At 66.1% G+C, this 56,201-nt stretch carries 51 protein-coding genes and 1 pseudogene (2 of these 52 cut by a window edge); 24 read left to right on the top strand and 28 right to left on the bottom strand.

The window, feature by feature from the left end:
• Window positions 1-539, bottom strand: partial view of an aryl-sulfate sulfotransferase gene (locus tag RVU70_RS20660; protein ID WP_405044895.1) — the 5' end (the start) only. The gene continues 838 nt to the left of window position 1, outside the view; the window shows 539 of its 1,377 coding nt (coding positions 1-539); the start codon lies at window positions 537-539; the stop codon falls past the left edge of the window.
• A gap of 188 nt (window positions 540-727) precedes the next feature.
• Here RVU70_RS20660 and RVU70_RS20655 point away from each other — a divergent pair, with 188 nt between their 5' ends.
• Window positions 728-2,941 (top strand): carboxypeptidase-like regulatory domain-containing protein, encoded by a 2,214-nt coding sequence (locus RVU70_RS20655; RefSeq protein WP_363351989.1) that lies wholly within the window; start codon window positions 728-730, stop codon window positions 2,939-2,941.
• Between the two features lie 17 nt (window positions 2,942-2,958).
• Complete coding sequence (locus RVU70_RS20650; protein WP_363351987.1) at window positions 2,959-3,378, top strand: hypothetical protein; 420 nt, start codon at window positions 2,959-2,961, stop codon at window positions 3,376-3,378.
• A gap of 25 nt (window positions 3,379-3,403) precedes the next feature.
• On the opposite strand, the gene RVU70_RS20645 is transcribed toward RVU70_RS20650, so the two are convergent.
• The gene (locus RVU70_RS20645; RefSeq protein WP_363351984.1) at window positions 3,404-4,300 is read right to left on the bottom strand and encodes a tetratricopeptide repeat protein; all 897 of its coding nucleotides are present in this window, start codon (window positions 4,298-4,300) and stop codon (window positions 3,404-3,406) included.
• 35 nt (window positions 4,301-4,335) lie between these two features.
• Entirely contained in the window at window positions 4,336-5,865 is a 1,530-nt protein-coding gene (locus tag RVU70_RS20640; RefSeq protein ID WP_363351982.1) for a PepSY domain-containing protein, read from the bottom strand.
• A 171-nt stretch (window positions 5,866-6,036) separates the two neighbouring features.
• Here RVU70_RS20640 and smbP point away from each other — a divergent pair, with 171 nt between their 5' ends.
• A complete protein-coding gene (gene smbP / locus RVU70_RS20635) occupies window positions 6,037-6,372 on the top strand; it encodes a small metal-binding protein SmbP (protein ID WP_363351980.1) in 336 nt (111 codons plus the stop codon).
• A 122-nt stretch (window positions 6,373-6,494) separates the two neighbouring features.
• A complete protein-coding gene (locus RVU70_RS20630; protein ID WP_363351978.1) occupies window positions 6,495-6,998 on the top strand; it encodes a DNA-deoxyinosine glycosylase in 504 nt (167 codons plus the stop codon).
• A 9-nt stretch (window positions 6,999-7,007) separates the two neighbouring features.
• On the opposite strand, the gene RVU70_RS20625 is transcribed toward RVU70_RS20630, so the two are convergent.
• Window positions 7,008-7,295, bottom strand: coding sequence for a hypothetical protein (locus RVU70_RS20625; RefSeq protein ID WP_363351976.1), 288 nt, complete (start codon window positions 7,293-7,295; stop codon window positions 7,008-7,010).
• Between the two features lie 326 nt (window positions 7,296-7,621).
• Window positions 7,622-8,425 (bottom strand): RICIN domain-containing protein, encoded by an 804-nt coding sequence (locus RVU70_RS20620; protein WP_363351974.1) that lies wholly within the window; start codon window positions 8,423-8,425, stop codon window positions 7,622-7,624.
• Between the two features lie 272 nt (window positions 8,426-8,697).
• On the opposite strand from RVU70_RS20620, the gene RVU70_RS20615 reads away from it, so the two are divergent.
• The 5 genes from RVU70_RS20615 (at window position 8,698) to RVU70_RS20595 (ending at window position 16,684) form a co-directional block, all read left to right on the top strand.
• Window positions 8,698-9,060 (top strand): DUF2384 domain-containing protein, encoded by a 363-nt coding sequence (locus RVU70_RS20615; RefSeq protein WP_363351972.1) that lies wholly within the window; start codon window positions 8,698-8,700, stop codon window positions 9,058-9,060.
• A complete protein-coding gene (locus RVU70_RS20610; protein ID WP_363351970.1) occupies window positions 9,057-9,590 on the top strand; it encodes an RES domain-containing protein in 534 nt (177 codons plus the stop codon). The genes RVU70_RS20615 and RVU70_RS20610 overlap by 4 nt, the downstream gene beginning before the upstream one ends.
• Before the next feature lie 141 nt (window positions 9,591-9,731).
• Window positions 9,732-12,020, top strand: a complete 2,289-nt coding sequence (locus tag RVU70_RS20605) for a tetratricopeptide repeat protein (protein ID WP_363351968.1) — start codon at window positions 9,732-9,734, stop codon at window positions 12,018-12,020.
• A gap of 114 nt (window positions 12,021-12,134) precedes the next feature.
• Window positions 12,135-13,859, top strand: a complete 1,725-nt coding sequence (locus tag RVU70_RS20600) for an outer membrane beta-barrel protein (protein ID WP_363351966.1) — start codon at window positions 12,135-12,137, stop codon at window positions 13,857-13,859.
• 233 nt (window positions 13,860-14,092) lie between these two features.
• Window positions 14,093-16,684 carry an arylsulfatase gene (locus tag RVU70_RS20595; RefSeq protein ID WP_363351964.1) on the top strand — a complete coding sequence of 864 codons (2,592 nt, stop codon included), beginning with the start codon at window positions 14,093-14,095 and terminating at the stop codon, window positions 16,682-16,684.
• 76 nt (window positions 16,685-16,760) lie between these two features.
• On the opposite strand, the gene RVU70_RS20590 is transcribed toward RVU70_RS20595, so the two are convergent.
• The gene (locus tag RVU70_RS20590; RefSeq protein ID WP_363351962.1) at window positions 16,761-18,332 is read right to left on the bottom strand and encodes a Na/Pi symporter; all 1,572 of its coding nucleotides are present in this window, start codon (window positions 18,330-18,332) and stop codon (window positions 16,761-16,763) included.
• Between the two features lie 202 nt (window positions 18,333-18,534).
• On the opposite strand from RVU70_RS20590, the gene RVU70_RS20585 reads away from it, so the two are divergent.
• From RVU70_RS20585 to RVU70_RS20570, 4 genes are all read left to right on the top strand, one after another.
• Entirely contained in the window at window positions 18,535-18,804 is a 270-nt protein-coding gene (locus tag RVU70_RS20585) for a hypothetical protein (RefSeq protein ID WP_363351960.1), read from the top strand.
• 133 nt (window positions 18,805-18,937) lie between these two features.
• Window positions 18,938-20,737, top strand: coding sequence for a family 1 glycosylhydrolase (locus RVU70_RS20580; RefSeq protein ID WP_363351958.1), 1,800 nt, complete (start codon window positions 18,938-18,940; stop codon window positions 20,735-20,737).
• A complete protein-coding gene (locus tag RVU70_RS20575; protein ID WP_363351956.1) occupies window positions 20,730-21,248 on the top strand; it encodes a hypothetical protein in 519 nt (172 codons plus the stop codon). Before RVU70_RS20580 ends, RVU70_RS20575 begins: the two co-directional genes overlap by 8 nt.
• A 78-nt stretch (window positions 21,249-21,326) precedes the next feature.
• Window positions 21,327-21,545 (top strand): alkylphosphonate utilization protein, encoded by a 219-nt coding sequence (locus RVU70_RS20570; RefSeq protein WP_363351954.1) that lies wholly within the window; start codon window positions 21,327-21,329, stop codon window positions 21,543-21,545.
• Window positions 21,546-21,567: 22 nt separating this feature from the next.
• Here RVU70_RS20570 and RVU70_RS20565 read toward each other — a convergent pair whose 3' ends face one another.
• The 6 genes from RVU70_RS20565 to RVU70_RS20540 form a co-directional block, all read right to left on the bottom strand.
• The gene (locus RVU70_RS20565; protein ID WP_363351952.1) at window positions 21,568-22,386 is read right to left on the bottom strand and encodes an ROK family protein; all 819 of its coding nucleotides are present in this window, start codon (window positions 22,384-22,386) and stop codon (window positions 21,568-21,570) included.
• A 191-nt stretch (window positions 22,387-22,577) separates the two neighbouring features.
• Complete coding sequence (locus RVU70_RS20560; protein WP_363351950.1) at window positions 22,578-23,264, bottom strand: SMC-Scp complex subunit ScpB; 687 nt, start codon at window positions 23,262-23,264, stop codon at window positions 22,578-22,580.
• The gene (locus tag RVU70_RS20555; RefSeq protein WP_363351948.1) at window positions 23,261-24,343 is read right to left on the bottom strand and encodes a DUF1403 family protein; all 1,083 of its coding nucleotides are present in this window, start codon (window positions 24,341-24,343) and stop codon (window positions 23,261-23,263) included. Before RVU70_RS20555 ends, RVU70_RS20560 begins: the two co-directional genes overlap by 4 nt.
• A 120-nt stretch (window positions 24,344-24,463) precedes the next feature.
• A complete protein-coding gene (locus RVU70_RS20550) occupies window positions 24,464-27,442 on the bottom strand; it encodes a plasma-membrane proton-efflux P-type ATPase (RefSeq protein ID WP_363351946.1) in 2,979 nt (992 codons plus the stop codon).
• An 88-nt stretch (window positions 27,443-27,530) separates the two neighbouring features.
• On the bottom strand, window positions 27,531-28,967 hold the full coding sequence (locus RVU70_RS20545) for an MFS transporter (RefSeq protein ID WP_363351944.1): 1,437 nt from the start codon (window positions 28,965-28,967) through the stop codon (window positions 27,531-27,533).
• Window positions 28,964-29,872: a polyphosphate kinase 2 family protein gene (locus RVU70_RS20540; protein ID WP_363351942.1), complete on the bottom strand. Its 909-nt coding sequence runs from the start codon at window positions 29,870-29,872 to the stop codon at window positions 28,964-28,966. Before RVU70_RS20540 ends, RVU70_RS20545 begins: the two co-directional genes overlap by 4 nt.
• A gap of 452 nt (window positions 29,873-30,324) precedes the next feature.
• Between RVU70_RS20540 and frc the strand changes: the two genes are divergently transcribed.
• Together frc and oxc are read left to right on the top strand one after the other, a co-directional pair.
• Window positions 30,325-31,575, top strand: a complete 1,251-nt coding sequence (frc, locus tag RVU70_RS20535) for a formyl-CoA transferase (RefSeq protein WP_363352249.1) — start codon at window positions 30,325-30,327, stop codon at window positions 31,573-31,575.
• Window positions 31,576-31,613: 38 nt separating this feature from the next.
• Window positions 31,614-33,320 carry an oxalyl-CoA decarboxylase gene (oxc, locus tag RVU70_RS20530; RefSeq protein WP_363352247.1) on the top strand — a complete coding sequence of 569 codons (1,707 nt, stop codon included), beginning with the start codon at window positions 31,614-31,616 and terminating at the stop codon, window positions 33,318-33,320.
• Between the two features lie 34 nt (window positions 33,321-33,354).
• On the opposite strand, the gene RVU70_RS20525 is transcribed toward oxc, so the two are convergent.
• The 8 genes and pseudogenes from RVU70_RS20525 to RVU70_RS20490 form a co-directional block, all read right to left on the bottom strand.
• The gene (locus RVU70_RS20525) at window positions 33,355-34,878 is read right to left on the bottom strand and encodes an acyl--CoA ligase (RefSeq protein WP_363352245.1); all 1,524 of its coding nucleotides are present in this window, start codon (window positions 34,876-34,878) and stop codon (window positions 33,355-33,357) included.
• Window positions 34,879-34,904: 26 nt separating this feature from the next.
• On the bottom strand, window positions 34,905-36,002 hold the full coding sequence (locus RVU70_RS20520) for a hypothetical protein (protein WP_363352243.1): 1,098 nt from the start codon (window positions 36,000-36,002) through the stop codon (window positions 34,905-34,907).
• A gap of 2 nt (window positions 36,003-36,004) precedes the next feature.
• Window positions 36,005-36,274 carry a MoaD/ThiS family protein gene (locus RVU70_RS20515; protein WP_363352241.1) on the bottom strand — a complete coding sequence of 90 codons (270 nt, stop codon included), beginning with the start codon at window positions 36,272-36,274 and terminating at the stop codon, window positions 36,005-36,007.
• 182 nt (window positions 36,275-36,456) lie between these two features.
• Window positions 36,457-36,660, bottom strand: a pseudogene (locus tag RVU70_RS20510) (peroxiredoxin); the annotation flags it as partial.
• A 485-nt stretch (window positions 36,661-37,145) separates the two neighbouring features.
• Entirely contained in the window at window positions 37,146-37,409 is a 264-nt protein-coding gene (locus RVU70_RS20505) for a hypothetical protein (protein WP_363352239.1), read from the bottom strand.
• 175 nt (window positions 37,410-37,584) lie between these two features.
• The gene (locus tag RVU70_RS20500) at window positions 37,585-37,941 is read right to left on the bottom strand and encodes a phasin family protein (protein ID WP_363352237.1); all 357 of its coding nucleotides are present in this window, start codon (window positions 37,939-37,941) and stop codon (window positions 37,585-37,587) included.
• Window positions 37,942-38,246: 305 nt separating this feature from the next.
• The gene (locus RVU70_RS20495) at window positions 38,247-38,639 is read right to left on the bottom strand and encodes a hypothetical protein (protein ID WP_363352235.1); all 393 of its coding nucleotides are present in this window, start codon (window positions 38,637-38,639) and stop codon (window positions 38,247-38,249) included.
• A 140-nt stretch (window positions 38,640-38,779) separates the two neighbouring features.
• Entirely contained in the window at window positions 38,780-39,664 is an 885-nt protein-coding gene (locus RVU70_RS20490) for a LysR family transcriptional regulator (RefSeq protein ID WP_363352233.1), read from the bottom strand.
• Window positions 39,665-39,770: 106 nt separating this feature from the next.
• On the opposite strand from RVU70_RS20490, the gene RVU70_RS20485 reads away from it, so the two are divergent.
• Both RVU70_RS20485 and RVU70_RS20480 read left to right on the top strand, forming a co-directional pair.
• Window positions 39,771-41,363: an NADH-quinone oxidoreductase subunit L gene (locus tag RVU70_RS20485; RefSeq protein ID WP_363352231.1), complete on the top strand. Its 1,593-nt coding sequence runs from the start codon at window positions 39,771-39,773 to the stop codon at window positions 41,361-41,363.
• Window positions 41,364-41,381: 18 nt separating this feature from the next.
• Window positions 41,382-43,934, top strand: coding sequence for a DUF2309 domain-containing protein (locus RVU70_RS20480; protein ID WP_363352229.1), 2,553 nt, complete (start codon window positions 41,382-41,384; stop codon window positions 43,932-43,934).
• An 82-nt stretch (window positions 43,935-44,016) separates the two neighbouring features.
• On the opposite strand, the gene RVU70_RS20475 is transcribed toward RVU70_RS20480, so the two are convergent.
• Genes RVU70_RS20475 through RVU70_RS20455 form a run of 5 tightly spaced genes read right to left on the bottom strand, consistent with a single transcriptional unit; the run spans window position 44,017 to window position 48,366 of the window.
• Complete coding sequence (locus tag RVU70_RS20475) at window positions 44,017-44,547, bottom strand: lipocalin family protein (RefSeq protein ID WP_363352227.1); 531 nt, start codon at window positions 44,545-44,547, stop codon at window positions 44,017-44,019.
• Window positions 44,548-44,581: 34 nt separating this feature from the next.
• Window positions 44,582-44,938, bottom strand: a complete 357-nt coding sequence (locus tag RVU70_RS20470; protein ID WP_363352225.1) for a DUF2147 domain-containing protein — start codon at window positions 44,936-44,938, stop codon at window positions 44,582-44,584.
• 59 nt (window positions 44,939-44,997) lie between these two features.
• Window positions 44,998-46,242 (bottom strand): cyclopropane-fatty-acyl-phospholipid synthase family protein, encoded by a 1,245-nt coding sequence (locus RVU70_RS20465; protein ID WP_363352223.1) that lies wholly within the window; start codon window positions 46,240-46,242, stop codon window positions 44,998-45,000.
• Window positions 46,230-47,030: a DUF1365 family protein gene (locus tag RVU70_RS20460; RefSeq protein ID WP_363352221.1), complete on the bottom strand. Its 801-nt coding sequence runs from the start codon at window positions 47,028-47,030 to the stop codon at window positions 46,230-46,232. The genes RVU70_RS20465 and RVU70_RS20460 overlap by 13 nt, the downstream gene beginning before the upstream one ends.
• A 13-nt stretch (window positions 47,031-47,043) precedes the next feature.
• A complete protein-coding gene (locus RVU70_RS20455) occupies window positions 47,044-48,366 on the bottom strand; it encodes an FAD-dependent oxidoreductase (RefSeq protein WP_363352219.1) in 1,323 nt (440 codons plus the stop codon).
• Between the two features lie 105 nt (window positions 48,367-48,471).
• On the opposite strand from RVU70_RS20455, the gene RVU70_RS20450 reads away from it, so the two are divergent.
• From RVU70_RS20450 to RVU70_RS20430, 5 genes are read left to right on the top strand one after another with little or no spacing between them, the layout of a single operon-like run.
• Window positions 48,472-49,206, top strand: coding sequence for a sigma-70 family RNA polymerase sigma factor (locus tag RVU70_RS20450; RefSeq protein WP_363352217.1), 735 nt, complete (start codon window positions 48,472-48,474; stop codon window positions 49,204-49,206).
• Window positions 49,203-49,865 (top strand): ChrR family anti-sigma-E factor, encoded by a 663-nt coding sequence (locus RVU70_RS20445; protein ID WP_363352215.1) that lies wholly within the window; start codon window positions 49,203-49,205, stop codon window positions 49,863-49,865. The genes RVU70_RS20450 and RVU70_RS20445 overlap by 4 nt, the downstream gene beginning before the upstream one ends.
• On the top strand, window positions 49,862-50,665 hold the full coding sequence (locus tag RVU70_RS20440) for a DUF1295 domain-containing protein (RefSeq protein WP_363352213.1): 804 nt from the start codon (window positions 49,862-49,864) through the stop codon (window positions 50,663-50,665). The genes RVU70_RS20445 and RVU70_RS20440 overlap by 4 nt, the downstream gene beginning before the upstream one ends.
• 24 nt (window positions 50,666-50,689) lie before the next feature.
• Window positions 50,690-51,721 carry a cyclopropane-fatty-acyl-phospholipid synthase family protein gene (locus tag RVU70_RS20435; RefSeq protein WP_363352211.1) on the top strand — a complete coding sequence of 344 codons (1,032 nt, stop codon included), beginning with the start codon at window positions 50,690-50,692 and terminating at the stop codon, window positions 51,719-51,721.
• Window positions 51,714-52,283, top strand: a complete 570-nt coding sequence (locus tag RVU70_RS20430; RefSeq protein WP_363352210.1) for a hypothetical protein — start codon at window positions 51,714-51,716, stop codon at window positions 52,281-52,283. The genes RVU70_RS20435 and RVU70_RS20430 overlap by 8 nt, the downstream gene beginning before the upstream one ends.
• Here the strand turns inward: RVU70_RS20430 and RVU70_RS20425 are convergent.
• A complete protein-coding gene (locus tag RVU70_RS20425; protein WP_363352207.1) occupies window positions 52,225-52,674 on the bottom strand; it encodes a DUF2177 family protein in 450 nt (149 codons plus the stop codon). The genes RVU70_RS20430 and RVU70_RS20425 overlap by 59 nt on opposite strands.
• Before the next feature lie 192 nt (window positions 52,675-52,866).
• Between RVU70_RS20425 and RVU70_RS20420 the strand changes: the two genes are divergently transcribed.
• Window positions 52,867-53,763, top strand: a complete 897-nt coding sequence (locus RVU70_RS20420) for a DUF6929 family protein (RefSeq protein WP_363352205.1) — start codon at window positions 52,867-52,869, stop codon at window positions 53,761-53,763.
• Between the two features lie 219 nt (window positions 53,764-53,982).
• Window positions 53,983-55,053, top strand: coding sequence for a hypothetical protein (locus RVU70_RS20415; protein WP_363352203.1), 1,071 nt, complete (start codon window positions 53,983-53,985; stop codon window positions 55,051-55,053).
• Between the two features lie 25 nt (window positions 55,054-55,078).
• Here RVU70_RS20415 and RVU70_RS20410 read toward each other — a convergent pair whose 3' ends face one another.
• The gene (locus tag RVU70_RS20410; protein ID WP_363352201.1) at window positions 55,079-55,375 is read right to left on the bottom strand and encodes a GYD domain-containing protein; all 297 of its coding nucleotides are present in this window, start codon (window positions 55,373-55,375) and stop codon (window positions 55,079-55,081) included.
• Window positions 55,376-55,517: 142 nt separating this feature from the next.
• Window positions 55,518-56,201 carry the 3' portion of a PHB depolymerase family esterase gene (locus tag RVU70_RS20405; protein WP_363352199.1) on the bottom strand. The gene runs 480 nt beyond the window's last position, so 684 of the gene's 1,164 nt are visible here — the last part of the coding sequence; its start codon lies off the right edge, out of view; the stop codon is at window positions 55,518-55,520.

The following is a 56,201-nucleotide window of genomic DNA, read 5'->3' as shown; positions in this document are numbered from 1 at the left end:
ACCTCATAGGCGACGTCGTCGAGCGACTGCGGCGCGGCGAAGCCCGGCAGAGGATAGAGAACGTTTGCGAGCACGAGCGTATTGCCGTTTTGCAGCCGCGCAATGTCGTGATGCTGCTGCGCGCGTCCGCCCGGCGCGCTCGGCCCGAATCGCCAGACCGGCTTGCCGTCCCAATCGACTTCGCCGACCGTCTTTCGAATGCGCGTGAGAACGCGGCCCGGAACGAGATCGGTCCCCTTCCCTTCTTCGCTCTCGAGCGTCACGAAGACATGGCCGCGCTGGCCGCCGATGAGCGCCGGATCGATGAAGGTCACGGGCTGGCCCGCATATTTCCATTCGTGCACGACCTTGCCGGAAAGATCGATGAGCCTCGAGACGTCGTCGCCGCCGGTAAAGAGCACAAAGGAATTATACGCCCGCGCCGGATCGTAAATGGTCGCCCCCGTCGGATAGACGCTGGGTTCGGCGACGGCCGGCGCGGTCGCCGTCAACGCCAAAACAACCGCGCCCTTCGCCATCTTCCGCGTCGCCTTCGACATGTCGTCGCCTCCGTTCGTCCTGGTCGATCTGCTCACTATATTCCTACTACCAATGTATGCAATACCCCGCGGCGAAAATCGTGATTATCGGCATTCTGCTGCGTTTTGTCCCTAATTTTGCCGGCAAGGCTTTTATTTCACAGACTTTATGGATATGTTTTGCCCGTCCTTGCAGCCGAGGAGTCGAGATGATGACGCGACGGCTTTCCGTCCTTTGCCTTGTGCTTTCCGCCGTTTTGCCCGTGGCCGCGCTGGCGCAGTCGGCGCCGTCGCTCGACGCCGACGACATTGGCGGGCGCGTCGTCAGCCGGCACGGCGCCGAGGCGGGCGTGTGGGTCATCGCGGAGACGACGGATCTCGGCGTCCGCTTCGCGAAGATGGTCGTCACCGACGACGCGGGCCGCTATGTCATTCCGGATTTGCCGAAAGCGACATACCGCGTCTGGACGCGCGGCTACGGCCTCGTCGATTTTGCGAAGAGACCCGCCGAGCCCGGCCAGCGCCTCGATCTCGAGGCGACGATTGCGCCCAATCTCGCCGCCGCCGCGCAATATTATCCGCCGATCTATTGGCTTGCGCTGTTGAGCGTGCCGGGCCGCGAAAATTTCCCCGGCACGGGCGCGGGCGGCAACGGCGTGCCGGAGCATTTCAAGACGCAGGAGCAGTGGCTCGATCTCGTCAAGACCAATGGCTGCGGACCCTGTCACCAGATCGGCAATGTCGCGACGCGCAGGCTGCCGGCGTCGCTTCAGCATTTCGACTCGTCGATCGACGCCTGGCGGCGCCGTCTCCAGTCCGGACAGGGCGGAACGGCGATGATCAACGCAATCGCGCGCCTCGATTCCGCCGACGGCGGCCAGCTCGCGCGTTTCGCCGAATGGACCGACCGCATCGCCGCCGGCGCGCTCCCGCATGAAACGCCGCCGCGCCCGGCGGGCGTCGAGCGCAATCTCGTCGTGACGGTGCGCGACTACGCCGACGCGCGCCATTATCTCCACGACCTCGCCTTGACCGACAGGCGCAAGCCGACGGTCAACCCTTACGGGCTGATCTATGGCGCAACCGAGCTCGGCAGCGACGACGTGCCGGTTCTCGATCCGGTGAAAAACACCAAGACGCTGCTGCCCGCGAAGGTTCGCGACGCCGATACGCCGAGTTCGCTCCTCGCCAATCCGGTGATCGCGCCCTCGCCGTATTTCGGCTCGGAGGCCCTGTGGGACAGCAAGTTCAACGCCCATACGCCGACAATGGACGCCGAGGGGCGACTCTATTTCGCCGCCCAGACGCGCGCGCCGAAGAACACGCCCGATTATTGCGCCGGCGCCTCGCCGCTGCGTTCGGCGCAGCTCTATCCATTGCCCGCGAAGCCCGAAGGCTTCGTCGGCAATGCGCGTCAGGTCTCGGTCTATGATCCGAAGACGAAGCAATGGTCCTTCATCGACACCTGCTTCGGCTCGCATCATCTGAATTTCGCGCAGGACGCCGACAATACGCTCTTCTTGAACAATGTCGGCCAGGGCGAACTCGCGATCCTCGGCTGGGTCAACACGAGAAAGTTCTGGGCGACCGGCGACGCGGCGGGGTCCCAAGGATGGACCGCGCTCGTCGTCGACACCAATGGCGACGGCAAGCGTTCGGAAAATTATAACCAGCCCGGCAAGCCGCTCGATCCGGCGAAGGACACGCGCGCGCCCTATGGCCTTTACAGCGTCGCCGCGAGCCCGCTCGACGGCTCGGTCTGGGGCTCGAACCTCACCTTCCCCGGCTATGCCGTGCGCATTGCGCTCGGGGCCAATCCGCCCGAGACGGCGCTGACGGAAATCTACAAAGTGCCGCCGCCCGGCTATGGAATGCGCGGCGCCGACGTCGACCGCGACGGCGTGTTCTGGGCGGCGCTCGGCAGCGGGCATCTGGCGAGCTTCGACCGCCGCAAATGCAAGGGGCCGCTCAATGGCGCGGGCGCCGAAAAGGGCGAGAAATGCCCCGAGGGCTGGAGCTTCCATCCCTTGCCGGGACCGGGCTTCGCCGGCGCGCCGGGCGCGGCGGAGACGCCCTATTACGCCTGGGTCGATCAGCACGACATTCTGGGGCTTGGACCCAACACGCCGTTTGCGACGGGCAATCAATCGGATTCGCTGCACGCGCTCGTCAATGGGCGGATCGTCGAATTGCGCGTGCCCTATCCCATGGGCTTTTACGCCAAGGGCGTCGACGGCCGCATCGACGATCCGTCGATCGGCTGGAAGGGACGCGGCCTGTGGGCGACCTCCGGCAACCGCACGCCCTTCCACATCGAGGCGATCGACGCGCCGGCGCCGGGCGCGCCGGGCCGCACGCCGGAAAACTATTCGGCGCCGCTCGTCGTGCAGTTCCAGCTGCGCCCCACGCCGCTGGACCATTAGCGAAAGAAATGCATCGCATGTCGAAGACGAAATGGCTTTCGATCGCCCTCTTCGCCCTCGCGCCGCAGGCCGCCGGCGCGCAGGCCGATCTCCCGCCCTGCCCGACGAGCCGCAAGGTCGTCTGGACCGACTGCCGCGGCGCCTACACTTACGACGACTGGTCGAAATATGTCGGCGCCTTCAAGGACGACAAGCGACACGGCGAGGGGACGATGACCTATCCGGACGGCCAGACATATCGAGGCGGCTTCAAATATGATCGCCGCGACGGCCCCGGCGTCTACACGAGCCCGAACGGGTCGAAGTGGACGGGCGCGTTCAAGAACGACAGACCGAATGGTCCAGGCGTCCTGACCGACAAGAGCGGCAAGGTTCTCAAGGCCGGCCTCTGGGTCGACGGCAAATATGTCGAGGAGAAGCCGTCCCCGGCCCGCTAGCGCGGGGACGGCGAAGCCCCGGCGTTCAGGGACGCTCGACGCCCGACGCCGCTCCAGCCGCGGTCTTTTGCGCCAGCAGCTTCGTCACGTCGTCCAGTCCCTTCCGGGCCGCCGCGAGATCTGGCTTCGACGCGAGCGCCGCTTCGTAATCGGCTTTCGCCTTCGCATAGTCCTTTTTGCCGCGCCAGGCGTTGGCGCGGTTGATCAGCGCAGCGGCGTTCTGGGGATCGGCTTTCACGGCGGCGTCGAGATCGGCGAGCGCCTTGTCGTAATCCGCTTTGGCGTAATAGCTCGCGCCGCGTCCGACGAGCGCCGCCGCCGCACGCGGATCGCGCTTCAGCGCCTCCGAATAATCCGCGACGGCGCGGTCGTGATCGCCCCTGGATTGATGGTGATGCGCGCGCGCCAGGAGCGGCGCCGCGGTCTTCTTGTCGAGCGCCGCCGCGGCCTCGATGTCGGCGAGCGCCTTGTCCGGCTCGCCCTTCGCGCGCCACGCCGAGGCGCGCGCCAGCAAAGCGGCGGCGCTTTTCCTGTCCTTGAGGACGGCCTGATTGTAATCGGCGAGCGCCGCGTCGAGATCGCCCTTCGCCTGATAGGCGGCGCCGCGCGCGGTCAGCGTCACGGCCGACGACGGATCGACTTCGAGCGCTTTGGCGTAATCCTCGATCGCATGGGCGTGATCGCCCTTCGCCTGATAGGCGCCGGCGCGGTTCACATAGGCGGCGAGACGATTCTGCTTCGGCTCCTTCTCGGCGTGGGCAAGCGCCACCGTGCAGCCCTTGATGCGCGCGTCGGGGTCCGCCGCGCGGCAGGCCTGCCAGGCGGGGCTGAGCGGCGCCGCAACGGCCGGCGGCGTGGAGAGGCCGACCGCAACAAGGCCAACCGCGGCGGGTCGGATCGTTTTGATGAAACTTGCGCCCATGGTGTTACCAAGCTCCGTTCAATGTGTTCGCCGTCTCACGACAGGGGCGCCACGGGCGCCGCGCCCGGCTTCGCCGGTTCGCTCGCCGGCGCCGGCAGGCTGCGTTTGACGCGTCGCCACGCGAGCGTCACGGCGCTCGCGGCGAGCGCCAGCCCGATGAGCGCCAAAAGCGAGATCCACACGCGCCGCGCCGCGGGATGCGCGTCGAACCAGCCGAAGTCCCAGTGGTGGACGGCGGAATAAAGCCAGCGATAGGCGCGGCGGCTGTCGTCGATCTTCAGCAGCAGACGGCCGTCGGCGCGATCGACGTAAAGTGACGTATGTCCGCGATCGGCGAGATCGACGCGCAGCGCCGGCAGCGGGCGGTCGAGCGCGCCCTGTCCGTGCGCCGGGGAATAATAGCTGTCGTAACCCTGCAGCCACGCGCGCCCTGCGATGGGCGTCGCGCCGCTCAGACGGGCGGCCGCCGCGACGATGTCGTCCTCCGCGACGCCCTGTTTGGCCGGCGCGAGCGGACGCCGCGCGCCGTCGCGATAATAGGCGACGAGAACGGCGCTTTCTCCGAGCCGGCTCACGCGCAGCTCGACGGCGTCGCGCGCGGCGTCGAGAATGGACGCCCAGTTTTCGACCGGCGCCGCCGGGCCGGCGCCGTAGTAGCGGACCAGTTCGTCGCGGCTCGCGCCCGCGGGCGAAAAGATCTCGCCGGGATTGGTCGAGAGGAAGCCGCTGCCGGCCCAAAGCGCCGCGAAGGCGCCGCCGACGAGCCCGGCCCAGAAGTGATATTTGAGCCAGGCCTCGCGGTAGGGCTGCATGCGGCCCCGCGCATAGGTCGGCCGTCCGAACAGGCCCGGCTTCCATTTCAGCCAGCCCACGACGACCCCCGTCGCCGCGCCGACAAAGGCGAGGAAACCGGCATAGGCCAGCGCGGCGCGGCGATAGTCGCCGGCGTTGAGAAGGTCGAGCGGACGAAACAGATGCAGCCACCCGCCGACGTAATGGAGTCCGCGTTCGAGGCGCGTCGCCGCCTGCAGGATCTCGCCGCTTTTCGCCGACACGACGAGAACGGTCCCCGCGCCGTCGCCGACTGCAAATCTGTGAAAGGGCCGCAAGGTTTCGGCGTTGCGCAGGCCCGTCACGGCGTCGACGGTGTCGATATAAGCGATCGACGCGACCTTGCGCTCGGCGGCCAGCCAATCGCCGGCGATGCGCGCGGCGAGCGCCGTCCCGACGCTGACGGGACGCCCCGATGCGGCGGAGACCGCGAGACGTTCGCCGAGCCTGTTCTCGACGATCCACGCCGGTTCGTCGCCGAGCCGGCGCAGCCGCGCCTCGGCGATCGCGCCGACGTTGAAAGGCCCTCCGCTTTCGGCCGATCGCGCGATCGCCTCATTTGCCGACAGCCAGCCCGCCTGCGGATCGAGGCTTGGCAGATGCGCAAGTTGCGTCGCCCGCGACAACGCAACCGAGCCGCTGTTGGCGATGATGAGCCCGGTCGAAAACCACAACAGCATGAAGACGGCGAGCGCGACGCCGATCCAGCGATGAACGAACAACAGCAGCCGCATCGAAACTTTCCATCAGGCAAGGGGCGGCAATCGCCCGCTTTTTTCCTACCGTTGATATAGGCATTGCGTCAACAATTTTTCTGGCGCTGCGCATTTCGCCTCGACAATAAGCCATATTTCCGCAAATATCAGTCTATTGTTCCTATCAAGAATGATGAAAAAGGAGTCCTCATGCGCCTCAAGTCGCCATCCCTTCTCGTCGCCCTGACGCTCGGCGCGCTGACCACGCCGCAGCTTGCTTTCGCGCAAGACCACCTCGGCGAAGCGATCTCTCACACGAAGGAAGCCATTGCACATGGCAAGGCCGGACACGCCGATGTGCTGGTGACGCACGCTCAGGCCGGCCTCACCCATGCGAAAGCGGCGGAGGCCGCCAAAGCCAATCCGCACACCAAGGAGGGCGTTGCGCATCTCGATGCGGCGATTGATCACGGCAAGCAAAATCACGCCGACGTCGCGACGAAGCACGCCGAGGAGGCGCTCGAACATCTCGAGAAAGCCAAATAAGCGCGCCAGGCAGCCGACCCGACGGAACCTCCCCGCTCCGTCGGGCGCTTCCCGCGCCTGGCTTTCCGCGCTTGGCGACAGGGCGTATCGTCGTCCGGGGGCGAAAGAGGCGGAAGCCGGTGATGGACAGGTCTGTCGGTCTGCCGTTGGTCGCCAGACGCGATGCGCGGCTTTTGGTGCTGGGAACGTTGCCGGGCGTGGCGGCGCTGACGCAGCGGCAATATTACGCGCATCGGCAAAACAGCTTCTGGAAGATCATGGGCGCGCTCATCGGCTTTTCTCCCGATCTTCCCTACGAACGCCGGCTCGCCCTCGTGACAGACCGGGGCGTCGCCATCTGGAACGTGCTTGCGGAAGCGGAGCGCCGCGGAAGCGTCGACGCGAATATCAGATCGCCCGCGCCAAACGACTTTGCGCCCTTCTTCGCGGCGCACGGGGACGTGCGGCTCATCTGTTTCAACGGGCGGGAAGCCCAGACGCTGTTCAAGCGGTTGGTGAGACCCGCTCTCCCCGAACAGGCGGCCGCCTTGCCCAGCGCCGTGCTTCCCTCGACCAGTCCGACGCATGCGCGGATGCGGTTCGACGAGAAGCTCGCCCGCTGGCGCGAGGCGTTCACGAGCGCCTAGGCGATCATGTCACTGCGGAGACGCCGTGCCTTTCGCAATCAGCGACAGGATTCGGTCGGTTTCCTTGTCGAGCGCGTTGCCCACCGCCGCTTCGAAACGGCTTCGCGCGCTGCCGCCGGGGAGCGCGAATTCATCCGCCGTCAGGCTGACGACGACGCCGAGGAATTCCGACTCGCGCTGGCAGGTCTCGTCGACGAGATCGCGGGGGAGGGTGGCGCTCAGCAGCGCCATCCGGCGCGCGGCTCTTTGACCCAGTCGGTGCGCCGCCATTGCATGATGCTTTTTGTAGCTCGCCAAAACGTCGCCTCCTGGCTGCTCCGCGGTCACAAGAGCGGCGCGCGCCTCATGACGGTCCTTACGTAAAATTACGTAGAGGGACGGAAGCGCCAAAGCAAGCGGAGCGCTAAGCGATCGCTAAACGAGGGCTGGGCGCATTTTTGAGATTGCAGCAAAAACAATTGCAAAGGCGGCGTGTGACAGCGCGGGGCGTCAACGTCCCGCGCCGGCGCGTGACGCGGGTCGAGCCCGCTCGACGCGCGCACGGCGTCTCCAGTGAACGCCACGGCGGTGGCGCGTGAAGGCGAAAACGCGATCGCGTCCCGACGATGCGCCGTCGCTTCCGCTCAAGGAGCGAACCACGTTTGCTGCGTTGAATTATTACAGTCCCACACCTGCACTTTCCCGCCATTGGTGAATTGGTCCGGCGCATGCACGTCCAGACATTTTCCGGCGCCGCTCTTGATCGCCTGACCTTCGATGCGCCACGTCTGCTGCATCGAATTATTGCAGTCCCACACCTGCACTTTGGCGCCGTTCATGAACTGGTCCGGAGCGTGCACGTCCAGGCATTTCCCGGCGCCGCTCTTTATCGCCTGGCCATCGAACCGCCATGTCTGCTGGAGCGCGTAATTGCAATCCCACACCTGCACCTTGGCGCCGTTCACATGCTGATCGGGCGCGTGGACGTCGAGGCATTTCCTTGCGCCGCTCACAATGATCGGCGCGACGCCGAGCGGCGACGAGGTGGTTCCCACTCTGCTGCAGCAATAAACTTTCGAGCCGGTCCAACATGACGAGCCGCTGCTGGAGCCCGGCGGCGGCGTCGACTGGGTCTCGTTGCTGCGGCATTCGCCATCGCAGAAAGGCGCCGTGCCGTCCCAGCGGCATGTCAGGCCCGTCCTGCAACACAAGGCCTTCGTCCCGGTGACGCAAGCGCTGCCGAAATGGTTCACGGCCGGATTGACGATGACGGGCGTCCAATGCCCCGGCCAGGTGGAGAGCCGCGCCATTTCCTGTTCGCCGCCCGAACATTCGCCGCCACAGAACGGCGCCGTGCCGTCCCACCGACACGATTGCGCTGAAGCCGCGACGCCGCCGAGGATGAGGAGGAAGGCCGCAATAACCAGCGGACCAAAGATTCTGGTCATGACATTTCTCCAATAGATGAAATCGCGCAATAAATTTTCGGCCGTGGAGAGAGGGCGCGAATATGGATGGTAACGCTCGGGAAAGACGGTCGTTCCCTTCGTCGATACAGCTGGCGCCGCGGTTGCGAGAGAGGCGACGCGCGCGCCTGCGCATAATATGAAACGACGTGTCAGGTGAATTGAGCGCGGCGGAGCCGCCGGAGCGGCGCGCTTGAAACTGTGCGTGCTTCGAGCATATATTGCCCAAAGCACGCACAACCCCGGATCACGGCATGCTCAGCGCTTTTCTCGACCAGGTGACCGACCGGCGCGGCGGCTTCATCTCGCCGCAGCGCGTGAGCGAGGCGCTTCATGTGCCCCTCGCCAAAATCGCGCGGCTCGCCAAAGTCCATCGCAACACGCTCGCGCAGCACCCGGAATCGCCGGTCGTTCAGGCGCGGCTCGGCGACCTCGCGCGCATCATAACGGCCGCGACCGAGCTTCTGGGCGGCGAGCAGGGTCGCGCGATCGTCTGGTTCAAGCACCAGCCTCTGGCGGGCTTCGACGGGCGAACGGCCGAGGAGCTGGTCGCGGCCGGCCACAGCGACGCCGTCCTGGCCCATCTCGATCTGCTGCGCGAGGGCTCCTACGCGTGACCGCAAAGCGCGTGCCGACGATCGCCGTCGCACGCCGCTACTGGCGCATGCTGGCGCCGAAATGGGCGCATGATCCCTTGAGCGGCGCGGGCGCCGCCCTGCGCGGCGACCGCTTCAATCCGCCCGGGACGCCGGCTCTCTACATGTCGGAGGAGTTCTCGACGGCCGTCGCCGAATATGAGCAGGATCTCGGCATCCGGCCCGGGACACTCTGCGCTTACGACGTTCGCTGCGACCGGATCGTCGACCTCGGCGACCCTGAGACGCGCCGCGCGCTCGGGGTGGACGACGCGGTCTTGCGCGGACCCTGGCAACAGATCGCCTTCGTGGAAAAGCGCGAGCCGCCCACCTGGTCCCTCGTGGCGCGGCTGCGCGCCGCCCATGTGGCGGGCGTTCGCGCGCCCTCGGCGCAGGCGCCGGGCTTCAATCTCGTGCTGTGGACGTGGAACGTCGACGGCGCGGCGCGGGTCGTGGCGCTCGATCCGCTCCGCGACCTCCCGACCGATCAGTCCTCGTGGAAATCGCCGTGAGCGGTTGACGTCGAAGCGATCCCGGCTCCGCGTCCTTCGTGGCCTCCCGGACGAGATGCGGTAAGTTTGCGCGTCTTCGCGCCAACAGGGCCGGCTTTTGCGGCGGCTCCTCGCGTCGTCGCGCAGGGAAGGATTTTCATCTTGCTGCTTGTTCTGAGGCTCTGGGCGATGATTGCGCTTATCGTCGGGTTCGGCCCCGCCGCGGTCGCGCAGCCACAGGAAGCGCGCTTCGTCGGCTCGGCCGCCTGCGCCTCCTGTCATGCAAGCGCGTATCAGAGCTGGCAAGGCTCGCAGCATCGCGCCGCCATGCAGGAGCCGGACGAGACGACGGTTCTGGGCCGCTTCGACGGCTCGTCCTTCCGCAAGGGCGAGAACGCGACGGTCTTTCTCAAGAGGGACGGCAAATTCATCATTCGCGCCGACGGAGCGGACGGCCAAGCGGGCGATTTCCCGGTCAGATATGTCTTCGGACTCTATCCGCTTCAGCAATATCTCATCGAGGGGCCCGGCGGACGCCTGCAAGCCTTTACGATCGCCTGGGACAGCCGTCCGGCGGAGCGGGGCGGACAGCGCTGGTTCGATCTTTATCCCGCCGCCGGGACCGCGCCCGGCGACCCGCTGCATTGGACCGGCCTGGATCAAAACTGGAATTACCAATGCGCCTGGTGTCACGCCACCAATCTGCGCAAGAACTACGATCAGGCGTCGCAGATCTTTTCGACGACATTTTCAGAGATCGGCGTCGGCTGCGAATCCTGTCACGGCCCGGCGTCCCTGCATTTGGACTGGGCGGCGCATCCCTCGGCGTCGCAGACGGATCATGGCTTCGCCTTCCGTTTCGACCAGCGCGCCGGAGTCGCTTGGAAAGCGAGCGGCGGCGCGACGGCGACGCGTTCGGGTCCGCCGCCGAGCGACAAGGAGGCGCTCGCCTGCGCCGGATGCCACGCGCGCCGCCAGCAATTTTCCGACGACCCGGTCGCGGCCGCGCGCTTTTACGACGCTTTTCGTCCCGCAACGCTCGACGCCGGCCTTTATTATCCCGACGGCCAGCAGCGCGAGGAGGTTTATAATTTCGCCTCCTTCCTGCAGAGCCGCATGTATGCGGCGGGCGTGACATGCGCGGACTGCCACGATCCGCACGCCGGCAAGACGCGGCTCGCGGGGAATGCGCTGTGCGGCCAATGTCACGACCCGGGGACGTTCGACGGCGCGGCGCATCACCATCACGCGCCGGGATCGGCCGGAGCGCAATGCGTCGATTGCCACATGCCGACGACGACCTACATGGGCGTCGACGCGCGCCATGACCACTCGATGCGCATCCCGCGTCCCGACCGCTCGGCGACTCTGGCCGCGCCGAACGCCTGCAGCCAATGCCATGGCGCGAAGACGGCGGCATGGGCCGCCGAGACGCTGACGCGATGGCGAATGGACGGCAAGCCGGGCTTCCAGACATTCGCCGAAGCGTTCGACCTTGCCGATCGTCAGGCGCCCGGCGCCGCGGACGCCCTGCTGCGCGTCATCGCGGACGAAAGCCAGTCCGCCGTCGCCCGCGCCAGCGCGCTGCAGCGTCTCGCTCTTGTTCCGCAACCGGCCGCAATCGAACGCGCCAGGCGCGCTCTCGCCGACAAGAGCCCGATCGTGCGGTCGTCGGCCGCGGCCGTCGTCGCCAACGCCGACGCGAGAACCCGCATCGAGGCGCTCGCGCCGCTCCTCGCCGACGAAACCCGCCTCGTGCGCATGGAGGCGGCGCGCGCGCTCGCCGGCGACGCCGAAGCGGCGTTGTCGGCGAAGGATCGGATGGCTTTCGAGAAGGCGCTCGGCGAATATGAGGCGGGGCAGGCGTTCAACGCCGAAAGGCCGGAATCGCAGGCCAATCTCGCCGCGTTGAATCTGGCGCGCGGCCGGCTCGAGGCGGCGCGGGACGCCTATGAACGGGCGCTCGCCCTCGACAAGACCTTCGCGCCCGCGGCCATTGCGCTCGCCGAAATGGCGCGTGCGCAGGGCGATGAGCGCAGCGCGGAGGAGACGCTGCAAAAATCCCTGGCGCTAAACCCCGATTCCGGACCGCTCGCGCATGCGCTGGGGCTGAGCCTCATTCGACAAAAGCGCCTCACGGAGGCGCTCGAGAGCCTCGAGAAGGCGGTCAGCCTGTCCCCGGAGGATGCGCGCTTTGCTTATGTCTACGGCGTGGCGCTGCATGACGCGGGCGCGCCAGAGAAAGCCCGCGACGTTCTGCTGCGCGCGCTCCAGCGCCATGCGTTCGACCGCGACATTCTCATGGCGCTCGCGTCCTATGAAATAGAAAGAGGCGATTACGCCGCCGCCTCGCCACACGCCGAAACCCTCTCGCAACTCGAACCGCAGGACGCCTCGGTTCGCAACCTTGCGGCGTTTCTGCGCGCGATGCGCGAGGGCGCGCGCAAATAGGTGTATCTGGCCGGCAACGTCCGGCGAAATTCGAGCGCGGCCGCCAGGGAAACGCCTCAGCTGCGCTCACGTTCTGCTATAGTCGCGACAGGCTGCTCCAATTGTCGCGGACATATGTCGAACTATTCGGATTTTCGGACAAGGGCGGCGTTTCTCGCTTCCCTCTCGCTGGCGTCGCCGGCTCTTGGCGCCGACCTGCCGGCGAAAGCCGCTCCTGCGCCGCCGCCCGCGTTCACCTGGACGGGACTCTATGTCGGCTTCAATGCGGGCTACACATGGACGGCAAGCAAGCCGATAACGATTTCGACGATCAATCTCTTCGACGCGTCGGCCGCCCGGTTCGGCGCCGCCTCGGCGGCGGGCGCAACGGGCGTGATCGGCGCGCGGCTCGACGCTTTCTTCTTTGGCGGCCAGATCGGCTATAATTGGCAATTCGCCGAGCGTTTGATCGCCGGCGTCGAGGCCGACATTCAAGGCGCCGGCGTGCGCGGCGGCGGCGGCCAGCTCCGCGTCGACCAGGCCCCGGGCGGTTACGCCGGGACGAGTCTCAAGCTCGATCGGCAACTCGAATTTCTGGGCACGGCGCGCGGCCGTCTCGGCTATGCCGTGACCCCGACCCTCATGGCCTATGTGACGGGCGGCCTCGCCTATGGCGGCGCCAATCTCTCAGGCGCGGTGTCGCAGAATCTGCAGCCGGGACTCCTGCTCTCCGATACGGTGCGCGGCGACCGTTTCAATATTCTCACTGGCTGGACGGTCGGCGCCGGCGCGGAAATGGCGCTCGGCCACAACCTCTCGGGAAAGCTCGAATATCTTTATTATGAGCTGGGTCGACTCTGGCTGTCGAACCCCTCGCTGCATCATGACGACCCCCTCACCCGCGCCGTGGTCGTCCTGGACGCCACGGGCGTCAACACGCGCTATAACGGCCATGTTCTGCGCCTGGGTCTGAATTACCGCTTCGACTCCACCATGCCGGAGGCGACTTCTTCGGCGACGCCGCTTTTCGCCGCGCCGAAATTCGAATCCGTCGAGCGGGGGCGTTATGGAGAGTGGAATTTCCTCCTGCTGCCGTATTTCTGGGCGATCAATCTCAATGGCGCGATGACCCTTGCAAACCAGACGCTTGCAACGAACGCGACCTTCATCGACGCGCTCACGCGGAGCTCGTCCTTCCCCTTGGCGTTCATGGGCCGCGCCGAGGCCGAGAACGGCCCGTTCTGGGCCTACGGCGACATTGTCTGGGCGCAGATGCGCTTTGGCGGCTCCGCCCTCTCCCTGCGCTCGCCGATCGCTGATCTGTCGGTCTCGGCGAGCGTCAGCGGACGCATGAAAATGACGCTCGGCATTGGCGAGGCCGGCATGGGCTATGAGCTCGCGCGCTGGAGATTGATGAACGCGCCGGCGTCCTTTACCTCGATCGGCGCCTACGCCGGCCTTCGCTATGTCAACATGTCCGTAAAGCTCGACGTCGACGGCGTCGCGGGCGCAAATTTAGCTCAGCTCGGCGTCCAGCAGATTGGTCTGAAGAGCACTGTCCAGACGGGCGCGCTCTGGTGGATGGACCCGGTCGTCGGCCTGCGCCTGCGCCATGCTTTTGCGCCGGGAAGCGCGTTCGAGATGCGCGGCGACATTGGCGGCTTCGGCGCCGGCAGCAAATTCAGCTGGCAGGCTTACGGCGGCTACAGCGCCGACGTCGACTATAAGGGCGCGCATTTCACGGGGCTCGTCGGCTACCGGGCTCTCGGCATGGATTTTTCCAAATGGGTGGACGGCAGGCAGAGCGGCATGAACGCGATCATTCATGGGCCCGTCGCCGGACTCGGCATGAAGTTCTGAACGGCGCGAGCGCGGTCGAAGAATGACGGCGAGGCGTCCGCCTTGCCGGACCGCGCGTCGACGCCGCTCCGCGCGCCTGTCCGACATTCCCTAGCAGCTTGTCGAAAAAGCATTTATGGTCAAGGCTCCAATGCAAGTTAGAGCGCGGCGCGCCGCCGGCTCCCGTCGATCGTTTCGTTTACGCCGAGGCGCAAATGGTCGGGTGCTGGGAAAAGCTCTCCAGGAGGCCATTCATGCAGCTCGTGTCCGCGCCCGAAAAGCGTTTCATCTTCCTCTTGTTGCGGCGGACGCTCGCGGCGCTGTCGATCGCCGCCTTGGCCGGTTTTCCCGCCCATGCGCAAAGCCGAAGCGGCGTCCCCCACGCGCAGCGGCGCGGTGCTGAATCCTCCGGCGGCGGCGTCATTGAGGGCGCGCCCGGCTCGCCGAGCGCGACGATCACGATCAAGGGCGACCAGCTGCCGGCGCCGCCATTCAAATTCGGCGGCAAGATCCAGAAGAACGCGGCGCAGTCGACGCCTTATTGGCCGCCGCGGATCGAACCGCCGAAGGGCGCGCCAAATGTGCTGTTGATCATGACCGATGATTCCGGCTTCGGCGTGCCGAGCACCTTTGGCGGCGTCGTCCCGACGCCTTCGCTCGACCGCATCGCCCAGAACGGACTGCGCTACACCAACTTCAATTCGACGGCGCTGTGCTCGCCGACGCGCGCGGCGCTGATCACGGGACGCAACCACCATTCCGTCGGCTTCGGCGTCGTCGCCGAACAGGCGACCGGCTATCCGGGCTACGACAGCATCATCCCCGACAACAAGGCGACGATCGGCCGAATTCTAAAGGAGAGCGGCTATCGCACCTCGTGGTTCGGCAAGGATCACAATACGCCGGCCTTTTACGCAAGCCAGGACGGCCCCTTCGATCAGTGGCCGACCGGCATGGGTTTCGACTATTTTTATGGTTTCGTCGGCGGCGACTCCAATCAATGGGCCCCGAATCTGTTCCGCAACACGACGCAGATCTATCCCTTCCTCGGCAAGCCCGGCTGGAACCTAACGACCGCCATGGCCGACGACGCCATCGCCTATCTCAACCGCATCAACGCGCTTGCCCCGGAACAGCCCTTCTTCCTCTATTACGTCCCCGGCGGGACGCACGCCCCGCATCATCCGACGCCGGAATGGGTCAAGAAGATCGGCGACCTGCATCTTTTCGACAAGGGCTGGAATGCGCTGCGCGACCAGATCTTCGAAAATCAAAAGAAGCTCGGCGTGATCCCTGAGACCGCGAAACTGACCGCCTGGCCGCACGATCTCCTCAAGAACTGGGACGAGCTGACCCCGGACGAAAAGAAACTCTACATCAAGCAGGCGGAAATCTTCGCCGCTTACGCCGCCTACACCGACCATGAGATCGGGCGCGTCATTCAGGCGGTCGACGACATGGGCAAGCTCGACAACACGCTGATCATCTACATCAACGGCGACAACGGAACGAGCGCCGAAGGCCAGCTTCACGGCACGCCGAACGAAGTCGCCATGTTCAACGGCGTGCAGGTCCCGGTCGAAGAGCAGCTCAAATATTTCTACGACAAATGGGGCACGGATCAGACCTATCCGCATATGGCGGTGGGCTGGGCCTGGGCCTTCGACACGCCCTTCTCCTGGACCAAGCAGATCGCCTCGCATTTTGGCGGGGTGCGGCAGGGCATGGCGATCTCCTGGCCCAAAGTCATCGCCGACAAGGGCGGCGTCCGCAATCAGTTCCACCACATGATCGACATTGCGCCGACCATCCTGGAGGCGACGCATATTGCGGAGCCGAAATCGGTCGACGGCGTCACGCAGAGTCCGATGGAGGGCGTCAGCCTGTTCTACACCTTCGACGCCAAGAACGCCGAAAGCCCCTCGCGGCACAAGACTCAATATTTCGAAATGCTCGGCGACCACGCCATCTATCACGACGGCTGGATCGCCAGCACCAAGGTCATGCGCCCGCCATGGGACGTGATGGGGAGGGTGAGCCAGGATCCCGCGAACTTCCCCTGGGAGCTCTACGACCTTAAGAACGACTGGACACAGTCCGACAACGTCGCCGCCAAGCATCCGGAGAAACTCAAGGAGCTCGAAAAACTATTCTGGCGGGAGGCCAGGAAATATCAGGTGCTGCCGCTCGACGCGACCGTCGCCACACGGCTGGTGACGCCGCGCCCGAGCCTGACTGCGGGCCGCACCGTCTTCACCTGGACGCAGCCGATGACCGGCACGCCGAACGGCAACGCCCCGTTCATCCTCGACGCCTCCTACACGATCAAGGCCGAAGTCGACATCCCGCAGGGCGGCGGCGACGGCATGCTGATCACCCAGGGCGGCCGCTTCGGCGGCTACGGCTTCTATCTCCTGAAAGGCAAGCCGGTCTTCACCTGGAACCTCGTCGATCTGAAGCGGCAACGCTGGGTCGGCGATCAGATCCCGCCGGGCAGACACACGATCGAATTCGACTTCAACTATGAGGGTCTCGGCCTCGCCACCCTGGCCTTCAACAATATTTCCGGCATCGGCCGCAGCGGCGTGGGCGTGCTGAAGGTCGATGGCGAGCTTGTGGCGGAAGCGAAGATGGAGCGCACCCTGCCGCTGATCCTGCAGTGGGACGAATCGCTCGACATCGGCTCCGACACGTTGACCGGCGTCGATGACGCCGACTATCAGCCGCCCTTCGCCTTCAACGGCAAGATCGAAAAGATCACGCTGACCGTCGACCGTCCCAAACTCACGCCAGCCGACGAAAAGATGCTGATGGAGGCGGATCGCAACAATAAGGCGAGCGAGTGAACGGTCTCTCTTAGCAAAGAGCCGCGCGCCCGCCTTCAACCGCAGATCGCGACCGTTTGCCCCGTGAGCCGCGCCGCTACTTGCCGGCCGCCGCATCCAGCGAGTCGATGATGCGCCACGCATGGTGGAGCGCCTTGTCGGCCCATTGCAGCGCGAGCAACACGTCGTTCGCGGCCGCCGCCGGCGTCTGTTGGCGCGCGACGGATTCGAGAATTTTTTCGCGCAGCGCCTTTCGCTCCGCCGACAATTGCGTCGAGGCGGCGTCGACGGCGTGCAGGACGGAACCGCTGACGACGTCCGACGGCGCCTTCTGCGCCTCGAGCCATGCGGCCAGCGCCTGCGCGCCTGCGTCGGCGGCCGTGGTCGACGTCGCTAGAGCCGTCGTCGCAGTCGCGTCGCCCAGGTCTTCATGCAGCCGCTTGAGGTGGTCGATGGCGTGACAGAGACGCACCAGGCGCGGCTCCATATCGGCGACGTCGAGAGTCTCCAACGACAGCGACTCAAGAAAATGATCGATGCGCCGCACGGACTCTTCAGGCGGTTGATAGGCGATCTGTTCGCCCGCGAGACGCCGGCCCGCGGCGTCGACGGCGCCGCGCGAAACCTCGAGCAGCGCCCGCCAGACCGCTTCCAGCGCAACCGGCCCGCCGGCTTCGGCGAGCGCCGGCTCCAAACGGCTGACGGCCGAGTCGTCGCCTTTGCCGGACAGATTGACGATGAAGCGCGCATAGGCGTCGAGCCAAGGGAAGAAGACGACGACGCCCATCAATTTGAACAGGCTGCTGAACGCCGCGACGGCGAGAACGCCGTCATAGTCGTCGAGGCCCGAGACGACCCAGGTCGCGGCCTTGGCGAGCGGCGACAGCAGCAGCATGCCGAGCACGCCGACGATGACGCTGAAGATGATATGCGCCAGGGCCGAACGCCGCACGGCGAGGCCGCCGCTCATCGCCCCGAGCGCCGCGCTCGTCGCCGCCGTGCCGATGCTTTGTCCGACCACCATGGCGCAGGCCTGGAGAAAGTTCAGGCTCCCCGCATGCAAGGCGACGAGGGTCGCCGCCGCGGCGGCGCTGGAGCTCTGCATGACGACCGTCATGACGAGACCCAATCCGGCCAGGAGCCATTTGGCCGCCCAGCCGTCGCCGACGAAGGAGTCGATGTTCCACTCGACGGCGCCCATGCCGGTCTGGAGATAATCCAGCCCGACGAAGATCAGCCCGAATCCCGCGAGGATGGCGCCGGCCGCGCGCCATCGGCCCTTGGCCGCGAGCCACAGAAAGGCGCCGACGCCGATGAGCGGCATCGCAAAGGAAGAGATTTGCACCCGGAATCCGAAGAAGGCCACCATCCAGGGCGTCGTCGTGGTGCCGAAGGTGGCCCCGATGAGCACGCCGATCGCCTGGGGAAAGCTCACGAGGCCAGCGCTGACGAAGCCAATGACGGTCAGCACCGTCGCGCTCGACGACTGAATGAGCGCCGTGAAAACCGCGCCGAACGCGACCGCGCTGAAACGACCGCGGACGAGGGTCTCCAGGGCTTTCCGGAGCGATTCTCCGGCGAGCCCTTTGAGACCTTCGGTGAGGTGATGAATCCCCAACAGGAACAGGCCGAGGCCGCCGAGGATCGTCATAGCGGAGGAAGCGTCCATTTCGAGCGACTCGCGTCTGCAAAAGAAAAAACCAACAGCTTTACTTTGACGAGTTTCGAGCGCGCCGACAAGATCACGCTGTGGCGGCCGGCGTCTTCTCGCGTTTTGCTCCGCAATCCCGTTCGCCGCCGCTCCCGCGGGGACGCGCCTTCGCGAATTTGTTATGGTCTTTGCGACGCGGCGCGAGCAGGAGAGAAAATCGATGGCGCCTCCCCAACCTGATCGGATCGAAGTCGTGCTCATGGCGGACGAAGCGCAGCCGCTGCGCTTTTGGGTTCAGTCCACCGCGCAATTGGCGCGCAAACTCGAATACGGCAGAGAGAAGTCGAGACAGATTCTCGCTGCGCTCGCCGTTGTGCTGGTTCTGGCGGTTTATTTGTTTCCGGCCGCAACCGTCATGCTCATCCTGCTGAGCCTGATCGTCATTTTTCCGTTGGCGCTCGTCGGCATGGCGGGTTTCTCCCGCGGCTAGCGTCGAGCCCTGCGGTGGCGGCGGCGCCGCGCCGGTCGGAACCTCACCAGCCATGCGGGGTTTCGAAAATGCGTTTTTCGAAGCGATGACGGCGGCTCGTTAGCGCAGCGGCGGGCGCAGGAGCAGGCGGGCGATGATTCGTCATGTCGCCTATCGCAAAGCAGTCCTCGCCGGCATGGCCGGAGCCATTGCGTGGGAGGTTGCGGCGCGCCCGCTCATCCTTGCCGGCGTCCCCTCCTTCGATATTGTGGGGACGCTCGGCACGCTGGCCTTCCCGCATGGCCGCGCCTGGGCCTGGTGGCCGGCGGGCATGTCCCTGCATCTGCTCGTCGGCGCGATCTGGGGCGTCTTTTACGCGTATTTTTTCTGGTCCGTCCTGGCGGCGCCGCCGGTTCTGCAAGGCTTGCTGTTCGCCTTTGTGCCGATGCCTCTGGCGCTCTTCATCATGCACCCGCAGTTCGAACTCATGCACCCGCTCGTCCGCAGCGGCGCCTTGCCTTATTCGGGCCTGTTCGGCGTTTCGGGCGGACTGCACGAGCCCGCAGCGATCATTGTCGGCCATCTCATCTGGGGCGCGGTTCTCGGTCTCGTCTATGTCAGGCCCGTCGGTTATGCGGCGGCGCGGGGAACGCGCCTCGCTGCCGGAGCGCATCGGCCGCATCGTCCCATCGCCTGCGCGCCCCAACCGGCCGAGGACCGTTTCATGTTCGCGACCGGCGTCGAATGCAGTTATCCGACGCTCGACGGCGGACGTTGGCGTTTGGACGAGATGGCCGCCTGCGGCCACTATCGCCACTGGCGCGCCGATCTCGCGCTCGTGCGCGATCTGGGCCTGCGCTATCTGCGCTACGGCCCGCCGCTGCACCTCGTGAACCAGCGTAGAGGCCAATACGACTGGGCCTTTCTCGACGAGGTCGCGGCCGAGATGCAGCGGCTCGGCGTCACGCCGATCATGGACCTCTGCCACTTCGGCCTGCCGGATTGGCTGGGAAACTTCCAGAATCCCGAAACGCCGCAGGCGCTCGCCGACTATGCGCGCGCCTTCGTCCGTCGTTATGACTGGGTGCGCTTCTACACGCCGGTCAACGAAATGTATGTGTGCGCGAGATTCAGCGCGCTCGAGGGCCTGTGGAACGAGCAATGCCGGGACGAGCGCGCCTTCGTCACCGCCATCCGGCATCTCGCCAAAGCCAGCGTGCTGATGATGCAGGAAATCGCGGCGGCGCGGCCCGATGCGGTGTTCGTCAACAGCGAGAGCGGCGAGTTTTTCCAGCCCTGCTGTCCCGATCGCAAGGTCCGCGACAAAGCCGATTTCGAGAACGAGCGACGCTTCCTCGCCCTCGATTTGCTCTACGCCCGCGGCGTTCGCGCCGACATGCGGGAGTATCTCCTGCAAAATGGCATGCCGGCCGAGGAATACGCATGGTTCATGCAGCAGGACGTCGGCGCGCGCGCCATCCTCGGCGTCGATTATTACGAATGGAACGAAAAGCTCATCGACGCGTCCGGCGACGCGCGGGCGCTCGGGGAGTTGTTTGGCTGGTTCGTCATCGCCCGTCAGTATTACGAGCGCTACCAGCGGCCCATGATGCACACTGAGACGAACCGCCTGGACGCGCGCGACGCCCCGCGCTGGTTGTGGCGGCAGTGGCACAATGTGCAGCTCATGCGCCAAAGCGGCGTGCCGATCGTCGGCTTCACCTGGTATTCGCTCACCGACCAGATCGACTGGGACATCGCGCTGCGCGAGCCTCTCGGAAACGTCAATCCGGTTGGGCTGTTCGATCTCAACCGCGATCCCCGCCTCGTCGGCCTGGCCTATCGGCATCTGATCAGCCTCTTCGAGTCCGACCTTCAGCAGGCGCCCGCCATCGAGACTGTGCTGAACGCGGCCCGGCTGACGACCGCGCCAGGGAAAAGGCGTCATGCTTAAGATCCTGCTCGCGCATGGACTCGACGCAGGTCCGACGCAGCGTCCCCTGCTGGCCGGCGCGGCGGCGAGCCTCGTCGCCGACGTTCCAGCCTTGTGGTTGCTGCATGCGTTCAAGTCGCTCGACGCCCTTGGCCGCGCCGCGAACTTCTCGATCGTCGCCGCAGCTCTCGGCTATATCGGCATGATGCTCTTTGGCGGCGTGCTGTATGGTTGGCTGTTTCAGCGGGCGGCGAACGACCCGCGCGGAGGCTGGCTCTTTGGAATGGCGTTCGGCTTCGTCTTGTGGATGCTCGGGCCCATCCCGCTCCTGCAATGGCTGCCGCCGCAGCCCATTCTGACCGGCTATCCCGCCGTTGGGCTTCTGCTCGGAATGCTGCTCTGGGGCTTGGTTCTCGGCGTCGCCTTTCCCGTCGTGCATCGTCCGATGCGTCCAACGCTGGACAAAGTCTCGGCCCCGCCTACGCCTTCCACAGGGCCGCAAGCCGCCTGCGCGCGTTTCAGGCCCCGGTGATCGTGTCGCGGCGATGTGTTCGTAGACTTGCCGTCGACGTCTCGCCATGCAACATGCCGACGCGACATTGGAGTAAAAATGACCGAGATCGTGAGAGACAGCAACGGAACGGAATTGAAGGACGGCGATTCCGTGACGGTGATAAAGGATCTGAAGGTGAAAGGGACCTCGACGGTCTTGAAGCGTGGCACGCTCATCAAGAATATTCGTCTGACCGGCGATCCGGCGGAGATCGAATGTCGCGCCGAGAAGATCAAGGATCTCGTGTTGAGGACGGAGTTCCTCAAGAAAGCGTGAAGTTGCGGCCAATCGTTCGGCGTCAGGTCAAACGCCCCCGCAAATGTGCGAGCCCGCCCCACAATCCGCCGAGATCGCCGAGCGCGGCGCGCACAATCTCGGGCAGCGCCGGATTCTTGTGCCGCAGGCGCTTCAATTGGACCTCGATGCGTTCGAGAGAAACGCCGACCTCTCCGATCATGGAGCCGCCGACGACGATCCTTTCGGGAGACCAGTAGGCGATCGTATTGTGAAGCCCCACTGCGACGATTTCCGCGAGCTCCGCCCACACTGGATGCTCCTTGCCCAGAGTAGCCGGCGGCGCGCCGAAGCGCGCTTCGATGGCGCGGCCTGAAACGAGATCCTCCAGCGTGCGCGCGCTCGCGCCGCAACCCAGAAGCTGCTCGCCGATTTCGAATCCGAAGGCGGCGCGGTCGAGCGCGCCGTCGACGAAGCGCGCGCCGTTCACGCCGGTGGAGACGGTGACATAGGCGACGATGGCGGCGCCCTTGCCGGCCCCGACCGTCGCCTCGCCGAGCCCGACCAGCGCCGTGTCGTTTTCCAGGATCACCGGCGCGCCCAGGGCCCTTTCCAGATCGTCGGCGAGCGCCGCTCCGTTCCAGCGCGGGAGATTTTGCGCATGGACGATTTGGCGCCTGTCCCGCGACAGAACGCCCGGCGCCCCCACCGCTACGCCGCCGAGCCTGCCGCCCGCAAGCTTTGTCACCGCCGCGACGAGCGCGTCGAGGCCTTGCGCATAATCGGGGGCCGTCGGGAAAATAGCGACGGGGCCGAGCGCGTCGAAATCATGGGCGCAGCCGATGCGCGTCTTGGTTCCGCCAATGTCGATCGTCACGAACATGGCCGTGCCCTCTGAAACGTCACGCCAGAATGGCGATGTAGAGCCCGCTCCCTGTCGCGACGACGGGGGCGACGGCGTCGGAGGGGCGCGGCGGGCGCGCGCATATCTTTGACGGCGGCGCGGGTCGAAAGCCGCAGCGGCGCGCTTTGAAAAACAGCGGCGACGGGCTGTCGCCTCACCTAAGGCCTCACCTAAAGGCTTGCGTCGTCTTGCGCGTCGTCGGCGCCCTCCTCGATCAGCCCGAGCGCGTCGTCGAGCGCGGCCTCGACGCTGTCCTCGACCTCTCCCGACGACGCGTCGTCCGCCGCCATGGCGTCGAGATCAGGGAGATCCCGCAGGCTCCCGAGCGCAAAGACTTCGAGGAAGCGCGGCGTCGTCACCCAGGCGATCGGCGCGCCGGGCTGCGGCGCGCGCGGGCCCGCCGCGATGACCCCTGTGTTTTTCAACCGGCCGAGAATGTCGCGGCTGATGTCGTGGCCGACGAGACGCGAGAGCCCGGCGCGGGTGATCGGCTGCTGATAGGCGATGGCCGAGAGCGCCAGCATTTCGAGCTTGGTGAAGGCCGGCGGCCCGGCGTCTCTTGCGCCGGCCAGCGCGCGCAGCGTCTCGGCGCAGCGCGGACGTGTGCGAAACTGAAAGCCGCCCGCGACGAAGACGATCTCGTACGGGCGCGCCTTCAGCTCGTCGTTGATGTCGGCGATGAGCGCGTCGAGCCGGCAGGCGTCGCCGACGATCCCGGCGAGCGTCTCGCGCGGCACGGGCTTGGGCGAGGCGAAGATCGCCGCCTCGGCGCGCATCATCCATTCGCGCCAGCGCATGCCCGCCGGCAGGTCGGGAAGGTCGCGGTCGAGACGGGCGGATGTCGCGGCGCGGCTCATAGGCCGTAAATCCTGAAGCTGTCGCGGCCGGTGAGTTCGCGCACGGCTTCGAGCGCGACGAGCCGGTCGAAGAGGCGCCGGGCGGCGCGATCGGAGAGGCCAGCGCGGGCCGCGGCGGCCGCGGGCGTGACGGCGTCGTCGGCCAGCAGCAGGTCGACGACGCGGCGCGCGCCCTTCGCCCGCAACGCCGGCGCGACGGCGAGAAGCTTTTGCGCCCGCCGCGCCAGATCGGCGGCAAGCGCATGGGCGTCGAGAAGCGCGAGGCCGTAACCCTGCGCGACGGCCGCCGGCCAATCATCGTCCAAGGGTCGCGGGCGCCGGCCCCCTGCCCCGCGCCGGAGCGCGGGATGGGCGACGACGGCGGCGAGCAAGGGGACGGGGCGCGCCCAGTCGAGACGGCGCGCCAAAACGAGATCGGCGACGAAGAGCGCGAAGATTTCCGCGTCGAGCGCCGAGGCGCCCGCGCAAAGCTTCAGGGCGGCGGCGCTGGCCTGGGCGGCGGCGGCGAGCGGCTCGGGCGCATCGGCCGCGCAGCCCTGCAAGGCCCTGGCGGCGCCGGCTGAGTCGATCTCCGGCAGGCCGAGCGCCGCGCCCGCCCGCGCCAGCGTCGCCGCGTCGAGCCCTGCGACGGGAGGGGCCGCACAGAGCCGAAACAGCCGATGCAGGCGCCCCGCCGGGCTGATCTGGCCGCCCATCGCCAGATGCTCGGCGTCGCGCAGGGCCAGCGCGTCCTCGCGCAATCGCGACAGCGTCGCGCAGCTCTCGGCGGCGCGCAGCGCCAGGCGCTGGCGCAGGCAGCCCGCGAAGGCGGGCTCGGCGGCGTCGTTTGCGCCGCTCGACGCTTCGGCCCCGTAGGCGCCGCGCAGGATCTGATCGAAGAGGGCGAGGGCCGCGCCGGCGAAAAACGACGCCGCGTCGCGATCCGCGCCGGAACGCCGCGCCCAATGCGGGAGCGGGGGAATGGATGCGCCCTTCCCAGCCGCCGGCTCCGCCCCTCGGCGGGCGCGGGCGGCGCGCCGGTGAGGCGCGTCGACAGCGGCGGGCGGGTCGCGCGCGGGGAGCGAATCAAGGACGTACACGATCGAAATCCTAGCCGACGGCGGCGCTTTGTCACGGCGTTCGACGCGCTATCCGCCGGCCTTTTCCCACAGCACGCCAAAAAGACGCGCGGGCCGATGGCGCCCGCGCGCCTTCGACCGTCACTCGCCGACGAGCGCGCATTCCGCGCCCCTGGCGCGAAGGGCCTCGCAGAATGCGGCGGCTTCGAGCCGGTCCTTGAAGTCGGCGATCTCGACGAACCAGGCGGTCTGTCCGTCTTTCTCCTTGCGCAGGATCGTCGGCTGATGCGCGCCGATCACGCCCGGCGCGCGCTTTTGCAATTGACGCCATCTGCTTTTCGCGCGCGCCTCCGTGGGGAGAACGCCCAATTGCGCCGAGGTCTTCGCCGGCGCGGGCGGCGCGGCGGAGGGCGCCGGCGCGGGGGGCGCCGTGTCCTCGGCAGGGTCCGCCGCAGGCGCCGCAGGCGCGGACGCAGCCGGCGCCTCGTTCGCGACCGGGGAAGCGGCGTTCTGCGTGGCCATGTGGGCGGCCCAAAGGAGCGCCGCGACGGCGGCGAGGCCCAGGACCGTCGCCACATGATCGGCGGCGCGCCGGGACGGCGCAGGCGCCGCGGGCGACACGGCCGCCGGTCGGCGCGCGGTCGCGCCCAGCGGCTCGGTCAGCCGCGCCAGGAACGGCGTCGCTTTGGTCACGCGCGCGTCGAGCTCGTGATAGATCGCGAGCTTGGCGAGATCCTGAACGAACATCCAGACGAGGTTGTAGGCCCAGACGAGGCCGATGAGCGCCCACGGCAGCGCCGGCACGAGCACGCCATAGGCGCAGAGCAGCGCCGCGACGATCTGCGTCGCGACAATGGCCCAGAACAGCGCCGTTCCCGGGAAGGGCGGCGCCCAGAACGGGCCCTTGGCGCGCGTCACGAACAGCATCAGATGACCGCCGACGACGAGCTGCAAAAACAGGATCGTCTGGAGATGCGGCGCGTCGAGATGCAGCACGTTCTGGCCGAGGACGAGAAGCCCGAAGCTTTGAAGGACGGCGAGGGCGCCGAGCACCGAGGAGACGACGAGCACGCGGTCCATCCGCCAGCGCACCGGACGGCTCGGCACCTTCGCCCGGTCGAAGGCGATGGCCATGATCGGAATGTCGTCGAGCAGCGCCAGCATGATGATCATCACCGGCGTCAGCGGGAAGAAACCATAGACGATCGTCGCCAGCACGATGAACACCATGATGTCGAGCGTCATGGCGATGCGATAGAGCGTATAGCTCATCATGCGCTCGAAGATGCGCCGCGCTTCCTCGATGCCGCGGATGATCGTGGAGAGGCCGGGCGCGGTGAGAATGAGCGCGGCGGCGGCGCGCGCCGCGTCGGTCGCGCCCGAGACGGCGACGCCGATGTCGGCCTGTTTGAGCGCCGGCGCGTCGTTGACGCCGTCGCCCGTCATGCCGACGATGTGGCCCTGCTCCTGCAACGCCTTCACGATCGCATATTTATGTTCGGGAAAGACGCGGGCGAAGCCGTCCGCCGCCTCGATGCGCTCAGCAATGTCGGCTGGAATGTCGCCCTTCGCCACCCCGCCCTCGAAGAGCTGGGTCGCCGGCTGGATGCGCGTGCCGAGGCCGAGATCGCCGGCGATCTGCTGGGCGATGGCGACGTCGTCGCCCGTGACCATCTTGACGCGAACGCCATAGGCTTCCGCCCGCGCGATTGTTTCCTTGGAATCGGCGCGCGGCGGATCATAGAGCGGAATGAAGCCCAGAAAGCGCCAGGCGCCGCTCGCGTCCGTGCGCGCCACGCCCAATGTGCGGAAGCCCTTGGCGGCGTAAGCGTCGACGGCCTTGTTCGCCGCGTCGAGATCGGCGCCTTCGAGTTTGGCGAGCGCCATGATGACCTGCGGCGCGCCCTTGGCGGCTTTGAACGTCGCGCCGTCCGGCCCCTTCGCCGTCGCCTCGGTGCGCTTGGTCACCGGATCGAACGGCTGATAGGCCGACTGCGTATAGGCTTTCAGCGACGCGTCGTCGTGCAGGCCGGCGAGCACGGCGAGATCGATCGGGTCGCGGTCCTCCGCCTTGGAGGCGAGCGAGGCGACGAGCAGCGCCTCCTTGGGATCGGCCCCTTTCCAGGGGCTGACCTCGCCGAGCGTCAATTTGTTTTGCGTGAGAGTCCCGGTCTTGTCCGAGCAGAGGATATCCATCCCCGCCATTTCCTCGATCGACTCGAGGCGCGAGACGATGGCCTTTTCGCGCGCCAGCAGTTTCGCGCCGAGCGCCATGGTGACGGAAAGCACCGCCGGCATGGCGACGGGAACCGAGGCGACGAGCAGGATCAGCACGAATTCCGCGAGACGCAGCACATCGGCGCCGCGCGACAATTGCACCGCGACGAGGATCACGGCGAGAACGCCGGCCGCGGCGATGAGGAAATCGCCGATGCGCATCACAGCGGCCTGGAAATGCGAGGTCGCGCCGGCGCTCTGCACGAGAGAGGCGGTGCGGCCGAAAAAGGTGCGCGCGCCGGTCTCGGTCACCACGGCCTGAATCTCGCCCTGCTTGGCGATCGAGCCCGAATAGAGAATGTCGCCCGGCTTCTTGGAGACGGGAAGCGACTCGCCCGTGAGCGCCGCCTGATCGACGCTGAGATAATCGCCCGAAACGATTCGCGCGTCGGCGGGCACGACGTCGCCCAGCCGCACGCGGACGATGTCGCCCGGCACGATGTCCGTCGCGTCGATCTCGCTCCAGACGCCGTCGCGCAGCGCCTCGGCTTTGAGCGCCAGCGCGTTTTTCAACGCCTGAAGCGCGTTCGACGCCTGATGCTCTTCAAAGAAGCCGAGCACCGCGTTGAAGACGAGCAAGGCGAGGATGATGGTGAAATCGCCCCAGTCGCGCACGACCAGCGCCATGATCGCGGCCGCTTCGATCATCCAGGGGATCGGGCCCCAGAAGTAGCGGAAGAAGAGCACCCATTCGCTGGTCTTCTTCTCTTCCAGCGCATTCGGCCCGAAATGCGCCAGCCGATCGGCGGCCGTCTTGGCGTCGAGACCCTTCAGCGGATCGGTCGACAGCGCCGCGAGAACCTCGGGGATGGGGGATTTCGACAAATCGACGCGCGCATCCATGGCGACGCTCCTTTCAACAAAAGATGTCCGAGCCCGAGAGCGGGCCGCTCTTCCGCCGGGTTCGCCGTCGCGCGATCGTCCCCGGCTTCTAATCTTCCTCCAGCGCGCCCTCCTCGTTCACGGCATGCGCGAAGAAGGCTGTCGCGACGAGGCCGGCGAGGCTGACGAGCGTCATCAGGGCCACGACGCCGTCGAGGCCCCAGGCCGCCTGCAGTTGCGGCGCGACAAAGGTTCCAAAGGTCGCGCCGACCTTCGCGGCGCCGGCCGCGAAGCCGCTCGCCGAGGCGCGAACGGCGGTTGGAAAAAGCGCCGGGGCGAGGATGAAGGTCGTCGCATTGGGCCCGACGTTCATGGAGAAGTTGAACAGGACGAAGCCGGCGATGATGAAACCCATATGGGCGCTGGCGCCGTCGCTCGCGACGACCGCGAAGAGCAGCAGCGCCATGCCGACCGCCATGCCGAAGAAGCCGCCGATCTGCATGGGAATGCGTCCGAGCGCCGGCACAGCCCACAGGCTGACGAGAAAGCCGACGAGCAGGAAGAGATCGACCAGGGCGCTCCCTTTGGCGTCGGCGAATTCCGCGGCGATCGGCCCCGCCCCCGCGCCGCCGAAGTGAAGCGCGCCGAGAATGACTGGCGTGAACAGGCCGACGCCATAGGTGGCGACGTCCATCAGCATCCAGGGCAAGGAGACGAGCAGCGTCTGCGCCCGAAAGCGCGCGCCAAAGAGCGTCCCCAGGCCGGCCCCGTGCGACTTCGACGGCGGCGCCGGGACGATCGGCCGCTCGGCCAACGCGTGCTGCGCGGACGTCGATGGCGGCTTTTCGTGGAACGCGCGGCTCAATTGCGCAAGAAGCGCCCGCGCCGCGTCGATCCGCCCCTTCGCCGCCAGCCAGCGCACGCTTTCGGGCGCCCACATGCGGGCGAAAAGAAAAGCCACGGCGAGCGCGCCGACGGCGCCGAGCAGCAGGCGCCAGTCGCTGGTTTCGGGATCAATGCGCGTGATCGCGATCCCGGCCAGCGCCGCGGCGAGCATCCCGACCGACTGCATGGCGATCGTCGCCACCGTCATGCGGCTGCGCGTCGCGCGCGGCATCATCTCCGAGACATAGGAGGCGCTCGTCGGAAAATCCGCGCCGACCCCCATTCCGGTCAGAAGCTGCGCGGGGACGAGAAGCCAGGGATGCGGCGCGAAAGCGGCGAGCGCCGCGGCGAGAGCAATCAGCGCCATATCGAACATCAGCACGCGCTTGCGCCCGAACCTGTCGGCGAGGACGCCGCCGAGCCAGGCGCTGGCCGCGGCCCCCAGCACGAGGGCCGAGCCCATCAACCCGATGAGCAGGGGCGAGAGCGAGAATTCATGCTTGAGCAGCGGCAGCGACAGGCCGAGAGCGACGACCGAAAAGCCGTCGAGAAACGCCCCGCCGCTCGCGGCGAGCCAAAGCGCATAATGACGCCAGGTCATCGGCGCCTGATCGATCGCCGAGAAAAACGACGCTGGGCTCGTCGCGCGCGCCGGCGTCACGATTGCGCCGGCGTTTCTGTCGCGTCTTCGGCTTTCCCGTCGCCGGCGGCCGATTTCTTCTTCTTTCTGGTCTCCGCCTCGCTCGCCTGATGATAGAGCCGGCGGATCTCTTCAATATCCACCGTCGGCTTGGGAGCCTCGATCTTCATATCTTCGAGCGCGTCGGCGACGATCGCGGACAGAGCGAGATTGCGGAACCATTTGTGATTGGACGGAATGACGAACCAGGGCGCATGCGCGGTCGAGCAGCGCGAGACCGCCGCCTCGAAGGCCTCGATATAATCGTCCCATCTGTTGCGCTCGGAATAATCGGTGGCGCTGATCTTCCACTGATGCGTGGGATCGTCGAGACGCTCCTTGAAGCGCGCGAGCTGCTCGTCTTTCGAAATATAGAGGAAGAATTTCAGGATCGTCGTATTGTTCTCGACCGCGAGCATCTTCTCCCATTCATTGATGAAGTCGAAGCGCGGCTTCCAGATTTCCTTGGGCGCGAGCTTGTGCACCCGCACGACGAGGACGTCCTCGTAATGCGAGCGGTTGAAGATCGCCACATTCCCGCGCGCCGGGGCGTGGGGATGAATGCGCCACAGGAAGTCGTGGTCGCGCTCCTCCGCCGTCGGCTGTTTGAACCCCGTCACCTGGACCCCCTGCGGATCCATGGCGCTCATGACATGCCAGCAGGAGCCGTCCTTGCCGGAGCCGTCGATGCCCTGAAGGACGATGAGCAATGAATGATTGCGTTCGGCATAGAGCGCGCGCTGCAATTTGGTGATGCGCTGCAAATGATGCTGCAGCTCCTCGGCCGCCTCGACGTCATTGGCGTGACGGCCGTGAAATCCGGCGTCGATCGAGGAGAGGTCGACCCTGGAGCCGGGTTCGATGCGAAAGCGTTTCGTGAAGTTCATCTTGCGCTCCAAAGTCGGAGCCCGAGAAGGGCTTGAAAAACGCTTCGATTTGTCCCGCTCCGGGTCGGCGCCGTCAAGTCGGCGACGGCTGAATTCGACGCAGCGGAGTGAGGTAAGAGGGCGAGCTTCAGCTTGTCAATAGCGAGGCTCGTAGAAACGAACGTCCCATTAGTCGGCGCGCCGCTCGATATTCGGCGGCGAAACAAGCCGCATCGTTTCGGACGCGCCGAGCGGCGTCGACGCCGGGACTCCATGACCCTTGATCGAAGGGGCTCCCGGAAGCCCGCGCCCGCCGCTGACGAGAGGCCGCGACCGAGCCGCCGGCGCCAGGAAACGGTGGACTTTTGCGAGCGGCTAGGCAACCATATCCATGACAGCTTTGAAGAATTCTTGCCAATGAGCGTCGGTTGAGCGGGTCTGTTTCGTTCGATTGACAGAGGAGCGCCGCACGCATGACCCTCCCTCTCGCAGGTGTGAAAATCATCGACTTCACCGGCGTCCAGGCGGGACCGGCCTGCACCCAGCTGCTCGCATGGTTCGGCGCCGACGTGCTCAAAGTCGAACTGCCGGGCGTCGGCGACGTGACGCGGCGGCAGCTGCGCGACGCGCCTAATCTCGACGCGCTCTACTTCACGATGCTCAACAGCAATAAGCGTTCGCTGACGCTGAACACGAAGACGCCGGAGGGAAAGAAGATCTTCGAGCAGCTCATCCGCGACGCCGACGTGCTCGTCGAGAACTTCGCGCCGGGCGCGCTGGACCGCATGGGATTTCCCTGGGAGCGTCTGCAGGAGCTCAATCCGCGTTTGATCTTCGGCTCGATCAAGGGCTTCGGCGAGGACTCGCCCTACGCCGATCTGAAGGTCTATGAAAACGTCGCGCAATGCGCCGGCGGCGCCGCCTCGACGACCGGCTTCTGGGACGGACCGCCCACGGTCAGCGCTGCAGCGCTCGGCGACACCAATACCGGAATGCATCTGGCGATCGGCCTGCTCGCCGCGCTGCTGGGGCGCGAGCGCACGGGAAAGGGCCAGAAGGTCTCCGTTTCCATGCAGGAGGCCGTGTTGAACCTCTGCCGGGTGAAGCTGCGCGATCAGGAGCGCCTGGAGCATCTCGGCTATCTCGAGGAATATCCGCAATATCCCAACGGCACGTTCACGGACGCCGTGCCGCGGGGCGGCAATGCGGGCGGCGGCGGGCAGCCGGGCTGGGTTTTGAAGTGCAAGGGATGGGAGACGGATCCCAACGCCTATCTCTATTTCACCATCCAGGAGCAGAACTGGCCGCGGACCTGCGAGGCGATCGGCAAGCCCGAGTGGGCGGACGATCCCGCCTATGCGACCGCCAAAGCGCGTCAACCGCACATCTTCGACATCTTCGCCGAGATCGAGAGATGGCTCGCCGACAAAACGAAATTCGAGGCGGTCGATATTCTGCGCAAATTCGACGTTCCCTGCGCGCCCGTGCTGTCGATGAAGGAGATCGCCTATGATCCCGCCTTGCGGCGCTCGGGCGCGATCGTCGAAGTCGAGGAGGAGTTGCGCGGGAAATATCTGACGGTCGGAAGCCCGATCAAATTCTCCGACTTCACGCCCAAGATCACAGGCGCGCCGCTGCTTGGCGAGCACACCGACGACGTCTTGTCGGCTCTCGGCTACGACGCGGAAAGCATCGCCCGGATGCGCGCGAATAAAGTCGTCTGACCCTCTCTCTCCGACCATCCGCAAGAAAGAGCGCCGCCATGGCCAACCCCGACAGAAGGGACGCCGTCACTGATGGCCTGCATCTCATCGTCGACGCCCTCAAACTCAACGGCCTCGACACGATTTTCGGCGTCGTCGGCATTCCGATCACCGATCTTGCGCGCCTCGCTCAGGCGGAAGGGCTCAAATATTTCGGCTTTCGTCACGAGCAGTCCGCGGGCCACGCCGCCGCGATCGCCGGCTATCTGACCCAATGGCCGGGCGTGTGCCTGACCGTCTCCGCGCCGGGCTTTCTCAACGGACTGCCGTCGCTGGCCAATGCGACGGTAAACGGCTTTCCGATGATTCAGATCAGCGGGTCGAGCGATCGGGCGATCGTCGATCTCCAGCAAGGGGATTATGAGGAGCTCGACCAGATGAACGCCGCCAAGCCTTTCGTCAAGGCGGCCTATCGCGTGAACCGCCCCGAAGATATCGGGATCGGCGTCGCGCGCGCGATCCGGGCGGCGACGTCGGGACGTCCCGGCGGCGTCTATCTCGACCTGCCGGCGGATGTGCTGAGCGCCGTCATCGACAAGGACCAGGGGACGCGCTCTCTGGTCGAGGTCGTCGATGCGATTCCAAAGCAGCCGCCGGCGCCAGAAGCCATCGAGCGCGCGCTCGATCTTCTCGCGAAGGCGAAGCGTCCCCTGGTCGTGCTCGGAAAGGGCGCCGCCTACGCGCAGGCGGACGCGGATATTGCGCGCTTCATCGAGGAGACCGGCGTCCCCTTTCTGCCGATGTCGATGGCGAAGGGCCTCTTGCCGGACAATCACCCGCAATCGGTCGAGGCCGCTCGCTCCTTTGCGCTCGCTCACGCCGACGTGGCGGTTCTCATCGGGGCCCGCCTCAACTGGCTCCTGGCCCACGGCAAGCCGCCGCACTGGTCGCCCGACGTCCAATTCGTCCAGTTCGACATTCAGCCGACGGAGATCGACAGCAACAGGCCGATCGCCGCGCCCGTCGTCGGCGACATCGCCTCTTCGATCAAAGCCCTGCTTCTCGCCTTGAAGCCGGGCCGCCTTCCCGCCTGGACGGAATGGCGCGACGCCATAGAACCGCAGAAGCAAAAGCACATCGCGGACATGGCCGCCCGTCTCGCCGCCGATCCGCGGCCGATGGATTTCTACGGCGCGCTCGGCGCCGTGCGCGCGGTTCTCGCCGACAAGCCGGACGTCTTCGTGGTCAGCGAGGGCGCCAACACGCTCGACGTCGGCCGCAACGTCATCGACATGGCTCTCCCGCGCAAGCGCCTCGACAGCGGAACCTGGGGGGTCATGGGCGTCGGCATGGGATACGCCATCGGCGCCGCGGTCGTCTCGGGACAGCCCGTCGTCGCGGTGGAAGGCGACAGCGCGTTCGGTTTCAGCGGCATGGAGATCGAGACGATCTGCCGCTACAGGCTGCCGATCGTGGTCGTCATTTTGAACAATGGCGGCGTCTACCGCGGCGACGACGTCAACCGCGGCGGCGACGGCGCGCCGGCCGTGACGGCGCTCTCGTTGCACGGGCGCTATGACAAGCTCATCGAAGCCTTTGGCGGAACGGCGTATAACGTCGCCGATCCGGACGCGCTGACGCAGGCCCTCTCCGAGGCGCTCGCGGCCGGCGCGCCGGCGATCATCAACTGCGCCATCGATCCGACCGCCGGAACCGAGAGCGGCCATATCGGCAGCCTCAATCCCAAGAGCGCCGTCAGCTCATAGAGACGATGGACGGACCATTGGAACAGAGGCAGCCCTAGGCCGCCGCGAGCCCCAGCCTTTGCGCGAGCCCGGCGCGCTGCAGCTTTCCGGTCGGGCCCCTCGGGATGTCGTCGACGAAGACGATCTGGCGCGGAACCTTGAACGGCGCGAGCCGCTCCGCGAGGAAGGCTTTCAATTCCTGCTCCGAGACGCTCTTGCCCGCCTGCAGCACGACGGCGGCGGCGACGTCCTCGCCGAGCTTCTCGTTTGGAACGGCGAAAGCGACCGCCTGCTCCACGGCCGGATGGTCCATGAGCGCCGCGTCGACCTCTTGAGGCGAAATTTTCTCGCCGCCGCGGTTGATGATTTCCTTCAGACGTCCCGTGAGCCGAAAATAGCCGTCGACATCCTTGACGCCCTGGTCGCCGGTGCGAAACCAGCCGTTGACGAAGCTTTCGGCGTTGGCCGCCGCATTGTTCTCATAGCCGGCCATGACGTTCTCGCCGCGGATCACGATCTCGCCCGCGACGCCCGCCGGCGCGATCCGACCCGCTTCGTCGATGATCTCGACCTCGGGCCCGGCGGCCTGGCCGACGGAGCCGGGCTTGCGCGGGCCGTGCAGCGGGTTGGACGCCATTTGATGCGCCGCCTCGGTCATGCCGTAGGACTCGATGACGGGGGCCTGGAACGCCGCTTCCAGCGCCTCGATGACCCGCACAGGCAGCGACGCGGACGACGAGCGGATGAAGCGCAGCGGGTGGCGCGCAATCACCTCCCTGTTCTGCGCGGCGAAGCTCAGGATCCCCTGATGCATCGTCGGCACGGCCGTGTACCAGGTCGGTTTCGCCTCCTCCATCCAGCCGTAGAATTTCACCGGGTTGTAACCCGTGGAGCAGAAGACCGAGCCGCCGCGCGACAGCGGCGCGAGAAGGCCCGCGACGATCCCGTGAACGTGAAACAGCGGCATGATGTTCAGCCCGCGGTCGCTTTGGCTGAAGTCGAGGGTCCGGGCGATGTTTTCCGCCGAGGCCGCGACATTGCGCTGCGTGAGCGGCACGATTTTCGGCCGCGAGGTGGTGCCCGAGGTATGAAGGATGAGCGCGATGTCCTCCGGGCCGACAGAGCCCTTCCCCGCCGCGCCCGCGGCCGCTGCGCCGCCGGTAATGATAAAATCGCCGGCGCCGCCGCCGCATGGCGTCAGCGTGAGCACGCGGACGCCGAGCCTTTTCGCCGCTTCGAGCGCGGGCGAGGCCTCCCCCGCCGCGACAACGAGCGCCCCGACCTCGAGATCCTTAAGGTAAAGTTCGAACTCGTCGAGCGTATAGGCGGGGTTGAGCGGCACGGCGGTCGCTCCCTGCACGATCGAAAGGAAGGCGGCGGCCATTTCGGGGCCGTTCTGAAGCGCGATCGCGACCCGGTCGCCGCGGCCGACGCCGACGCGATTGAGCGTCGCAACGGTCTCCTTGGCGAGCGCGCGCAGCCTGCCGAAGGAAAGCGGCGGCGCGCCGGCCGCGCCAAGCGCGACGGCGCCGTCGGGCGCGGCGCGAAGGAGGCTTTCGAGCGTGCGGCTGGCGGTCATGAGCCTCTCCGGCAATCGGCAGGCAATCAAATGAATTGCACGGCGTAGATCGGCGGCAAGGTGTGCGTCACGCACTGCCAATGATCGCCCTGATCCTCGCTGATCCACAAGCCTCCCGTCGTCGAACCGAACGTCAGCCGGTCGCCCGTCGCGTCGATCGCGAGCGCGTGCCGGTAGACGAGGTCATAGGCGTGGGTTTGAGGCAGGCCGTTCGTCAGCGCGTCGAAGCTCTCGCCGCCGTCCCGCGTGCGCGTCACGACCAGGCGGCCCTCGCAGGGAATGCGCTTTTCATCTTTGATCCCGGGGATGAACCAGGCCGTGTCCGGGTCGCTCGGATGGACGACGACGGCGAAGCCAAAGGCCGACGGCGTCACGGCGATCTCGCGAAACGTCCGTCCCGCGTCGGACGAGACGAAAACGCCGTTATGATGCTGAACCCACATGCGTTCGGGCGCGGCGGGACATTGCGCCAGGCGATGTATGTCCTGCGCGATCGGATCATGCGTGAGTTCGGGCGGCACATGTTCCGCCCGCATGCCCTCGCCGCGCTGGCTCCAGCTTTCCCCCGCATCCTCGGTAAACCAGATCCCGCCGGTCGAAACGGCGACCCACACGCGTCGTGAATTCGTCGGATCGACGATGATCGAATGAATGCCCGGCCAATCGGCGCCGCCGCCCATCCATTGCGTGCGCTTGGGGTGCTCCCACAGCGCGCGGACGATCGTCCAGCTCTCGCCGTGATCTGACGAACGAAACAGCCCGCCGGGCAATGTGCCGCACCAGAGCGCGCCCGGCTCGTCCGCTCCGCCCGTCGCGAGCGCCCAGATCCGCTGCGTGCTCCAGGGAATGGGACGCCCCCACATGTCCTTTTCGTCGAGGCCCTCCGGTTTTTGCGGATAGGCCGGCGCGGCGATTTCCTGCCAGCCGTCGCCCGTCGAGCGATGCAGCTTGACGCCGAAATGGCCGTGATCGAGCGCGGCGTAACGAAAGCCGCTGCGCGCGTCCGTCAGCGTAAGAGAGACGTTGTCGCCCAGGAACGCGACGCCGTCGATGTCCCAGCGTCCGCCGTTGCGAACGACGCTAAAAAGCCCCTTGCGCGTCGAAACGAGAATCTCGTCGCTCATCGTCAACCTCCCGACAACGCCTGAAAGACATGAACGACGCTGCTGGCCGATACGGGATCGGACAAGCGGACGCGGTCGCGAAGCGCGCGGCCGTCGATGAAAACCGTCATATGTTTGCGCAGCGCCGCCTGATCATCGAGGACATAGGCGCGCGCCCGGGCGTTTTCCTTGAACGCATTATCCAAGACTTCGCGAAGCGTCGCGCCGGCGGCCTCTGTTTCGGGACAGGCGACATGACGCTGTATGTTGGCGGTGAACAGGACTTTCACCATCCCGCACCCTCCCTGCGCGACGACCGGCCCTTGATGTTAGTCGGACCGCGCGCTTGCGCCAACCCCGGCCGGGCCGCGTCAAGCACACAGCCGGACCTCGCCTGACATAAGCTCGGCTTTGACAATCGAAGCGACGCGCCTCGGCGGGCGCCGGAGATTTCACCATTTCCGGCGCCCGTCGATCACGACGCCGGCTTCAGCGCCTCGCCGCCGACCGGCCGGTTGCAGGCGCAAAGCGCGCCGGTCTGGAGCGCGTCGAGCACGCGGAGCGTATCCTGAGGGGCGCGCCCGACATCGAGATTTGTGGCGTAGACGTGTTGAATGACATTATCCGGATCGACGACGAAGGTCGCACGATACGCGACCCCCTCCGGCGCGCGCACCCCAAAAAAAGATCACCTTCCACTTGCCGGGAAAGTTCGCGGTTGATTGGAAGCTTCGTAAATTTGAACCGCATCGCCTCGAAACGAAGCGCGCGCAGCAGACGCAATTGTGAAAGTCTGTCTTTCCCGCAGCGCCGGCGCGACCCGCCGCGAAACGTCGACGGGCTCGACGTCACGTCAATCTGGGAAACGCCACCCTGAACGTCGCGCCGCCGCCGGGCGTTTCGAAAACGCTCTCCGTCACCGGCGTTTACATCTGGTGGAAGAAGCGTTCGGCGCGGCGCGAGCGCGGTCGGCGGCCGGCGCTTGGCCGGGCGCGTGAAAGGGAAGAGGCCGCTTTGTGACAGCTTCGAGCCTGTGCAATTCTGCGCAAGGATCAACGGCACAGAGATCAACGCGACGCTTCTTCATGACGGCCTTTCTTTCCCGGGCGCGCAATTGCGATGCAACGGCTCATTGAGCCCCTTTCGCTAAGCGCGCGCCGACGCTCAGTCCAGAACCCTTCCCTTCGCGTCTTCGCAGGCCTTCGCGTTTTCGACGTAAAGCCAGCCTTGCGCTTTACACGCGTTCGAGCCTTTGCAAGCGTTCTTCGGGGTGTGGCAATCTGACTTGCCCTTGCAGCCGTTGACGCCAAAGCACCGCGCCTTGGCTGCGGAAGACGCGGCCTTCGCGGCGTTCGGGGTTGCGCCCGCGAGCGCAATCGAAACGGCCGCAACGGCGATTGCGGCTCCGTTTAGCGTCGTCTTTTTCATCTATCGCCTCCTCGTTGTCTCACAGTTCCCGACCCGCCGCCAGAAACGCTCGAGCGGGTTTGCGCGCAAAGGAATCGCTTCGGCGCGCAGTCGAGACGCGCCCCTGTTCGGCGGTCCCGTTTCGGTTATTCCGTCGCAAGTAGAAAACCAGGCGATAGCTCGCCCGGCTGCAAGGTCAGCCCGCCTCGTTGCGGTGAGATTTCTGCAAATTTGCAAAATAGGCCTGCGCCTGCGCCTGCAGGGCTTCGCTCTGCGTTTTCATATATTCGCCCTGCAAACGCAGACATTCGCCCAGATCTTCGGCTTGCGTCAGTTTCTGCGCAAGGTCGAAAGCCGCCGATATATTGGCCTGCGAATAGGAGAAAGCCTTTTCGTTGGCCTCTTTGACGCCCGGGGGAAGCGTCGACTCGATCGACTCGACCGCACGCTTCGCGGCTCGGGAAAACGCCTCGACGGCGCCGCGCGCCTGCCCGATGCTCTTTTGCACATATTCGCGGATTTCGATCGGCGCCTGAAAATTGGCTTGGGTCATGGTTTTTCCTCCATCTGACGTGTCGAGGGACAGTGACGGGCTAAGGGTCTGGTCAGCTTTCCCGCGTCCAAAAAGGCTCCGCCTGACGGAGCAGGCGGAGCAAGTTTGGGAGGGGGTCCCTGCGTGGCCGGAGGAGTCCAAGCCGCGCAAAGTTCTGTGAAAAGCTGCAACAGCTCAGATGAGTCTCAAGCGCCGGTTCCTGCATGGGGCCGAGGCGCAGCGACGCAAACGGCGCCATGGCCGCCCCACAACGGGAACGTCAAATTCCAGATCGGCGATGATGACCAATGGCGGATAGGCGCCCCTCAGGCGAGGGCCGCCGGGACGGCAAGAGGAGGCGCCCGGGGCGACTGAGGCGCGCCCTTGGGCTCTGCGCGCGCCGCTGGCGCAACATAGGCAGGCTCGACGGCGGCGCGCGCGACGGCGAAGGCTGGCGCGTCAAGAGCGGCGTTCGTATTTGGCGGCGGCGCGGAGCCGGATCCGCATTGCACGACGCAGCACTGGCTGTGATCGCGCGCCTGATCCGGAACGGCTGGCTGCTGCTGATCGCGGGACGCCTGTTGCGTCGAGCACATCGCCCCTGCGGCGCCGCCGACGAGAGCGGGCGCGCCTGCGAAGGCGACTTGCAGCAGCAGCAGACTGGCGACGACTGTCGCCAAGATGCGCGCAACGCCGCTTACTCGTTTGATTGGATCCACCGCCGCCGCCTTTGGTTCCATTCGTAAGGTAATGAGAGGCCGAAGCGCGAGTCAAGCGCAGAAGCGGGCTCCCGTAGCGAATGGCTTCACATCATTGCGTCAAGGACCCAGATCGCGAAGCGCGGGCGAACCGACGCCGATCAGAGTTTCCGTCGATGCAGATCGAGCGTCTTGAGAAGAGGGCTCGGGAATTGGCGTCGTCTCGTGATGGCGTAGAAGGCTTCCTTGATGTGGGGAAAGGTGCAGTGCTCCTTGAGGGAGCCGCTCGAAAGCTCGTCGATGACGACAACGGGCGGCACGAGAGCGAGGCAAAACCCCTCTCGCGCAATCAGCCTCAGCATCGCCATGTCGTCGATTTCGGCGACGAAGGCGGGCCTGACGTCTTCGGACTCGAGCAGCTTGTCGAAAGCGTTACGGATCCCGCTGCCGCGGCCGGGGACGGCGACGGCTATATTGGCGAGGTCTCGCGGAAACCGGAATTTCCGCCGTTTCAGCGCCGGCGCGCCGATGAGGCTCACCGATTGTTCGGCGATGAGCGTGCTCTGCCAGTCCTCGTCCTGATCATGCATCGCCGGCTGGTTGGCGAGAACAATATCGAGCCTGTGGTCGCGAAGCCTTGAGAGAAGTTCGAGGAACGTCGCCGATTGGATGATCACTTCGACGTCGGCGCGCCCGAGCAGCGGGCGCAGCAGTTCGATCTGAAAGTTGCGGGAGAGGGTCGAGACCGCTCCAACGCGCAGCGTCTGCCGCGCGGCGGGCCTCAGTCCTTCCAGCGTGCTCAAGAATTCGTCCCCGAGTTTAAACAGGGCGTCGGCGTAGCCAAGCGCGATGCGGCCGGCCTCGGTGAGTTGCAGCGATCGGCCATGTCTTTCGAACAAGGCCTGGCCGAGCTGCTCCTCCAGGGCTTTGACCTGCACGGATAGGGACGAAGGCGAAACGTTCAAGCGCCGCGCGGCGCGCGTGAGGCTTCCCTCATTGGCGATCATCCAGAAATAGCGCAAATGGTGATAGTTCAGGAAGGCCATGACGACTATTCTGTTTTATAGAACGAAACATTGCAATATTTGAATTTTCAAAATCGACAGGCCCGCCCTAGTCTCTGTCTCCATCGAGACCTGGAGACATGCAAAGATGGACTCGCTTACCTGGTCGCCTCTTCTCGCGCCGGCGGCGCTCTTCGCCCTCAGCCTGACGCCGAACCGCGCCGCAAACGCCTTTCCGCGCGCCATGGCCGCCGCCGGCCTGACCGCCGGCGCTCTCGCCTTCCTCGCCGCGCTCGCCATTGACGTCGCCGTCGTCCTTCATGGGCCGTTCACTACGGGCGTCGTCGGCGTCACGGGCGTCGGCGTCGGGGTTTACGTCGACGCGCTGTCGGCGGCGATGACGACGCTCGTCTCCTTCATCGGCGTGATCGTCCTGCTCTACAGCCGCAACTATCTCGACGGGGACCCCAGGCAGGGGTCCTTCTACAAGAGGCTCGCCTTCACGCTCGCGGCGGTTCTCAGCCTCATGACGGCGGGCAATCTGGCCTTCCTGATCCTGGCCTGGATCGCAACGAGCGTCGGTCTCAACACGCTGCTGCTGTTCTACCCCGAGCGCCCGGCGGCGCAGCTCGCCGCCAAGAAGAAATTCGTGGCGAGCCGCCTCGGCGATCTCTGCCTGATCGGCGCCGCCGCAAGCCTGTGGACGAGCTTCGGCACGCTCGCCTTCCCCGAACTCTTCGCCGCGGCCCGGGCGGCGGTCTCTTCAGGCGCGGCGGCGACCCTGGCCCTCCCGGCGGTCCTGATCGTCTGCGCCGCGCTGCTGAAGTCCGCGCAGCTTCCCTTCCATGGCTGGCTCGTGGAAGTGATGGAGACGCCCACTCCCGTCTCGGCGCTGCTGCATGCGGGCGTCATCAACGCGGGCGGCTTCCTCGTGCTGCGCCTTGCCGACATCGTCGCGCCTTCCGACAGCGCGCTTCACATGCTCTCGCTCGTCGGCGGCGCGACGGCGCTCTTCGGCTCCCTCGTCATGCTGACCCAGACCTCGGTCAAGGTCTCCTTGGCCTATTCCACCGTGGCGCAGATGGGGTTCATGATGCTCGAATGCGGACTTGGCGCCTTTGCGGCGGCCCTGCTGCATATCCTCGCCCACTCCCTCTACAAGGCGCACGCCTTCCTGAGCTCCGGCAGCGTCATCGACCTCGCCCGCGCCTCCTGGACGCCGAGCCCCGGCGGCCAGCCGCATCCCGCCCGCTTCGCGCTGGCGCTCGCGGCGTCCTTGCCTCTGGCCTTTGCCGTCGGCGGGATGTTCCACGCCGGCGTCATCGAAAATCCGGGCGCCGCGACGCTGGCGACGATCCTTCTCATGAGCCTCGCGCATCTCATCGCCAATGCGCTCGACGAACGGACCAAAGCCTATGTGCTGGGCAAGGCGATCGCCATGTCCGCCATCGTCGCCGTCGCCTTCTTTTCACTGCATGCGGCGGTCGAGCGGATGTTTTCATCGAGCCTGCCGCAAGCCGCCCCGCTGCGCGGCCCGGAAGACCTCCTGCTCGTTGTCGTGGTCATCGTCTCCTTTGGCGCGGTCACGCTCTTTCAAAGCGTCATGGCCCGTCATGCGACCTCGCCCTTCTGGCAGGCGGTCTACGTCCACCTCTCACAGGGACTTTATCTCAACACGCTCGCCAATCGCGCCATGCTCCGCATCTGGCCGCGGCGGGCGGCGACCTCCTCCTCTCTTTGATCGGGAAGGGCCCCAAGGATGAACGCTCACGTGCAATTTCCTTCGACTTCCGGCGCGCTGTCTGCGCCGAGCCGCAGACAGGAGATCGAGAACGGCGTCGCCAAGGCGTGCAGCCGGATCGCGCCGCTCTGGCCGCTCAAGCATTTCGTCGCCGTCAACCCGTTTCTGGGCTTCGCCGACCAGCCCTTCGCCGCGACAGCCGCGGCGTTGCGACGCGTCGCCAAGATCGACATGCTGGCGCCGCGCCAATTCTATCGCGCGGCGATCGCCTCCGGCGTCATCGACGACGCGGCGCTCGCTGAAGCGCTCGCGCGCGCGCCGCAGGATATCGACCGCCCCGCGGATGTCGCGGCGCTCAAACGCGCCGTCGCCGAGGACCCTGTGAAAAATTCGCGGCCCCCCGCCGCCGTCTCCACGGTCGCCGAGATTCTCGACGCGCTTGCGGACGGGGATCGGCAGGCCTCGCTCGTCGGCTTCATGATCGAGGAAATCTCGAAATGGTGCGCCGCCTATTTCGACGAGGGACAAGCGAGCTGGCGCATGCCCCAACGCGCACTGGCGCCCTACGCCGCCTGGCGCAGGACGGCGCGCTTCGATCTGAGCGCGGAGGCGATGGGCGTCGCAAACTTCCGCAAGACCGTGCTGTCTCTCCCCGAAGACCCTGTCGAGACCATTCAGGCGGTCGTCGAAAAGCTTCGCATCCCGCCCCGCGCCGTCGAGGATTATCTGCTGCGCACGCTCCTCGATATTGGCGGCTGGGCCGCCTATGCGCGCTACCTCGTCTGGAACTCGGAACTCAAGGGCGAACCCAACGACACGCTGGTCCAGCTCCTCGCGATCCGCGTCGCCTATGGCTACGGGCTCTTCAAGGCGCGCACCGACATGGCCTTCCACAGCGCCTGGGCGAGGGCGATGACGGAGGCGGTCTCGACCCCGCTCGACCATCGACTGAATGGCGATCCGGATCTCGCGGTCGATCTCATCCTCCAGGACGCCTATGAGATCGCCTTTCAAAAGAAGTTTTACGCGCGCCTGTCGTCTCGTCGGGAAGCCCGGCTCGACGCGCCGAGGCCGGCGCTGCAGGCCGCCTTCTGCATCGATGTGCGCTCGGAGGTCTTTCGACGCGCGCTGGAGACGGTCTGGCCGCAGGCCCAGACCGTCGGCTTCGCGGGGTTCTTCGGCTTTCCGATCGAATATGTGCCGATCGGCCATTTGCGCGGCGGCGCTCAGTGTCCCGTGCTGCTCAAACCCGCTTTCACCATCTGCGAAGCCGTCGAGGCGGTCTCGCCCGCGCAGGAGCGCCGAATTCTCGACCTGCGTCTCTTGCGCCGCCGCGCCGCCAAGGCCTGGAAGGCCTTCAAGCTGTCGGCGGTTTCGTCCTTCGCCTTCGTTGAAACGGTCGGACTGAGCTATGCGGTCAAGATTGTCTCGGACAGCTTCGGCCTCACCCGCCCGGCGCCCGACCCCAATCTCGACGGGCTCGACCCGCGCGTGCTTGCGCGCGTCGGGCCCCGGCTCGACCCGCGCGTGGTCGGCGAGCGGACGACCGGCCTCGACGCCGCGCAGCGCCTGGCGATGGCCGAAGCCGTCCTCACGGCCATGTCGATGACGGACGGCTTCTCGCGGCTCGTCCTTCTCGCCGGCCACGGCTCGACGACGGTGAACAATCCGCATGCGTCGGGCCTCGATTGCGGCGCCTGCGGCGGCCATACGGGCGAAGCCAATGCGCGCGTCGCGGCCGGGGTCTTGAACGACCCCGGCGTGCGCGCCGGGCTGCGCGGCAAGGGCGTCTTCGTTCCGGAAGACACATGGTTCCTCGCCGCCTTGCACGACACGACGACCGACGAGGTCAAAATCCTCGACGAAGCGGCCGCCCCCGCCTCGTATCGCGACGACATCGCGAGGCTGAAGGAGCGGCTCGCCGCGGCCGCGGCGCTCGCGCGCCTCGAGCGGGCCGCGCTGCTCGGCGTCGAGAAGGGTCCGGCGACGCGCCGGAAGATCGTCGCGCGCAGCCGCGACTGGTCGCAGGTGCGTCCCGAATGGGGGCTTGCGGGCAACGCCGCCTTCATCGCCGCGCCGCGCGCGCGGACAGCGGGACTTGATCTTGCCGGCCGCGCCTTCCTGCACAGTTACGACGCCGCAAAGGACGAGGACGGCAAGGTTCTCGAACTCATCATGACGGCGCCCATGGTCGTCGCGAGCTGGATCAATCTGCAGTATTTCGGCTCGACGACCAACAACAGGGTGTTCGGCAGCGGCAACAAGACGCTGCACAATGTCGTGGGTCAGCTCGGCGTGCTCGAGGGCAATGGCGGCGATCTGCGCACGGGGCTGCCTCTGCAATCGGTGCACGACGGCAAACGCTTCGTGCACGAGCCGCTGCGCCTCAACGTCTTCATCGAAGCGCCGGAAGCGGCCATGGAGGCCGTCCTGCAAAAGCACGGCAATGTGCGCGCGCTCGTCGAAAACGGCTGGCTGCATCTTAACGCGCTGCACGCCGACGGCCGCATCCGCCGCTTTCACGCTCTCGGCGACTGGCGCGACGTCGCCGCCGGGCGACAAGCAGCCTGAGGGCGGCGTCCCCCTATGGCGGGGCGCGCGGCGAAGAATTGGGCGCGGGCGACATGATCGCCCGCGCCTTTTTATCGGCTTTTCATCGACGCGGTCCGTTCCAGGGGAACTCCAGCGTCGAGGTGTCGTAGCCGAGCGCCTGAGCGCGGGCCACGAGCGCCTGGAGACGCGCCGCTGACGGGCGCTGCCGCGTATAGATGAAAAGATTGTCGAGCGTCGGACTGGTTCCGATGAACCAGCTGTAGTCCGGCGCCACGTCGACGATATGATAGTCGACGGAGAGCAAGGGATTGTAGCGCACGCTCAGACGCGAATTGACGCCGGGATCCTGAATCGCGCCGGCGCCGGTCAAAGCGACTTCCTCCGCGCCTTTCCGGCAGGCGTCCCGCACCAGAATTTCATTTGGCCCATTGCCGCGCGCATAGCTCGTCGTGCCGGCGACGCAGCCGTCGGTGATCCACATCGGCCGCCGGGCGACTTCGAGCCACGCGCCCTTGTAGAATCGCGCCGGATCGATCGGCTTGACGGAGGGGGCCTGGGCGACGGCGCCGCAGGCGCCGCCGAGAACCAGCGCGAGGACGGCGGCCCCGCGCATGAAGGCGGTTTTCATCATTGAACTCTCCTCTCTCGACGGCGGCGCCGCGCGCTCAGCGCGAGACCCTCGTCCAGCCGACGGTCTTGCACACAATGCCCGCGAGGACGCATCCGCGCGTCTGCATCGATTGCGCCCCGTAGTCGATCTGGAGACTGTAGCTGAGCTTGCGTTGGGGATCGTACGCCGTGCCCGACATCGACGAACCGCCGCCGGTGACTTTCATGACGAGCCGGTCGCCGACATGTTCGCCGCCCGACGGGTCCTTGATCCAGGTATTGATCGCGCAAAGCGCGCCGCCGCAGGGCGCGATGCGCACCCGGGCGGCGCCATCCCCGCGCGCCCAATCGCCGATGATTCCGTCACGCGCTTCAGACGCTGCGGCGACGGACGCCGCAGCGCATATGAGCATTGTGATAAGCGCTCTCGAACGAGACGATTTCGACAAGAATCTGCCCATCCTTTCCTCCATCATCCTTTCGCGTGAGTAAGCCGGTACAAGCCGACGTCGATCGCGCCGGCGCGAAAGCCGCCGATGCAGTAGCAGAGATAGTAATCCCACAGGCGTCGAAACGACGGATCGAAGCCGAGCGCCTCGATGCGGCTCCAATTGTCGTTGAAACGACGCCGCCACTCGACGAGCGTGCGCGCATAGTCGTCGCCGAAGGTCTCGATGGTTTCGAGCCGCAGCCCGGCGCGTTGCGCCTCCTCGCGAAGCGCGCGCGGACAGGGAAGCGCGCCGCCGGGAAAAATGTAACGCTGGATGAAATCCGGCGTGGTCATGTATTTCTCGAAGCGTCGGTCGTCGATCGTAATGGCCTGAAGCACGATATGGCCGCCTTCGGCGAGACGTTCGCGCAGCGTTGCAAAGTAGATCGGCCAATAGTCGCGTCCGACGGCTTCGATCATTTCGATCGAGACGATGCGGTCGAATTTGCCGGCAACGTCCCGGTAGTCCTCGAGCCGCAGATCGACTTGCGACTCGAAGCCGGCTTCTTTCACCCTGTCGCGCGCATAGGCGAGCTGTTCCCTCGACAGCGTCAGCCCGGTGACGCGGCCCGCGCCGCCCGCCGCGGCGGCGACGGCGAGGCCGCCCCAGCCGCAGCCGATTTCGAGCACGCTCTCGCCGCTTTCCGCGTCGAGCAGCTCCAGGATGCGATCGACCTTGTTTTGCTGCGACTCTTCGAGCGTCTCCGCGCCCGTGCGATAGAGTCCCGACGAATAAAACATCGAGGGGTCGAGCCAGAGGCGATAGAATGCGTTGCCGAGATCGTAATGAGCGGCGATGTTGCGGCGGCTGCCGTGCTTCGAATTGGCGCGCAGCCGATGCGCCAGCCAATTGGCGAAGCGCGCGGGCGCAAAGCCCTCGACGGCGCGCATGAAGGCGTCGCCGTTGACCGCGGCGACTTCGATCGCCGCGGCGAGATCGGGGCTGCTCCACTCGCCGCGGACGAAAGCCTCGGCGAAGGCCACGTCGCCGGAAAACAGCAAGCGGCGCAACGCCGACATTTCATGGAGGACGATCGTCGCTTCCGGGCCCGGCTTCGGGCCGCGGCAGTCGACGCGCGCGCCGTCCGGCAGAATGAAAATCAGTCGGCCCCGCTCCATCGCGGCGAGCACCTTGCGCAAGACCAGCGCGGCGACGCCGAAACCGCCGCCCGCGAGCCGGGTCGAGAGCGTAACGCGAACTCTATCCGAAGAGATCAGATTTGACATGGAGCGCCTTCTTTTTCGCTTTGCTCTTTGGCGACGATGGTGATGCTGCGCGCGGGCGGCGGCGGCCGCACATGCAGGGCGACGCCTTTGAGCCATATCCGCAGCGCTTCGACGTGAATGCCCGCGATCACCTTGAGCGTCAGCAGCGGGTGGGTGAAAAAGACGCGCAGCAACTCGCGATCGTCGAGCGGCCGCCGGCGCAGGTTCTGCGTGGCGTTGAGCATCGCGCCGTCGGCGTCCGCGACGCGGATGGAGATCGCATAAGAGGCGTCGGGCGGCTTGATGCGGAAGCCGTAGGTCAGGTCCATCGGCAGGAAGGGCGAAACGTAGAAATTCTTCGAACAGACATGCGCGAAGGCGCGGCGTTCGCCGTCGACCGGAAACAGATAGCAGTGTCGCTGCCCGAAGGTGTTGTTGACCTCGTAAAGGATCGCGCGCAGCGCGCCGTCGGCGCGATGGCAAAAGAAGATGCTCAGCGGATTGAAGCCGTAGCCCAGGATGCGCGGCATCGTCAGCACGCGGATCGCGCCGCCGTCGGGCTCCATTCCGGCGCCGCGCAGGATGCGCTCGATCTCGCCGCGCAGGTCGCCTCCGCCCTCGAAGAGATGGTCGGCCGGACAAAATCCGAAGAGATTGAAACCGTCGACCGAGAAGAAACGCAGCTTGCGCGCGAGGCGCTCCGCCTCGTCTAGATCCAGAAGCAGGGAAAAAACCCGGTAGCGGAGGCGATGCGCCCTGGGCCGCAGCCTTCGATGAACGACGGAACCGACGTAAAGCGCAGATTGCATCTCTTATCCGCTCCTACAATTGCGGCGCCGGGCCGAGATGGATGCGGCCCGACGCGTTTTCGACGGTCCATGGCCGCCGCACGCCGCCCAGCTGTTCGGCGACGGCGAGACCCGCCTGCAGGCCGTCCTCGTGAAAGCCGGAGCCGAAATAGGCTCCGCAAAACCAGGTGCGGCGCCGGCCCTGCAGCGACCACAATTCGCGTTGCGCCCGCATCGCCGCAAGGTCGAAGATCGGATGTTCGTAGACGAAGCGGCGATAGATGAGGTCGTCACGCGGCGCGGTCGGAGCGTTCAACGTCACGAAAAGCGGCGTTTCCTGCGGCAGGCCCTGCAAGCGGTTCATCCAATAGGTCACGCAGAGCGCCGCGTCGGGGCCGTGCGACAGATAATTCCAGCTCGACCAGATGGCGCGGCGTTTCGGCATCAGCGCGGCGTCGCCATGCAGGATGGTCTCGTTGCGGCCATAGGAAAAGCAGGACAGGAGACGCGCTTCGTCCTCGGTCGGATCGGCGAGCATGGCCAGCGCCTGATCGGCGTGCGCCGCGATGACGAGCTGATCGAAACGCCGCGACCCGCCCGGCCAGTCGATCGTCACCCCGTCCTCCTCCCGGCTCACGCGCGTGACCGGCGCGTTCAACATCAGCCGGTCGGCGACGGGCGCGAGCAGCTTCGTCACATATTCGCGGCTCCCGCCCTCGACGGTGCGCCAGACCGGCCGCCCGGTAATTTTGAGCAGCCCGTGATTTTCGCAAAAGCGGGTGAAGGCGCGCGCAGGATAGTGAGCGACCTGACGCGCGGGCGTCGACCAGATCGCCGCGGCCATCGGATAAAGGTGATCCTCGCGAAACGCCGCGCCATATTTATGGGCGTCGAGATAATCCCCGAGCGTGAGCCCCTCCATCTGCGCGAGATGGCCCGGCGCCTCGGCGTAGAAACGGCGGATGTCGAAGAGCATCGACCAGAAACGCGGGCTGAAGAGGTTCTTTTTCTGCCCGAAGAGGGTGAAGAGGTCATTGCCCGCATATTCGAGGGCGCCGTCGGCGAGCGACACGGCGAACGTCATCTCCGTCGCCTTGGTCGCCACCCCGAGATGGTCGAAAAGCGCGGTGAGATTGGGATAGGCGGGCTCGTTATAGACGATGAAGCCCGTGTCGACCGCGATCTCTCCGCCAATTCCTTGAACGTCCACCGTATTGCTGTGGCCGCCGGGGCGCTCGTGCTGTTCGATGAGCGTGACGTCATGGGCGCGGGAGAGAAGCCATGCGGCCGACAGACCCGACACGCCGCTTCCGACGACCGCAATTTTAAGACGCGAATTCAATGAATTAGTCGCCATGCAGCGGCCTTTTTGGGACAAGGACTCGTTCGTCTGGTCTCGGTCATGGCTTCAACGCACTCCAGGCGGTATACGCTAGGACTTTGCAAATGGATCACTTTGCAAATGGATCACTTGGTTTGCGCATCGTCGCGCCGGTCGACGCGCGACGGCCCGGTGATCCAATTGCGCTGGCCGGCCGTAAAAGGGAGCATGCTGAGTGACGCCATCCTTCCTCTTCTCGAACCGCGCGGGCGCGCCGCCGCGCCGCGCAGGGCCGCGCCGGTGAGAGCGGCGGGCGGCGCCGTCGCCTTGTCGCAGGAGGAGGCGGGCGAACTCATCTCGAGACTGGCGCGCGAGAGCGATCGCCAGGCGTTCGCGACGCTTTTCGCCTATTATTTTCCGCGCGTGAAAGCCTATCTGCTGCGCGCCGGGGCGGCGCCCGCCGCCGCCGAGGAACTCGCCCAGGAGACCATGCTGCGCGTCTGGCGCAAGGCTCCGGCGTTCGATCCGCAGGCCGGCGCGGCGTCGACCTGGATTTTCGTCATCGCCCGCAATCTGCGCATCGACCGCCTGCGCGGCGAGCGCAGCTTCGATCATCTCGACCTCGATCCGAGCGAGGAGCCGGACGCGCCGCCGACCGGCGAGGCCATCGCCATCGTGAAGGAGCGGCGCGAAAGGGTGCGCAAGGCGCTCGCCGCGCTGTCGCGCGAGCAGGCGCTCATCATCGAGCTGTTTTATTTCGAGGAGCGACCGCATGCCGAAATCGCGCGCCGGCTCGGCCTTCCGCTCGGCACCGTAAAGTCGCGCGTGCGTCTCGCCGTGCAGCGCCTTCGTTCCCAACTGGAGGATCTCGGATGACGACCTCCCCCTCCCATTCCGTCGACGACCTCATCCTGCGCCATGCGGCGGGCGCGCTCGACGCCGCCTTCGCGCTGCTCGTGGAGACCCATCTCGACATGTCGCCCGCCGCACGGCGGCTCAGCGCGCAGTTCGAGTCGCTGGGCGGCGCGCTGCTCGACGAGATCGCGCCGGCGGACGTCGATCCCGACGCGCTCAATCGCGCCTTGCAGTCGCTGGACGCGCAGACGCCCGCCGCGCCGGTTTGCGCCACGCGCGCGGCGAAGCGTCTCGAGCTTCCAAAGGGGTTCGAATTGCCCGCGCCGCTCGCCGACGCCGACATCGGGCCGTGGCGCTGGATTGCGCCCGGCGTGCGCTCGGCGCGCGTCGCCCTGCCGAAGCCCTCTCTTTCGCGGGCCTTTCTGCTGGAGATCGCCCCCGGCGTGCGGGTGCCGAGACATGGCCATGAGGGCGACGAAGCGACCTGCGTGCTGCGGGGCGGTTTCCGCGATGGCGCGGCGCATTTCGGCGCGGGCGACGTCGCGCATGTCGACGAGGCGACAGAGCACGACATTCTGGTCGATCCCGCCGTCCCCTGCCTGTGCCTCATCGCCATGGAGGGACGGACGCGGCCGGCCAGTTGGATCGGGCGCCTCTATCAGAAGTTCAGAGACATATGAGCATCGGCCTGCTTCTGTTCACAACGGCTTTGGGACTGTCGGCGGCCATGAGTCTCGCCTGGCTCCTGCAGCGGCGGACCGGTCAGTCGGGCTGGATCGACGCGACCTGGTCCTTCGCCCTCGGCGCCGCGGGCATTTATCTGGCGCTCGCGCCGCTCGACGGCCGCGAGCCGGGCGCGCGTCAATATTTCGTCGCCGCCTTCGCCGTCGCGGCGTCTGTGCGCCTGGGCTCGCATATCGTCGCCCGCAGCCTCAACGCCGGCGAGGATCCGCGCTATCTCGATCTCGCGCGCGAATGGGGGCCGGACTTCCCGCGCCGGCTGTTCTGGTTCCTGCAGATTCAGGCTTTCTGCGCCTTTCTCCTGTCGCTCGCCATATTTCTCGCCGCGCGCAATCCGGCGCCCTTTCCCGCAGCCGCCGATTATGTGGGCGGACTGCTGCTCGTCGCCGCCATCGCCGGAGAGGCCTGGTCGGACGCGACGCTGTCGCGCTTTCGCGCGGCGCGCGGCGCCGAGCGCAGCGTCTGCATGGACGGGCCCTGGGCGTTCTCGCGCCATCCCAACTACTTCTTCCAGTGGCTGAGCTGGGTCGGCTATGCGGTCGTCGCGATGAATTTCGCCGGCGCGTGGCCGCAGGGCTGGCTCGCGCTTGGCGCTCCCGCCTTCATGTATTGGCTTCTCGTCCATGTCTCGGGGGCGCCGCCGCTCGAAAAGCACATGATCGCCTCGCGCGGGGCGGCGTTCCGCGCCTGTCAGGCGCGCGTCAACCTGTTCTTTCCGGGGCCTCAAAGACGCATCTGAATTCGTCTCGCGGAGAAAAGAGCCATGTCCCTCATCGCTTCGGCCATCAATGTCGTGGAACGCGCGCCTTTGCCGGATTCCTTCCTGCGCATGGGCGTGACCTATCTCGTCGGCCGGACGCGCGAACGCCTCAGCGCCGCGCCCGTGAGCGCCGTCGACGCCTTCTCCGCCGATATGGCGCGCTATCCGATCGCAATCCATACGAGCGAGGCGAATGCGCAGCATTACGAAGTGCCGGCGCGCTTCTTCGAGCTGACGCTCGGACCCCGACGCAAATATTCCTGCTGCTATTACGACCGGCTCGACACGACGCTCGCCGAAGCGGAGCTGCGCGCGCTCGAAGAGACGGCGCGTCACGCCGGCCTCGCCGACGGGCAGCGCATCCTCGAACTCGGATGCGGCTGGGGCTCGCTGTCGCTGTTCATGGCTCGAAACTACCCGAAGGCGTCGATCACGGCCGTCTCGAACTCGCAAAGTCAGCGCGCGCACATCGAGTCGGAGGCGAAGCGGCTCGGCGTTGCGAATCTCCGCGTCGTGACGGCGGATATGAACGATTTCACCACGACGGCGCGTTTCGATCGCATCGTTTCGGTCGAGATGTTCGAACACATGTCGAACTGGCGCGGGCTCCTGGCGCGCCTGCGCGCGTGGCTCGACGCGGACGGGCGGCTTTTCATCCACGTCTTCACCCATCGCGACCAGGCGTATCGCTTCGACCACGCGGACAAGTCGGACTGGATCGCGCAACATTTCTTCACCGGCGGCATCATGCCGAGCCATGGCCTCATTCGCACCTTCGGCGATCTCTTCGACGTCGAGGAGGAATGGCGCTGGAGCGGTCTTCACTATCAGCGGACGGCGGCGGACTGGCTGAAGAATTTCGACGCCAACCGCTCAGAGATCGACGCCGTGCTGCGCGAGACCTATGGCGCGGACGCGGCGCTGTGGCGCAAACGCTGGCGGCTGTTCTTTCTTGCGACCGAAGGCCTGTTCGGCGACCAAAACGGCGAGGAATGGGCCGTGAGCCATTATCGCCTGCGCCCCGTCAATGGCTGACGCGGCGATTTGGCGGCGGCTCGCCGAATACGCCGCCGCCGACGACCCTCTGACGCGCGCCTCGAACCGGCTCGCGCTCATCCTCGCCTCGAACCAGCCCTTCTATCCGCTCTATGTGTGGTTTGTGACCGGCGAGGCGAGCCCGCTGCTTGCGCTCACCTTCGTGTCGACGCCCTTCTTCGTGGCGACGCCCTGGATCGCGCGGCGGTTTCCCCGCGTCGGCAGGCTCTGGCTGCCGGCGATCGGCGCGCTCAACACCTATTTCTGCGCCTATGTGTTTGGAGAAGCGTCCGGCGTCGAACTGTTCCTTGCGCCCTGCATCATCATCGCGGCGCTTTCCTGCCGACGATCGGAGCGGGCCGCTCTTTGCTATTATCTTGCCGGCGTATGCGCCGCTTTTGCGCTGCTGCACGGCCGCTACGGATCGCCGCTCTACGAGACCGGGCAGGCGCAATATGCGGCGTTACTGTCGCTCAACGCTTATAGCGCAGCGATTCTGAGCGTCATTGCCGCATGGATGTTTCGTCGCGCGCGGTTGGAGCCTGACGCAAACGGGCGATGACGCGCGTCGCGGCGAAGCCGGCCGCCGCGGTTGTCGCCGTCAGGAAGGAGCCCCACAGCAAATCGAGAGACGTCACGAGGACGGGCCAGCGCCGCAGCGTCGCCTGATTGGTCAGATCATATGTTGCATAGGCGACAAGGCCGAACAGGGCGCCATTCAACGCCGCCTTGCGCCAGCCGCCGTCCTTCAGCGCCGGCGCCACGGCGAAATAGGTCACGCCGAAGAGATAGAGCGCATAGAAGCAGAGCGCGGGATAAAGCCGGTATTCCGGCGCCAGCAGGTCGCCGAGCTGCTGACGGTAGAGACGCTCGGCCATCGTCGACAGCCAAATCACGTCGAGCCCCAACATCCAGACGGCGGCCGCCGCATAGGCCACGAAAAAATTGCGCATCGGCTTCCCCCGGTCGTCCCCTCCTTCGTTCTACGTCCTCGGGCCGGCCATGGATCATTTTGCGAACGTTGGATCGTCGCGCCGACGCGCAGTCGCGATCGGGCTCGAGCGCTGCGGCGACGCGGGAGTCGCGTTGGAAGGCCCAGGGGTTTATGGTCGCGAGTCGTTTGGCGTATGAAGGATGGGCGTCCCGTGGCTTGGAGTCGGCTCGGCGCGTTGCAATGGATCGGGCCGCCGACATTCGAGAGACGCCCCCTCACGGCTGGTTCGGGGCTCATTTGCACGCGCGCCAACCTCTGGGTCATGGCCGACGACCTGCACCACCTCGTGCGCTTCCCGCGGCAGGAAGCGCTCGTTGGTCGAGGCTTCAGAATTTTCTCTGGCGAGCCGCCTACCGACGTCGCCGCCCGCAAGCGCGTCAAGCCGGACGCCGAATGCCTCATCAATCTCGGACAGGACAAGGAGCGTTTGGCGTTGCTGGCGTTTCCTTCCGGCTCGAGGCCAAACCGCACGCTTGCAAGCAAAGTGCAAATCGACCTTACGGATAATCTCGTCGGCTGGCGCGAGATCAGCTTTTCTTCCCTTTTCCGATTTTTGCAGCAACGCGTTCCCGATCTGAACATCGAAGGCGGCGTCGTCGTCGACGGCAAGGTGTCGCTTTTCCAGCGCGGCAACGGTAAAGCAGGCTTCAACGCCCTCATCGAATTCGACGTCGACGTTATCAGCGGGCTCTTGAACGGCCAATTCGAGCGCGAGACGTTCAACCCCCGCATCGTTGAAATCCCCTTGCCAAAGCTTGGGGGCGTCGCTCTCACCTTTACCGACGCCTGCGTGCACGACGGAGGCGTTTATTTCGCCGCAGCGGCGGAGCGCGGAGCCTCAACCTACGATGACGGCGAAGTCGTCGGATCGGCGATCGGTCGCTTGAGCGACGGTCCAGCGATTTTGGCGCAAATCGATAAGGTGAAGATAGAAGGCCTCGCGGTCGCCGAGAGCGAGGCGCGCGCGCTGACCTTCCTCGCCGTCACGGATGCGGATGATCCAGATATTCCGTCCGAGCTCTTGAGCCTGCGTGTATTGGACGCGTGAGCCTGGGCGTTCGAGCGACTCGGCCTCGAGGTTTGCAGGCCGCTCGCGGCGATGAACGCGGATCGCGGATCGCGACAAAGACCATCTCGTCGAAACGCGCATCTTGCTCAAACGGGAGACAAGCATATTTTCTTTTAGATGCGGCGGCCCCTATCCGCTTCTCAACATCAAGTCGACGTTTTCTGTAAATCGCTTCATCATCGCCTGGAGGGCATTTTCATGTTGCTCCCGCCTCCACACCCGCAGATCGGCCGCTTTGATCCGTTGTCACGCCTTGGCCCCGCGACGCCGCGACGCTCCCCTGCGGAGCTGTTTGCGGCTCATGAGGGGTTCAGACAACACATTCGCAAACTCGCGCCCGACGATCAGCTCGCGGCGGCGCGCGCGGCGATCGAAACTGCACGGAAGGACTGGACCGTCGCGGCGCGTGAGGCGGCGCGCGACGGCAAGCGCTGGGATCTTGCGCGCGCCGGCGCGCGTCGATCGCTGCAGGAGCGGCTCGGGGAGGCAGTCCCGAGCTTCGCCAAAATCCGCAAATTGCAGCGCGCGCACCTCGACGCCCTGTTGGACAAGGCGCGGCCGAAACGGCCGGAGCTGGAGCCCGTGGTCGCCCCCGAGGAGCCGCCTCCCACCGTCTTCCGGGTCCCTTTCGGGCTGGAGATGCTGGGGTCGCTGTCTCCCTTCGAAGGCTTGGTCGACACGATGGACATTGTCGACCGCTCCTTCGTTCGGCGGGAGATCGGGCACCTTATCGTCGACGCCGATCTGGCCGCCGATCCCGGCGCCGTGTTCGGCTTCAACGAATGGTTCGGCATTCTCCCCTTGGATCTCGGCTGCGTCTCGGCCGCCTGTGGCTCCGCCTACGCCCTGCCCCAGGATGGCCGCCTGCTCGTGACGGCGTCGCTCCGCAACTTTTACAGTAAGGTCACCCTCTCGCTTCACGATGAATGGGGCTTCTCGTCGGGAACGCTGGGCGTCGACGCGACCATGTTCATCGCCGTGCTCAGGCCCAATGGCGGCGTCATTCTCCACAGCCTCCTCGCGGAGCGCACCTTGACGTCGGACGGCGACGACGTGAGCAAGACGCTGCCCGACATCGAGCAGGGCGCCTTCAACCTCGTGGCGGCCACGGACAACAGCTTCGAGGCCGGCGAGACGGTGTTCGTCCTGGCGGGCGTCTCCGTATCGGCGAGCAGTGCGCTCAACGACATGGAAGCGCGGGTCAGGGCGCTCCTCTGGTGGAGCCTCGAACAACTCACGGTCCAGGTCGTAACCGACATCATCACGTGAGTGCGTCGAGGCGCCGAGCCAAAGCCTACAGGTTGCGGATCGTCTGCTTGAATTTCTTCCACGTTGTCGCCGGCCACACTTCCGTGTTGGCGTGGCCCTGCGTGCGAATGAGCGCCGAGACGCGGCTTGCCGACTCCATGTCTTCGGCGCGGAAAATATCGACGTAATCGCAACCGCCGAGAACGGCGTAGCTCTCCAGCCATTCGACGTCCGGACAATCCTTGCGCACGCGCGCCATCGCCTTCTGCTCGAGCTCCTCGAGCGCTTGCGGCGAGCGCGCGGCGTCGGGGCTTAGCCGCGTCAGCATGATAAAGGTTTGCATGTCGATCCTCCGCCTATTGGTTGAGTGATCTAACTCTCCGCCAAGAGAGGTCGAGGGCGAGGCCTTGCGCCTGGCGCGAGAAATCGACGCCAACGGCGACGTCGCCGCCGTGGCGCCATCGTCTCGTCTGCGCCGAGACGACTCAGCTTTCCAGAAAGAAGCGCAGCATTTCGAGCGACGCGTCGGGTCCGCGCGGCTCGGTGTGCGACGCCTCGGGCGAGCCCCCTGACCACGCGTGTCCCAATCCGTCGATCGCCCAATATTCGAGCTGCGAAACGCCTCTCTCATCGGCGACGACCGTGCGACGATAGTGACGTCCGTTCGACGTCCCCCGCTGCGTCGTCTCGTGATGCGTCCCGGAAATCCCGGCGCGCGCTTCGCTCATGATGCGATCTGCGTTGGTTGGATGCACCTTGGCGTCCGACGCGCCGTGGAAGATGATGGTGCGCGCGCGGCGCGCGGCGCGACGCGGTCGGCGCGACGACTTTCCGCTCATGGCGAGGAAGGCCGAGGCTTGGTCTGTCGCAACGCCGTAGGGAAGGCCCGAGTGGACGCCTGCGGCCGCGTAAAGGTCCGGGTAGGTCGCGCTCATCACATCGGCCATCGCGCCGCCGGCCGAAAGGCCCGCGACAAACACGCGCGCAGGGTCGAGGTTCATTTCCGCTATGAGAAAGCGGGTCACGCCGGCGATGATGCTCGGTTCGCCCGAATCCCGGCGCTGATCGCCTTCGTTGAACCAGTTCCAGCAGCCGAGATGATTGGCGGTGAGCGGCTGCTCGGGATAAGCGACGACAAGCCCATGCTCTTCGGCGAGCCGGTTCATCCC

This window comes from Methylocystis echinoides, from assembly GCF_040687965.1.
Taxonomy (GTDB): domain Bacteria; phylum Pseudomonadota; class Alphaproteobacteria; order Rhizobiales; family Beijerinckiaceae; genus Methylocystis; species Methylocystis echinoides_A.
Note: the sequence above shows the minus strand (reverse complement) of the source record. Positions and strands in the feature narration are given on the sequence as shown.

What these genes read in the sequence shown, in the direction of transcription:
- RVU70_RS20570 (WP_363351954.1), top strand. Translation starts at nt 21,327, where the DNA reads ATGACCGAGATCGTGAGAGACAGCAACGGAACGGAATTGAAGGACGGC.
- RVU70_RS20520 (WP_363352243.1), bottom strand. Translation starts at nt 36,002, where the DNA reads ATGAGCGACGAGATTCTCGTTTCGACGCGCAAGGGGCTTTTTAGCGTC.
- RVU70_RS20450 (WP_363352217.1), top strand. Translation starts at nt 48,472, where the DNA reads ATGGATCACTTGGTTTGCGCATCGTCGCGCCGGTCGACGCGCGACGGC.
- RVU70_RS20455 (WP_363352219.1), bottom strand. Translation starts at nt 48,366, where the DNA reads ATGGCGACTAATTCATTGAATTCGCGTCTTAAAATTGCGGTCGTCGGA.
- RVU70_RS20550 (WP_363351946.1), bottom strand. Translation starts at nt 27,442, where the DNA reads ATGGATGCGCGCGTCGATTTGTCGAAATCCCCCATCCCCGAGGTTCTC.
- frc (WP_363352249.1), top strand. Translation starts at nt 30,325, where the DNA reads ATGACCCTCCCTCTCGCAGGTGTGAAAATCATCGACTTCACCGGCGTC.
- RVU70_RS20480 (WP_363352229.1), top strand. Translation starts at nt 41,382, where the DNA reads ATGAACGCTCACGTGCAATTTCCTTCGACTTCCGGCGCGCTGTCTGCG.
- RVU70_RS20595 (WP_363351964.1), top strand. Translation starts at nt 14,093, where the DNA reads ATGCAGCTCGTGTCCGCGCCCGAAAAGCGTTTCATCTTCCTCTTGTTG.
- smbP (WP_363351980.1), top strand. Translation starts at nt 6,037, where the DNA reads ATGCGCCTCAAGTCGCCATCCCTTCTCGTCGCCCTGACGCTCGGCGCG.
- RVU70_RS20485 (WP_363352231.1), top strand. Translation starts at nt 39,771, where the DNA reads ATGGACTCGCTTACCTGGTCGCCTCTTCTCGCGCCGGCGGCGCTCTTC.
- RVU70_RS20425 (WP_363352207.1), bottom strand. Translation starts at nt 52,674, where the DNA reads ATGCGCAATTTTTTCGTGGCCTATGCGGCGGCCGCCGTCTGGATGTTG.
- RVU70_RS20645 (WP_363351984.1), bottom strand. Translation starts at nt 4,300, where the DNA reads ATGGGCGCAAGTTTCATCAAAACGATCCGACCCGCCGCGGTTGGCCTT.
- RVU70_RS20565 (WP_363351952.1), bottom strand. Translation starts at nt 22,386, where the DNA reads ATGTTCGTGACGATCGACATTGGCGGAACCAAGACGCGCATCGGCTGC.
- RVU70_RS20615 (WP_363351972.1), top strand. Translation starts at nt 8,698, where the DNA reads ATGCTCAGCGCTTTTCTCGACCAGGTGACCGACCGGCGCGGCGGCTTC.
- RVU70_RS20445 (WP_363352215.1), top strand. Translation starts at nt 49,203, where the DNA reads ATGACGACCTCCCCCTCCCATTCCGTCGACGACCTCATCCTGCGCCAT.
- RVU70_RS20580 (WP_363351958.1), top strand. Translation starts at nt 18,938, where the DNA reads ATGATTCGTCATGTCGCCTATCGCAAAGCAGTCCTCGCCGGCATGGCC.
- RVU70_RS20630 (WP_363351978.1), top strand. Translation starts at nt 6,495, where the DNA reads ATGGACAGGTCTGTCGGTCTGCCGTTGGTCGCCAGACGCGATGCGCGG.
- RVU70_RS20470 (WP_363352225.1), bottom strand. Translation starts at nt 44,938, where the DNA reads ATGCTCATATGCGCTGCGGCGTCCGTCGCCGCAGCGTCTGAAGCGCGT.
- RVU70_RS20590 (WP_363351962.1), bottom strand. Translation starts at nt 18,332, where the DNA reads ATGGACGCTTCCTCCGCTATGACGATCCTCGGCGGCCTCGGCCTGTTC.
- RVU70_RS20505 (WP_363352239.1), bottom strand. Translation starts at nt 37,409, where the DNA reads ATGAAAAAGACGACGCTAAACGGAGCCGCAATCGCCGTTGCGGCCGTT.
- RVU70_RS20560 (WP_363351950.1), bottom strand. Translation starts at nt 23,264, where the DNA reads ATGAGCCGCGCCGCGACATCCGCCCGTCTCGACCGCGACCTTCCCGAC.
- RVU70_RS20640 (WP_363351982.1), bottom strand. Translation starts at nt 5,865, where the DNA reads ATGCGGCTGCTGTTGTTCGTTCATCGCTGGATCGGCGTCGCGCTCGCC.
- RVU70_RS20475 (WP_363352227.1), bottom strand. Translation starts at nt 44,547, where the DNA reads ATGATGAAAACCGCCTTCATGCGCGGGGCCGCCGTCCTCGCGCTGGTT.
- RVU70_RS20620 (WP_363351974.1), bottom strand. Translation starts at nt 8,425, where the DNA reads ATGACCAGAATCTTTGGTCCGCTGGTTATTGCGGCCTTCCTCCTCATC.
- RVU70_RS20490 (WP_363352233.1), bottom strand. Translation starts at nt 39,664, where the DNA reads ATGGCCTTCCTGAACTATCACCATTTGCGCTATTTCTGGATGATCGCC.
- RVU70_RS20415 (WP_363352203.1), top strand. Translation starts at nt 53,983, where the DNA reads ATGTTGCTCCCGCCTCCACACCCGCAGATCGGCCGCTTTGATCCGTTG.
- RVU70_RS20410 (WP_363352201.1), bottom strand. Translation starts at nt 55,375, where the DNA reads ATGCAAACCTTTATCATGCTGACGCGGCTAAGCCCCGACGCCGCGCGC.
- RVU70_RS20465 (WP_363352223.1), bottom strand. Translation starts at nt 46,242, where the DNA reads ATGTCAAATCTGATCTCTTCGGATAGAGTTCGCGTTACGCTCTCGACC.
- RVU70_RS20440 (WP_363352213.1), top strand. Translation starts at nt 49,862, where the DNA reads ATGAGCATCGGCCTGCTTCTGTTCACAACGGCTTTGGGACTGTCGGCG.
- RVU70_RS20650 (WP_363351987.1), top strand. Translation starts at nt 2,959, where the DNA reads ATGTCGAAGACGAAATGGCTTTCGATCGCCCTCTTCGCCCTCGCGCCG.
- RVU70_RS20585 (WP_363351960.1), top strand. Translation starts at nt 18,535, where the DNA reads ATGGCGCCTCCCCAACCTGATCGGATCGAAGTCGTGCTCATGGCGGAC.
- RVU70_RS20435 (WP_363352211.1), top strand. Translation starts at nt 50,690, where the DNA reads ATGTCCCTCATCGCTTCGGCCATCAATGTCGTGGAACGCGCGCCTTTG.
- RVU70_RS20655 (WP_363351989.1), top strand. Translation starts at nt 728, where the DNA reads ATGATGACGCGACGGCTTTCCGTCCTTTGCCTTGTGCTTTCCGCCGTT.
- RVU70_RS20430 (WP_363352210.1), top strand. Translation starts at nt 51,714, where the DNA reads ATGGCTGACGCGGCGATTTGGCGGCGGCTCGCCGAATACGCCGCCGCC.
- RVU70_RS20460 (WP_363352221.1), bottom strand. Translation starts at nt 47,030, where the DNA reads ATGCAATCTGCGCTTTACGTCGGTTCCGTCGTTCATCGAAGGCTGCGG.
- RVU70_RS20500 (WP_363352237.1), bottom strand. Translation starts at nt 37,941, where the DNA reads ATGACCCAAGCCAATTTTCAGGCGCCGATCGAAATCCGCGAATATGTG.
- RVU70_RS20540 (WP_363351942.1), bottom strand. Translation starts at nt 29,872, where the DNA reads ATGAACTTCACGAAACGCTTTCGCATCGAACCCGGCTCCAGGGTCGAC.
- RVU70_RS20600 (WP_363351966.1), top strand. Translation starts at nt 12,135, where the DNA reads ATGTCGAACTATTCGGATTTTCGGACAAGGGCGGCGTTTCTCGCTTCC.
- RVU70_RS20575 (WP_363351956.1), top strand. Translation starts at nt 20,730, where the DNA reads ATGCTTAAGATCCTGCTCGCGCATGGACTCGACGCAGGTCCGACGCAG.
- RVU70_RS20525 (WP_363352245.1), bottom strand. Translation starts at nt 34,878, where the DNA reads ATGACCGCCAGCCGCACGCTCGAAAGCCTCCTTCGCGCCGCGCCCGAC.
- RVU70_RS20515 (WP_363352241.1), bottom strand. Translation starts at nt 36,274, where the DNA reads ATGGTGAAAGTCCTGTTCACCGCCAACATACAGCGTCATGTCGCCTGT.
- oxc (WP_363352247.1), top strand. Translation starts at nt 31,614, where the DNA reads ATGGCCAACCCCGACAGAAGGGACGCCGTCACTGATGGCCTGCATCTC.